This window comes from Enterobacter sp. AN-K1 (genome assembly GCF_020971765.1).
GTDB classification, from domain to species: domain Bacteria; phylum Pseudomonadota; class Gammaproteobacteria; order Enterobacterales; family Enterobacteriaceae; genus Enterobacter; species Enterobacter hormaechei_C.
On sequence record NZ_CP087390.1, the window covers coordinates 2972986 to 3030656 of the forward strand.

General features: G+C 55.0%; 48 protein-coding genes and 1 riboswitch (2 of these 49 only partly in view). Of the genes, 24 read left to right on the top strand and 24 right to left on the bottom strand.

Features of this window, described 5'->3' with window-relative positions; translation table 11 throughout:
• From LOC22_RS14225 to LOC22_RS14245, 5 genes are all read left to right on the top strand, one after another.
• Nucleotides 1-126: the 3' end of a LacI family DNA-binding transcriptional regulator gene (locus LOC22_RS14225; RefSeq protein WP_230238985.1), read on the top strand. Its footprint begins 882 nt before the window's first position; the window shows 126 of its 1008 coding nt (coding positions 883-1008); its start codon lies off the left edge, out of view; it ends in the stop codon at nucleotides 124-126.
• Between the two features lie 132 nt (nucleotides 127-258).
• The gene (gene dapB, locus LOC22_RS14230) at nucleotides 259-1080 is read left to right on the top strand and encodes a 4-hydroxy-tetrahydrodipicolinate reductase (protein WP_032647206.1); all 822 of its coding nucleotides are present in this window, start codon (nucleotides 259-261) and stop codon (nucleotides 1078-1080) included.
• A gap of 454 nt (nucleotides 1081-1534) precedes the next feature.
• Nucleotides 1535-2683 carry a glutamine-hydrolyzing carbamoyl-phosphate synthase small subunit gene (gene carA / locus LOC22_RS14235; RefSeq protein WP_023295905.1) on the top strand — a complete coding sequence of 383 codons (1149 nt, stop codon included), beginning with the start codon at nucleotides 1535-1537 and terminating at the stop codon, nucleotides 2681-2683.
• A gap of 18 nt (nucleotides 2684-2701) precedes the next feature.
• Nucleotides 2702-5926, top strand: a complete 3225-nt coding sequence (carB, locus tag LOC22_RS14240; protein ID WP_023295906.1) for a carbamoyl-phosphate synthase large subunit — start codon at nucleotides 2702-2704, stop codon at nucleotides 5924-5926.
• Between the two features lie 140 nt (nucleotides 5927-6066).
• Nucleotides 6067-6300: a YgdI/YgdR family lipoprotein gene (locus tag LOC22_RS14245; RefSeq protein ID WP_003856439.1), complete on the top strand. Its 234-nt coding sequence runs from the start codon at nucleotides 6067-6069 to the stop codon at nucleotides 6298-6300.
• A gap of 48 nt (nucleotides 6301-6348) precedes the next feature.
• Here LOC22_RS14245 and LOC22_RS14250 read toward each other — a convergent pair whose 3' ends face one another.
• The gene (locus LOC22_RS14250; RefSeq protein WP_230238986.1) at nucleotides 6349-9342 is read right to left on the bottom strand and encodes an autotransporter outer membrane beta-barrel domain-containing protein; all 2994 of its coding nucleotides are present in this window, start codon (nucleotides 9340-9342) and stop codon (nucleotides 6349-6351) included.
• Nucleotides 9343-9713: 371 nt separating this feature from the next.
• On the opposite strand from LOC22_RS14250, the gene kefF reads away from it, so the two are divergent.
• The 3 genes from kefF (at nucleotide 9714) to folA (ending at nucleotide 12696) form a co-directional block, all read left to right on the top strand.
• A complete protein-coding gene (gene kefF / locus LOC22_RS14255) occupies nucleotides 9714-10244 on the top strand; it encodes a glutathione-regulated potassium-efflux system oxidoreductase KefF (RefSeq protein WP_017383806.1) in 531 nt (176 codons plus the stop codon).
• Nucleotides 10237-12102 carry a glutathione-regulated potassium-efflux system protein KefC gene (gene kefC / locus LOC22_RS14260; RefSeq protein WP_015572648.1) on the top strand — a complete coding sequence of 622 codons (1866 nt, stop codon included), beginning with the start codon at nucleotides 10237-10239 and terminating at the stop codon, nucleotides 12100-12102. Before kefF ends, kefC begins: the two co-directional genes overlap by 8 nt.
• A gap of 114 nt (nucleotides 12103-12216) precedes the next feature.
• Nucleotides 12217-12696 carry a type 3 dihydrofolate reductase gene (folA, locus tag LOC22_RS14265; protein WP_003856431.1) on the top strand — a complete coding sequence of 160 codons (480 nt, stop codon included), beginning with the start codon at nucleotides 12217-12219 and terminating at the stop codon, nucleotides 12694-12696.
• A 39-nt stretch (nucleotides 12697-12735) separates the two neighbouring features.
• On the opposite strand, the gene apaH is transcribed toward folA, so the two are convergent.
• Genes apaH through lptD form a run of 6 tightly spaced genes read right to left on the bottom strand, consistent with a single transcriptional unit; the run spans nucleotide 12736 to nucleotide 19465 of the window.
• Nucleotides 12736-13584: a bis(5'-nucleosyl)-tetraphosphatase (symmetrical) ApaH gene (gene apaH, locus LOC22_RS14270; RefSeq protein ID WP_015572649.1), complete on the bottom strand. Its 849-nt coding sequence runs from the start codon at nucleotides 13582-13584 to the stop codon at nucleotides 12736-12738.
• Between the two features lie 4 nt (nucleotides 13585-13588).
• On the bottom strand, nucleotides 13589-13966 hold the full coding sequence (gene apaG / locus LOC22_RS14275; protein ID WP_003856425.1) for a Co2+/Mg2+ efflux protein ApaG: 378 nt from the start codon (nucleotides 13964-13966) through the stop codon (nucleotides 13589-13591).
• Between the two features lie 3 nt (nucleotides 13967-13969).
• Nucleotides 13970-14791 carry a 16S rRNA (adenine(1518)-N(6)/adenine(1519)-N(6))-dimethyltransferase RsmA gene (gene rsmA / locus LOC22_RS14280; protein ID WP_003856423.1) on the bottom strand — a complete coding sequence of 274 codons (822 nt, stop codon included), beginning with the start codon at nucleotides 14789-14791 and terminating at the stop codon, nucleotides 13970-13972.
• Nucleotides 14788-15774, bottom strand: coding sequence for a 4-hydroxythreonine-4-phosphate dehydrogenase PdxA (gene pdxA, locus LOC22_RS14285; protein ID WP_032620901.1), 987 nt, complete (start codon nucleotides 15772-15774; stop codon nucleotides 14788-14790). The genes rsmA and pdxA overlap by 4 nt, the downstream gene beginning before the upstream one ends.
• Nucleotides 15774-17060: a peptidylprolyl isomerase SurA gene (gene surA, locus LOC22_RS14290; RefSeq protein ID WP_017383803.1), complete on the bottom strand. Its 1287-nt coding sequence runs from the start codon at nucleotides 17058-17060 to the stop codon at nucleotides 15774-15776. The genes pdxA and surA overlap by 1 nt, the downstream gene beginning before the upstream one ends.
• 53 nt (nucleotides 17061-17113) lie before the next feature.
• Nucleotides 17114-19465: an LPS assembly protein LptD gene (gene lptD, locus LOC22_RS14295; protein ID WP_064489921.1), complete on the bottom strand. Its 2352-nt coding sequence runs from the start codon at nucleotides 19463-19465 to the stop codon at nucleotides 17114-17116.
• Nucleotides 19466-19704: 239 nt separating this feature from the next.
• On the opposite strand from lptD, the gene djlA reads away from it, so the two are divergent.
• Nucleotides 19705-20520: a co-chaperone DjlA gene (gene djlA, locus LOC22_RS14300; protein WP_015572652.1), complete on the top strand. Its 816-nt coding sequence runs from the start codon at nucleotides 19705-19707 to the stop codon at nucleotides 20518-20520.
• Nucleotides 20521-20551: 31 nt separating this feature from the next.
• Here djlA and rluA read toward each other — a convergent pair whose 3' ends face one another.
• The 8 genes from rluA to araB form a co-directional block, all read right to left on the bottom strand.
• A complete protein-coding gene (gene rluA / locus LOC22_RS14305) occupies nucleotides 20552-21211 on the bottom strand; it encodes a bifunctional tRNA pseudouridine(32) synthase/23S rRNA pseudouridine(746) synthase RluA (protein ID WP_003856412.1) in 660 nt (219 codons plus the stop codon).
• Between the two features lie 12 nt (nucleotides 21212-21223).
• Nucleotides 21224-24130, bottom strand: a complete 2907-nt coding sequence (rapA, locus tag LOC22_RS14310) for an RNA polymerase-associated protein RapA (RefSeq protein ID WP_015572654.1) — start codon at nucleotides 24128-24130, stop codon at nucleotides 21224-21226.
• Between the two features lie 127 nt (nucleotides 24131-24257).
• Nucleotides 24258-26615 (bottom strand): DNA polymerase II, encoded by a 2358-nt coding sequence (polB, locus tag LOC22_RS14315; protein WP_230238987.1) that lies wholly within the window; start codon nucleotides 26613-26615, stop codon nucleotides 24258-24260.
• A gap of 84 nt (nucleotides 26616-26699) precedes the next feature.
• Nucleotides 26700-27116: a hypothetical protein gene (locus LOC22_RS14320; protein WP_230238988.1), complete on the bottom strand. Its 417-nt coding sequence runs from the start codon at nucleotides 27114-27116 to the stop codon at nucleotides 26700-26702.
• Nucleotides 27117-27121: 5 nt separating this feature from the next.
• Nucleotides 27122-27970, bottom strand: a complete 849-nt coding sequence (locus LOC22_RS14325) for a hypothetical protein (protein WP_230238989.1) — start codon at nucleotides 27968-27970, stop codon at nucleotides 27122-27124.
• A gap of 129 nt (nucleotides 27971-28099) precedes the next feature.
• On the bottom strand, nucleotides 28100-28795 hold the full coding sequence (araD, locus tag LOC22_RS14330; protein WP_230238990.1) for an L-ribulose-5-phosphate 4-epimerase: 696 nt from the start codon (nucleotides 28793-28795) through the stop codon (nucleotides 28100-28102).
• Between the two features lie 86 nt (nucleotides 28796-28881).
• Nucleotides 28882-30384: an L-arabinose isomerase gene (gene araA, locus LOC22_RS14335; protein WP_015572656.1), complete on the bottom strand. Its 1503-nt coding sequence runs from the start codon at nucleotides 30382-30384 to the stop codon at nucleotides 28882-28884.
• Between the two features lie 10 nt (nucleotides 30385-30394).
• On the bottom strand, nucleotides 30395-32104 hold the full coding sequence (gene araB / locus LOC22_RS14340; protein ID WP_047055964.1) for a ribulokinase: 1710 nt from the start codon (nucleotides 32102-32104) through the stop codon (nucleotides 30395-30397).
• 337 nt (nucleotides 32105-32441) lie between these two features.
• Between araB and araC the strand changes: the two genes are divergently transcribed.
• Together araC and LOC22_RS14350 are read left to right on the top strand one after the other, a co-directional pair.
• The gene (araC, locus tag LOC22_RS14345) at nucleotides 32442-33287 is read left to right on the top strand and encodes an arabinose operon transcriptional regulator AraC (protein ID WP_003856402.1); all 846 of its coding nucleotides are present in this window, start codon (nucleotides 32442-32444) and stop codon (nucleotides 33285-33287) included.
• Nucleotides 33288-33405: 118 nt separating this feature from the next.
• Nucleotides 33406-34173 (top strand): DedA family protein, encoded by a 768-nt coding sequence (locus LOC22_RS14350; RefSeq protein WP_015572658.1) that lies wholly within the window; start codon nucleotides 33406-33408, stop codon nucleotides 34171-34173.
• A 28-nt stretch (nucleotides 34174-34201) separates the two neighbouring features.
• On the opposite strand, the gene thiQ is transcribed toward LOC22_RS14350, so the two are convergent.
• The 4 genes from thiQ to sgrR form a co-directional block, all read right to left on the bottom strand.
• Nucleotides 34202-34900, bottom strand: a complete 699-nt coding sequence (gene thiQ / locus LOC22_RS14355) for a thiamine ABC transporter ATP-binding protein ThiQ (RefSeq protein WP_017694525.1) — start codon at nucleotides 34898-34900, stop codon at nucleotides 34202-34204.
• Entirely contained in the window at nucleotides 34884-36494 is a 1611-nt protein-coding gene (thiP, locus tag LOC22_RS14360) for a thiamine/thiamine pyrophosphate ABC transporter permease ThiP (protein ID WP_032670574.1), read from the bottom strand. Before thiP ends, thiQ begins: the two co-directional genes overlap by 17 nt.
• On the bottom strand, nucleotides 36470-37453 hold the full coding sequence (gene thiB / locus LOC22_RS14365) for a thiamine ABC transporter substrate binding subunit (RefSeq protein ID WP_230238991.1): 984 nt from the start codon (nucleotides 37451-37453) through the stop codon (nucleotides 36470-36472). Before thiB ends, thiP begins: the two co-directional genes overlap by 25 nt.
• Nucleotides 37454-37484: 31 nt before the next feature.
• Nucleotides 37485-37585: riboswitch (TPP riboswitch) on the bottom strand.
• Between the two features lie 36 nt (nucleotides 37586-37621).
• The gene (gene sgrR / locus LOC22_RS14370) at nucleotides 37622-39277 is read right to left on the bottom strand and encodes an HTH-type transcriptional regulator SgrR (RefSeq protein WP_047737145.1); all 1656 of its coding nucleotides are present in this window, start codon (nucleotides 39275-39277) and stop codon (nucleotides 37622-37624) included.
• Between the two features lie 88 nt (nucleotides 39278-39365).
• On the opposite strand from sgrR, the gene sgrT reads away from it, so the two are divergent.
• The 3 genes from sgrT to LOC22_RS14385 all read left to right on the top strand — a co-directional run bounded on the left by sgrT (nucleotide 39366) and on the right by LOC22_RS14385 (nucleotide 41187).
• Complete coding sequence (sgrT, locus tag LOC22_RS14375) at nucleotides 39366-39518, top strand: glucose uptake inhibitor SgrT (RefSeq protein WP_023303076.1); 153 nt, start codon at nucleotides 39366-39368, stop codon at nucleotides 39516-39518.
• Between the two features lie 121 nt (nucleotides 39519-39639).
• A complete protein-coding gene (locus tag LOC22_RS14380; RefSeq protein WP_015572661.1) occupies nucleotides 39640-40818 on the top strand; it encodes a sugar efflux transporter in 1179 nt (392 codons plus the stop codon).
• A gap of 216 nt (nucleotides 40819-41034) precedes the next feature.
• Nucleotides 41035-41187 carry a Hok/Gef family protein gene (locus LOC22_RS14385; RefSeq protein ID WP_010427008.1) on the top strand — a complete coding sequence of 51 codons (153 nt, stop codon included), beginning with the start codon at nucleotides 41035-41037 and terminating at the stop codon, nucleotides 41185-41187.
• Between the two features lie 89 nt (nucleotides 41188-41276).
• Here the strand turns inward: LOC22_RS14385 and leuD are convergent, their stop codons facing one another.
• From leuD to leuL, 5 genes are all read right to left on the bottom strand, one after another.
• A complete protein-coding gene (gene leuD / locus LOC22_RS14390; RefSeq protein WP_015572662.1) occupies nucleotides 41277-41882 on the bottom strand; it encodes a 3-isopropylmalate dehydratase small subunit in 606 nt (201 codons plus the stop codon).
• Between the two features lie 10 nt (nucleotides 41883-41892).
• The gene (gene leuC, locus LOC22_RS14395) at nucleotides 41893-43293 is read right to left on the bottom strand and encodes a 3-isopropylmalate dehydratase large subunit (protein ID WP_003856382.1); all 1401 of its coding nucleotides are present in this window, start codon (nucleotides 43291-43293) and stop codon (nucleotides 41893-41895) included.
• A gap of 2 nt (nucleotides 43294-43295) precedes the next feature.
• Nucleotides 43296-44387 (bottom strand): 3-isopropylmalate dehydrogenase, encoded by a 1092-nt coding sequence (leuB, locus tag LOC22_RS14400; RefSeq protein WP_032652563.1) that lies wholly within the window; start codon nucleotides 44385-44387, stop codon nucleotides 43296-43298.
• Nucleotides 44387-45958 carry a 2-isopropylmalate synthase gene (gene leuA, locus LOC22_RS14405; protein ID WP_017383789.1) on the bottom strand — a complete coding sequence of 524 codons (1572 nt, stop codon included), beginning with the start codon at nucleotides 45956-45958 and terminating at the stop codon, nucleotides 44387-44389. Before leuA ends, leuB begins: the two co-directional genes overlap by 1 nt.
• A 91-nt stretch (nucleotides 45959-46049) precedes the next feature.
• Nucleotides 46050-46136 carry a leu operon leader peptide gene (leuL, locus tag LOC22_RS22320; protein ID WP_057979999.1) on the bottom strand — a complete coding sequence of 29 codons (87 nt, stop codon included), beginning with the start codon at nucleotides 46134-46136 and terminating at the stop codon, nucleotides 46050-46052.
• A gap of 628 nt (nucleotides 46137-46764) precedes the next feature.
• Here leuL and leuO point away from each other — a divergent pair.
• The 10 genes from leuO to murF all read left to right on the top strand — a co-directional run.
• Nucleotides 46765-47709 carry a transcriptional regulator LeuO gene (gene leuO, locus LOC22_RS14410; protein WP_017383788.1) on the top strand — a complete coding sequence of 315 codons (945 nt, stop codon included), beginning with the start codon at nucleotides 46765-46767 and terminating at the stop codon, nucleotides 47707-47709.
• Between the two features lie 376 nt (nucleotides 47710-48085).
• Nucleotides 48086-49810 carry an acetolactate synthase 3 large subunit gene (gene ilvI, locus LOC22_RS14415; RefSeq protein ID WP_230238992.1) on the top strand — a complete coding sequence of 575 codons (1725 nt, stop codon included), beginning with the start codon at nucleotides 48086-48088 and terminating at the stop codon, nucleotides 49808-49810.
• A gap of 1 nt (nucleotide 49811) precedes the next feature.
• Entirely contained in the window at nucleotides 49812-50303 is a 492-nt protein-coding gene (ilvN, locus tag LOC22_RS14420) for an acetolactate synthase small subunit (protein WP_003856371.1), read from the top strand.
• Between the two features lie 179 nt (nucleotides 50304-50482).
• Nucleotides 50483-51487 carry a catabolite repressor/activator gene (gene cra, locus LOC22_RS14425; RefSeq protein ID WP_003856369.1) on the top strand — a complete coding sequence of 335 codons (1005 nt, stop codon included), beginning with the start codon at nucleotides 50483-50485 and terminating at the stop codon, nucleotides 51485-51487.
• 591 nt (nucleotides 51488-52078) lie between these two features.
• Nucleotides 52079-52537 (top strand): division/cell wall cluster transcriptional repressor MraZ, encoded by a 459-nt coding sequence (mraZ, locus tag LOC22_RS14430; RefSeq protein WP_006810119.1) that lies wholly within the window; start codon nucleotides 52079-52081, stop codon nucleotides 52535-52537.
• A 2-nt stretch (nucleotides 52538-52539) separates the two neighbouring features.
• On the top strand, nucleotides 52540-53481 hold the full coding sequence (rsmH, locus tag LOC22_RS14435) for a 16S rRNA (cytosine(1402)-N(4))-methyltransferase RsmH (protein ID WP_003856366.1): 942 nt from the start codon (nucleotides 52540-52542) through the stop codon (nucleotides 53479-53481).
• Entirely contained in the window at nucleotides 53478-53843 is a 366-nt protein-coding gene (gene ftsL / locus LOC22_RS14440) for a cell division protein FtsL (protein WP_003856363.1), read from the top strand. Before rsmH ends, ftsL begins: the two co-directional genes overlap by 4 nt.
• 15 nt (nucleotides 53844-53858) lie before the next feature.
• A complete protein-coding gene (gene ftsI, locus LOC22_RS14445; RefSeq protein WP_003856361.1) occupies nucleotides 53859-55625 on the top strand; it encodes a peptidoglycan glycosyltransferase FtsI in 1767 nt (588 codons plus the stop codon).
• Nucleotides 55612-57099 carry a UDP-N-acetylmuramoyl-L-alanyl-D-glutamate--2,6-diaminopimelate ligase gene (gene murE, locus LOC22_RS14450; protein ID WP_017383786.1) on the top strand — a complete coding sequence of 496 codons (1488 nt, stop codon included), beginning with the start codon at nucleotides 55612-55614 and terminating at the stop codon, nucleotides 57097-57099. The genes ftsI and murE overlap by 14 nt, the downstream gene beginning before the upstream one ends.
• On the top strand, nucleotides 57096-57671 hold the beginning of the coding sequence (gene murF, locus LOC22_RS14455; protein ID WP_017383785.1) for a UDP-N-acetylmuramoyl-tripeptide--D-alanyl-D-alanine ligase. It continues 783 nt past the right edge of the window; only the first 576 of its 1359 coding nucleotides appear in the window; the start codon lies at nucleotides 57096-57098; its stop codon lies off the right edge, out of view. Before murE ends, murF begins: the two co-directional genes overlap by 4 nt.

Consider the following 57671-nt stretch of genomic DNA (forward strand, 5'->3'; position numbering starts at 1 on the left):
GCGAAAGAGATTGGTCGTAAGGCAGGGGAGTTACTTTACAGCCGCATACAGGGCAACGACGAACCCGCCAAACGAATCATTCTGCCGCCTGCGCTGGTGGTGCGGGAATCATGCGGTTTTCGCTGACGATCATGTCTTTCACTGATATCTCACCCTGTTTATCATTAAATTCTAATTATCGGCGTTTTCTGTGGCAGCCTGTGCAAAGGCTGGTTAATCTGAAAACGATTTACATCATTTTAACGTAAGAGAATAACTATGCATGATGCACAGATCCGCGTCGCCATTGCGGGCGCGGGTGGACGTATGGGCCGTCAGCTGATTCAGGCGGCACTACAGATGGATGGCGTGGCGCTTGGCGCGGCGCTGGAGCGTGAAGGTTCATCGCTTTTGGGAGCCGATGCAGGCGAGCTGGCAGGCGCAGGTCAGACGGGCGTTACCGTGCAGAGCAGCCTTGAGGCGGTGAAAGAAGACTTTGACGTGTTTATCGATTTTACCCGCCCTGAAGGCACGTTGGCTCACCTGGCGTTTTGCCGTCAGCACGGTAAAGGGATGGTGATTGGCACCACCGGTTTTGACGAGGTCGGTAAGCAAGCCATTCAGGATGCGTCCACTGAGATTGCGATTGTCTTTGCGGCAAACTTTAGCGTGGGGGTAAACGTCATGCTGAAACTGCTGGAGAAGGCGGCGAAGGTGATGGGCGACTACACCGACATTGAAATCGTCGAAGCGCACCATCGCCACAAAGTCGATGCTCCGTCAGGCACGGCGCTGGCGATGGGCGAAGCGATTGCGTGTGCAATGGATAAAGATTTGAAAGACATCGCGGTCTATTCTCGCGAAGGCCACACTGGCGAGCGCGTGCCTGGCACCATTGGGTTTGCCACCGTTCGCGCGGGTGATATCGTCGGTGAACATACCGCTATGTTCGCCGATATTGGCGAAAGGATCGAAATCACTCATAAAGCATCCAGCCGCATGACATTTGCAAACGGGGCGGTACGTTCGGCATTGTGGCTGAAAGGTAAGCGTAATGGTCTTTTTGATATGCGAGATGTCCTCGAACTCAACAATTTGTAAGCATTATTACCCATCGTGATGTGGTTATTGCAGTCGTAATTACTTGATTGCATAGGGCAATATTTTATTGCCCTTTTATTTTGTCTATTTGGGGTATTTATTGTGTCTAACTGATTTAAAGTAAGTGTTTTCTCGATAATTTCTGTTGCTGAACTGTAAATTTTGACCATTTGGTCCACTTTTTATTCCTGCAAGACGTTCCTTTCTATTAAACTGCATACGCAAGCGGTTTCCACAGTGATTTAGTTGATCTTTTTGCCGCTTAATCTGAGTTCAGACCTCCAGGCTTGCAAAAGAATATACAAAACTCCCGTTTTAAGTTGACTTTTACATGGCAAATCCCCAGAATGCCGCCGTTTGCCAAAAATCCGCTGGCAACACATTTGCATTGATCCATGACATGGTTATGAATTAATATGCAAATAAAGTGAGTGAATATTCTCTGGAGGGTGTTTTGATTAAGTCAGCGCTATTGGTTCTGGAAGACGGAACCCAGTTTATCGGTCGGGCCATAGGGGCAACGGGTTCGGCGGTTGGGGAAGTCGTTTTCAATACTTCAATGACCGGTTATCAAGAAATCCTCACTGATCCTTCCTATTCTCGCCAAATCGTTACTCTTACTTATCCTCATATCGGCAATGTCGGCACCAATGCGGCTGACGAAGAATCCTCTCAGGTACATGCGCAAGGCCTGGTCATTCGCGACCTGCCGCTGATTGCCAGCAACTTCCGCAACACCGAAGACCTCTCTTCTTACCTGAAGCGCCACAACATTGTGGCGATTGCCGATATCGATACCCGTAAGCTGACGCGTCTGCTGCGCGAGAAGGGTGCACAAAACGGTTGTATCATCGCAGGGGATAACCTCGATGCGACGCTGGCGCTGGAAAAAGCGAAAGCCTTCCCGGGACTGAACGGTATGGACCTGGCGAAAGAAGTGACCACCGCTGAAGCCTACAGCTGGACGCAGGGAAGCTGGACGCTGGAAGGCGACCTGCCGGAAGCGAAACCGGAAAGCGAGCTGCCGTTCCACGTGGTGGCCTACGATTTTGGCGCCAAGCGCAACATCCTGCGTATGCTGGTTGACCGTGGCTGCCGCCTGACGGTGGTTCCGGCGAAAACCTCTGCTGAAGATGTTCTGAAGATGAACCCGGACGGCATCTTCCTCTCTAACGGTCCTGGCGACCCGGCGCCGTGCGACTACGCTATCGACGCCATCAAGTCCTTCCTTGAAACCGACATCCCAGTATTCGGCATCTGTCTCGGCCATCAGCTGCTGGCGCTGGCGAGCGGAGCGAACACCGTCAAGATGAAGTTTGGCCACCACGGTGGTAACCACCCGGTGAAAGATATCGACAACAACACGGTGATGATCACCGCGCAGAACCACGGCTTCGCTGTGGATGAAGCGACGATGCCAGCTAACCTGCGCGTGACGCATAAGTCACTGTTCGATGGTACCTTGCAGGGTATCCATCGCACCGATAAGCCTGCGTTCAGCTTCCAGGGCCACCCTGAAGCCAGCCCGGGCCCACACGATGCCGCGCCGCTGTTCGATCACTTCATCGAACTTATCGAGCAATACCGTAAGACCGCTAAATAATCAGGAGCTGAGAAGACCATGCCAAAACGTACAGACATAAAAAGCATCCTGATCCTTGGCGCTGGCCCGATTGTCATCGGCCAGGCCTGCGAATTCGACTACTCCGGCGCGCAGGCGTGTAAAGCCCTGCGTGAAGAGGGTTACCGTGTCATCCTGGTAAACTCTAACCCGGCCACCATCATGACCGACCCGGAAATGGCGGATGCGACCTACATCGAGCCGATTCACTGGGAAGTGGTACGCAAAATTATCGAGAAAGAGCGTCCGGACGCGGTGCTGCCGACCATGGGCGGCCAGACGGCGCTGAACTGTGCGCTGGAGCTGGAGCGTCAGGGCGTGCTGGAAGAGTTCGGCGTGACCATGATCGGTGCGACCGCCGACGCGATTGATAAAGCAGAAGACCGTCGCCGCTTCGACGTGGCCATGAAGAAAATTGGCCTTGATACCGCACGTTCCGGTATCGCGCACAATATGGAAGAAGCGCTGGCCGTTGCGGCTGAAGTGGGTTATCCGTGCATCATCCGCCCTTCCTTCACCATGGGTGGCACCGGCGGCGGCATTGCCTACAACCGCGAAGAGTTTGAAGAAATTTGCGAGCGCGGCCTGGATCTCTCCCCAACCAAAGAGTTGCTGATTGATGAATCGCTGATTGGCTGGAAAGAGTACGAGATGGAAGTGGTGCGTGATAAAAACGACAACTGCATCATCGTCTGCTCCATCGAAAACTTCGACGCGATGGGGATCCACACCGGTGACTCCATCACCGTTGCGCCAGCTCAGACGCTGACCGACAAAGAGTACCAAATCATGCGTAACGCCTCGATGGCGGTACTGCGTGAAATCGGCGTGGAAACCGGCGGCTCTAACGTGCAGTTCTCGGTGAACCCGAAAACCGGCCGTCTGATTGTTATCGAAATGAACCCGCGTGTGTCCCGTTCCTCCGCGCTGGCCTCCAAAGCCACCGGCTTCCCGATTGCGAAAGTGGCGGCGAAACTGGCGGTGGGTTACACCCTTGACGAGCTGATGAACGATATCACCGGTGGCCGCACGCCAGCGTCCTTCGAACCGTCCATCGACTACGTTGTGACCAAAATTCCACGCTTTAACTTCGAGAAATTCGTCGGCGCCAACGACCGTCTGACTACCCAGATGAAATCCGTTGGTGAAGTCATGGCGATTGGCCGCACGCAGCAGGAATCCCTGCAAAAAGCACTGCGCGGCCTGGAAGTGGGCGCGACCGGCTTTGACCCGAAAGTCAGCCTGGACGACCCGGAAGCGCTGACCAAAATCCGCCGCGAGCTGAAAGACGCGGGCGCAGAGCGTATCTGGTACATCGCCGATGCTTTCCGCGCGGGCCTGTCCGTCGACGGCGTATTTAACCTGACTAACATTGACCGCTGGTTCCTGGTGCAGATTGAAGAGCTGGTGCGTCTGGAAGAGAAAGTGGCGGAGCTGGGCATCAACGGCCTGGACGCAGACTTCCTGCGCATGTTGAAGCGTAAAGGCTTCGCCGATGCGCGTCTGGCTAAGCTGGCGGGCGTGCGTGAAGCGGAAATCCGCAAGCTGCGCGACCAGTACGACCTGCACCCGGTTTACAAGCGCGTGGACACCTGTGCGGCTGAATTCTCGACCGATACCGCATACATGTACTCCACCTATGAAGAGGAGTGCGAAGCGAACCCGTCCGTCGACCGCGACAAGATTATGGTGCTGGGCGGCGGTCCAAACCGTATCGGCCAGGGCATCGAGTTTGACTACTGCTGCGTACACGCCTCACTGGCGCTGCGCGAAGACGGTTACGAGACCATTATGGTCAACTGTAACCCGGAAACCGTCTCGACCGACTACGACACTTCCGACCGCCTCTACTTCGAGCCGGTCACCCTGGAAGACGTGCTGGAAATCGTGCGCATCGAGAAGCCAAAAGGCGTGATCGTGCAGTATGGCGGCCAGACTCCGCTGAAGCTGGCGCGCGCGCTGGAAGCAGCAGGTGTGCCGGTTATCGGCACCAGCCCGGATGCGATTGACCGTGCGGAAGACCGCGAGCGTTTCCAGCAGGCGGTTGACCGTCTCAAACTGAAACAGCCGGCGAACGCCACCGTGACCGCAATTGAAATGGCCGTTGAGAAAGCGAAAGAGATCGGTTACCCGCTGGTGGTGCGTCCATCCTACGTACTGGGCGGCCGCGCGATGGAAATCGTCTACGACGAAGCGGACCTGCGTCGCTACTTCCAGACGGCGGTGAGCGTTTCCAACGATGCGCCAGTGCTGCTCGACCGCTTCCTCGACGACGCGGTTGAAGTCGACGTGGATGCCATCTGCGACGGCGAAAGGGTGCTGATTGGCGGCATCATGGAGCACATCGAGCAGGCGGGCGTGCACTCCGGTGACTCCGCCTGTTCTCTGCCAGCGTACACCCTGAGCCAGGAGATTCAGGACGTAATGCGCCAGCAGGTGCAGAAGCTGGCCTTCGAGCTTCAGGTTCGCGGCCTGATGAACGTTCAGTTCGCGGTAAAAGACAACGAAGTCTATCTGATTGAAGTCAACCCGCGTGCGGCGCGTACCGTACCGTTCGTCTCCAAAGCGACCGGTATTCCGCTGGCGAAAGTGGCGGCGCGCGTGATGGCTGGCCAGACGCTGGCTCAGCAGGGCGTCACGAAAGAAATTATCCCGCCTTACTACTCGGTGAAAGAGGTGGTACTGCCGTTCAACAAATTCCCGGGCGTTGACCCGCTGTTAGGGCCAGAGATGCGCTCTACCGGGGAAGTGATGGGCGTTGGCCGTACCTTCGCAGAAGCGTTTGCGAAAGCGCAGCTGGGCAGTAGCTCCACCATGAGAAAATCTGGCCGTGCGCTGCTCTCCGTTCGCGAAGGCGATAAAGAGCGCGTGGTTGACCTGGCTGCCAAGCTGCTGAAACAGGGCTTCGAGCTGGACGCCACTCACGGTACGGCGATTGTGTTGGGTGAAGCGGGTATCAACCCGCGTCTGGTGAACAAAGTGCATGAAGGTCGTCCGCACATTCAGGACCGCATTAAGAATGGCGAGTACACCTACATCATTAACACCACCGCAGGTCGCCAGGCGATTGAAGACTCCAAACTGATTCGCCGCAGCGCGCTCCAGTACAAAGTGCATTACGACACCACCCTGAACGGCGGTTTCGCGACGGCCATGGCGCTGAATGCGGATGCCACCGAGAAGGTGATTTCGGTACAGGAAATGCACGCTCAGATTAGCAAGTAACACACATTGCCCGGTGCCATCCGGTTACCGGGCTATTTTCCCATCTTAAGAACCTTCTGGTTTTTCATCCGCTTTCAGTCAGTTAGCCTAAAATAGTTAGGTCGATAACGAAAATTCAACTGAGAGCAGGGGAATACACCATGCAAAATAAACTACTGATCGCTTCCGTTCTGGCTGCCACCGCAATGTTCACCGTGGCGGGCTGTTCGTCCAATCAGGCCGTAAAAACCACCGATGGCAAAACGATTGTTACTGACGGGAAACCGCAGGTGGATGACGATACCGGTCTGGTATCGTACAAAAACGCCGAAACCGGTCAAACTGAACAGATTAACCGTGACCAGGTTAAATCAATGGGCGAGCTGGATAACTAAAAAAAAGCAGTGGCACATGCCACTGCTTTTTTGCTTCAGGATGATCGATTACCAGCGATGGTTTAACAAAATATGACCGCCGTAGGCGGCATAGCTGTTTTCACCCCACTCACAGCTGGCACGCAGGGAGATCGTCGTGGTTTCGTTCAGGTTGCCGGTTAAGCCCAACTCTAACTGACCACGATCTTCCGGCGTATCGTTGCTGACGGTCTCGTCGTTGAATGCCAGATCGTTTTGACCAGCACCTTTCAACCAGTTAACCGCAACGTACGGCTGCCAGGCCTTGACGTCCTTCTGCTGGAAGTAGCTAGCTTTAACGCCGAGACGACCAAAGACGCTGTCATTGTCCAGGGTAGTGACGCGTACGCCGTCGCGATCGGTATGATTTTCCTGATCGAGATAGCTGTAAATCACCTGCGCCTGCGGCTCGATCTTCCAGGTGCGTTCATTTTCAGACTGGATTATCCACGCGTGGCCGACTTCAACAGACGCGGCGAAACCTTCACTATCGTAGTCTTCATCGTTGCGATTGCTGGTGACGTTGTTGTTGTACCAGCTGTAAGCGGCCCAGGTATCAACGTAGCTGCCCAGACGTAATTTCTGATCTTCCTGCCAGGTGGCGTACAGCCCAACATTGAAGCCATCAACCTTACCCTGTGCGTCACGTACGTTGTGCTTCGCATCAGAGTGGGTCTTAGCCTGGCCTGCACCGAACATCCCGCCAGCACGCAGGATACCGTTATCCATTGGCTTGCTCATGAAATCGCTGCCGACTTGCAGTACGGTGGTGGTGGTGTCGTAGCTGACTTTATCGCCACCCGCATCGTTCTCGTGATAGCGACCCTTAACGTACATCCAGGTGTTCAGGTCGTCTTCATTGCGGAAGGTGATCTGGTCGCGATCGTCACGCTTATGCAGGAACATGCTCTGTGCGGCAAGGTAGTTACCTAAGTAAGCACCCACTTCAGGTGCCATGACTTCCGGCGTATTATTACCGCCGTTGTCAGTGTTGCTGCCATTATCGGTGCTGCCGCCGTTATCGGTGCTGCCGCCGTTATCGGTGTTGCCGCCGTTGTCGGTGTTGCCGCCGTTGTCGGTGTTGCCACCATCATCGGTGTTGCCGCCGTTGTCGGTGCTGCCGCCGTTGTCGGTGTTGCCACCATCATCGGTATTACCACCATCATCGGTATTACCGCCATCATCAGTATTGCCACCGTCATCGGTATTGCCACCGTCATCGGTGTCATCGGAAGGCTCATCAGAAGGCGTCGCCTTTGATTCCAGATACCAGTTGCCGTCACTGTGCTGGTAGAGGCTATATTCCCAGGCGCCTGCAACGACCGGTTTTGCCAGCGTCAGTTGGGCTTCGGAACTGCCGCCGATGCTGACAATTTCCATACCGTTAATGGTTTGCGCGCCTGCGCCGCCAATGTTGGTGATGCTGATGCCGGACTGACCGAAGCTGCTGCCCGTAATAGTGAGGTGATCAGTTGGTGAATTATCTTCACCCAGGGTGCTGTTCATCACGATCTGGCTACCGTCAGAGCCGGTGTAGTCGCCATTAATCGTAAAATTATTGCCAACGCTATTATTAGCCGCACTGAGTAACAGCGTGCCGCCATTAGTCACGTTGCCGTTGATGGTATCGACGCCGGAAGCGCTGAGCGTGGAGTTACCCTGGACTGCATTCCATGCCGCCAGCGTACCGCCGCTAAGAACCTCGATGTTGTTGTTCACTTCGCCTGCGGTGGCAAAGGTCGCGCCATTTTCAACGGTAACGGTGGCGTTACTGCCCTTGACGCCGAGCGTTGCGCCGGTGGAGACCAGCGTGGTACCGCCGTGCAGAACCGTATCCCCTGTATAGCTATTTTTGCCCGTCAGGGTCAGGGTGTTGGAATCGACTTTTTCGACGTTACCGCTACCGGTCATGTCGGTGGCGAAAGTGAAATCGCTTCCCTGGTTAAAAATGACGGTACCGTTGTTGGTGAGCCCACCGCTGAGGGTCGCGGTTTTTTCGCCATCGCCCAGTTGCAACGAAGCATCTTTGGCCACCCGTGTATTACCGGTATTCGATACCGCGCCTGACAGGGTTAACGCGCCCGTGTCTATCAGCAAGGAATCGCCAGAGCCAATAATATCGAGATCGCCCGACAGCGCCCAATTTTCGCCGTTCATTGTGACGCTGGCAAAGCCGTCGTCTTCATTCAGACCAACAAAGTTACTGTCTTCCGAACCCGTGCCGATCAACGTCAGGGTATTTCCTCTGGAATTTGTGGATATTACGTCACCGATGAGGTTGGAGCCAGTGTCGAGCAGTAGCGTGTTATTTTTATCGCTGGCAAACATAATAGCGTTTGTTTCACCACTAATCGTTCCGCTATTTTTGATATCTAATTTTGCTGTATCTTTTACATTGATTCCGTACTGGGTTCCCTGCACAGTAGCACTGTTAAAAATCTTAGTGTTGCCATCATTTGCCGTAATAGCATCACCGTTTGTACCGATAATTTCGCCACTGTTATTAATGCCAATACCAACCTGAGTACTAAGACCTGTTTTTCCTTTTATCGTTCCGGTGCTGGTATTGGTAATATTTACTGCGGAGGAGTTTTCACTGACAAAAATGCCATTTTCCGAGCCAGTAATGTTTCCACTATTATTAAAATCACCGAGTACTGACTGAATATTCACCGCATTCGCGGTGGTGGAGGAAATGGTTGCGCCGATGTCGTTATTAATTACAATGCGCTGTACACCAGTATTTATATTCAGGCCATTTCCCGTGCCAGAAATATTCCCATTATTAGTGGCGTTAGTGGTAGTAAACCCAGTGACAGATACCGCCGCTTCACTATCTGCGGAAGATATCGTCACGTCTTTATTAATAACATATTCAGCATCGGCTGAGAAATCTTGAGGAACAGAAGTTGATTGGTCAATCGTTGCAGAAAACGCAACCGCAGGGGTGCATATCAACAAGGCAGGAAATATCTTTCCCAGAGTTTTGGTTGTATTATTTAATTGGGAGGGTTTGTTGCTCATGTACACATCCATTTGAGTGAGAAGGAATATTCGACACGTGTGTGAAACGTATATCGACCGCCTAAATAATGAGCTCAAAACAAAGAGCGTAAAATTATTATTTTTTCAATGGGTTATGTACAGACTATTTTATTAAAGAATGACTTAAGGTCCTCTAAAAATATCTGTTGGCAATATGAGTTGTTACTATTATTTTGCGGCATGAATTTGTCGTACGCGTCGTTTTCTTTCTTTAGCGCCGTAATCGCTGTTAAGGTGGTGATGATTGCCAATACTTGCGATTTACTTTGAAGCGTAAGATGACCCCTTTAAGTCGGGGTGGTAACTGTCTACACTCATTGCTACAAGAAAAGTAAAAGACGGGCATATACATGATTCTGATAATTTATGCGCACCCCTATCCGCAGCACTCGCATGCGAATAAGCGGATGCTTGAGCAGGCAAGGACGCTCGAAAACGTAGAGATACGTTCCCTCTATCAACTCTACCCTGATTTTAATATCGATGTCGCCGCCGAACAGGAGGCGCTCTCCCGTGCCGATCTGATCGTCTGGCAGCATCCGATGCAGTGGTACAGCACGCCTCCGCTGCTGAAATTGTGGATCGACAAAGTTTTCTCCCACGGGTGGGCATATGGACACAACGGCAACGCGCTTCAGGGCAAAAGTCTGATGTGGGCTGTTACCACCGGCGGGGGGGAAAGCCACTTTGAGATTGGCGCTTTCCCCGGATTTGACGTGCTGGCGCAGCCGCTCCAGGCTACTGCCCTTTACTGCGGTCTGAACTGGCTTCCGCCTTTTGCGATGCACTGTACCTTTGTCTGCGACGATGAAACCTTGCAGGCGCAGGCTCGTCACTACAAACAACGTTTACTTGAGTGGCAGGAGACGCACAATGGATAGCCATACGCTGATACAGGCGCTGATTTACCTCGGCGCGGCGGCATTAATTGTGCCCGTGGCGGTTCGTCTGGGGCTGGGCTCGGTGCTCGGCTATCTGATTGCCGGGTGTGTGATTGGCCCCTGGGGCTTTCGGCTGGTGACGGATGCCGAGTCGATCCTGCATTTTGCGGAGATCGGCGTGGTGCTGATGCTGTTTGTGATTGGTCTGGAGCTGGATCCGCAGCGGCTGTGGAAACTGCGCGCCTCGGTGTTTGGCGGAGGCGCCCTGCAAATGCTGGCCTGCGGTCTGCTGTTGGGCGGGTTCTGCATTCTGCTGGGGATGGAGTGGAAAGTCGCAGAGCTGATCGGCATGACGCTGGCGCTCTCCTCGACGGCGATTGCCATGCAGGCAATGAACGAGCGTAACCTGACGGTGTCGCAAATGGGGCGCAGCACCTTCTCCGTACTGTTGTTCCAGGATATTGCCGCCATCCCGCTGGTGGCGATGATCCCGCTGCTGGCAACCAGCGGCGCATCAACGACGCTGGGAGCATTTGCCTTATCAGCGCTGAAGGTTGCCGGTGCGCTGGCGCTGGTTGTTCTGCTTGGTCGCTACGTAACGCGTCCGCTGCTGCGCTTTGTTGCTCGCTCTGGCCTGCGCGAAGTATTCAGCGCCGTTGCGTTATTCCTGGTGTTTGGTTTTGGATTGCTGCTGGAAGAGGCCGGGCTGTCGATGGCAATGGGCGCCTTCCTCGCGGGAGTCTTACTGGCAAGCTCCGAATACCGTCACGCGCTGGAAAGCGATATCGAGCCGTTTAAAGGATTGCTGCTGGGGCTGTTTTTCATCGGCGTCGGGATGTCTATCGACTTCGGGACGCTGGTAACCCATCCGCTGCGCATCATCATTCTGCTGGTGGGTTTCCTGGTCATTAAAATGGCGATGCTGTGGCTGATTGCCCGCCCGTTAAATGTGCCAAAACCGCAACGCCGCTGGTTTGCCGTGCTGCTGGGGCAGGGGAGTGAGTTTGCTTTCGTTGTCTTTGGCGCAGCGCAGATGGCAAATGTACTTGATCCGGAATGGGCAAAAGCGCTGACGCTGGCGGTTGCGCTGTCGATGGCCGCAACGCCGATCCTGCTGGTGCTGCTGACGCGTCTGGAGAAAACGGGAAGCGAACAGGAGCGAGAAGCCGATGAGATCGACGAGGAGCAGCCGCGGGTGATCATCGCCGGATTTGGCCGATTCGGGCAGATTACTGGCCGTTTACTGCTCTCCAGCGGAGTCAAAATGGTTATCCTCGATCACGATCCTGACCATGTCGATACGCTGCGTAAATTCGATATGAAAGTGTTTTACGGTGATGCGACCCGAGTTGATCTGCTGGAATCCGCCGGGGCGGCGAAAGCCGAGGTGTTGATTAATGCCATTGACGATCCAGAGACCAGTATGCAGATGGTTGAGCTGGTTAAAGAGCATTTTCCGCATCTGACCATTATCTCCCGTGCGCGCGATGTGGATCACTACATCCAGCTGCGTCAGGCGGGTGTGGCAGCCCCTGAACGTGAAACCTTCGAAGGGGCGCTCAAATCTGGCCGCATGGCGCTGGAAAGCCTGGGGCTTGGCGCGTATGAGGCACGTGAGCGTGCCGATCTGTTCCGCCGTTTTAATCATGAGATGGTGGAAGAGATGGTGGCGATGGCGAGCAGTACGGCAACCGAACGCGCTGCGGTGTTTAAACGCACCAGCACCATGCTGACGGAGATCATCAACGAGGATCGTAATCATCTGTCGCTGGTTCAGCGCCACGGCTGGCAAGGAACGGAAGAGGGCAAGCATACTGGTGATCCTGCGGATGAACCGGAGAGTAAACCCTCTGCGTGAAGTGGAGTTGCCAGCAATATTAAAAAATTTCTAATTCTTTACCCTGCCGCCAGTCGACGAAAGATTAAGCTTTCCGTATAGTGGCGGCAATTTTTTGCATCCGGGAAATTTTCAATGATCAGTCTGATTGCAGCGCTGGCGGTAGACCGCGTTATCGGCATGGAAAACGCCATGCCGTGGAACCTGCCTGCCGATCTCGCATGGTTTAAACGTACTACGTTAAACAAGCCGGTAGTGATGGGCCGCCTGACCTGGGAGTCGATTGGTCGTCCACTGCCGGGTCGTAAGAATATTGTGATCAGTAGCCAGCCGGGCACTGACGATCGCGTTCAGTGGGTTAAGTCCGTTGATGAAGCAATTGCCGCCTGCGGCGATGCCGAAGAGATCATGGTGATCGGCGGGGGGCGTGTGTATGAGCAGTTCCTGCCTAAAGCGCAGAAACTGTATCTGACGCACATTGATGCGGAAGTGGAAGGGGATACCCATTTCCCGGATTACGATCCGGACGAGTGGGAGTCCGTATTCAGTGAGTTTCACGATGCGGATGCGCAGAACTCACACAGCTACTGCTTCGAAATTCTGGAACGTCGTTAACGGTTTTATCCTCTCCCCGAAGGGAGAGGATAAACATCTTCAGGAGGCGACTGCCTCACCCTCGCCTAAGTCCAGCTGTCGGTTGGATGGCTGCACAAAGTAGGTTTTATCTTCCCAGCGTAAGCAGGTTAAATCCCCGCCCCAGCAGCATCCGGTATCCAGCGCATAGATATTTTCCGGGGTGCCTTTTCCTTCCAGCGATGCCCAGTGTCCAAATACCACACTGTATTCGTTTGTCACGGGGCCCGGAATCGCAAACCATGGCTTAAGCGGCGCAGGGGCATTTTCAGGCGTATCTTTGCAATACATATCCAGTTGCCCGTTCGGGAAGCAGTAGCGCATCCGCGTAAAAGCATTGGTGATAAAACGCAGTCGTGCCAGGCCGCTGAGGTCATCACTCCAGTTATTTGGCATGTCGCCGTACATCGCATCAAGGAAGAACGGGTAGGAGTCGCTCGCCAGCACCGCTTCGGCGTCGCGCGCGCAGGTTTTTGCCGTCTCAAGATCCCACTGAGGCGTGATGCCGGCATGCGCCATCACCAGTTTTTTCTCTTCGTCAATCTGTAGCAGCGGCTGGCGACGCAGCCAGTTGAGCAACTCATCGGCATCCGGTGCTTCCAGCAGGGGGGTAATGCGATCTTTCGGCTTATTACGGCTGATCCCGGCATATACGGCCAGCAGATGCAGATCGTGGTTGCCCAGCACCATGCGCACGCTGTCACCCAGCGATTTGACATAGCGGAGGACGTCCAGGGAACCGGGACCGCGCGCCACTAAGTCGCCCGTCAGCCAGAGCGTGTCCTGCCCGGGGGTGAAGTCGACCTGTTTTAATAATGCGATCAGTTCATCGTAGCAACCGTGAACGTCGCCAATCAGATATGTAGACATTAGATTAATGAATAAGTGTAGGTACGGCGAGACGGAATACGGGAATAGCAATGCGGAAAGCATTGCCGTCGGCATCGACCATTTCATAATGGCCTTGCATGGTACCCAGCGGCGTTTCAATTACCGCGCCGCTGGTGTACTGATACTCTTCGCCAGGGGCGATATGGGGTTGTTCACCGACCACGCCTTCGCCCTGGACTTCAATTTCACGGCCATTGCCGTTGGTGATAAGCCAGTAGCGCCCGAGCAGTTGCACAGGCATCCGCCCCAGATTGCGAATGGTTACGGTATAAGCAAAGACAAAACGTTCTTCATCCGGTGTGGATTGGGACTCAATGTAGACGCTTTGAACCTGAACACAGACGCGGGGCGAATCAATCATGGCTTAGCTCTCCTTCGGCGGCGCATTGTCGCTGATGTAATTAGCCAGCTTGCAGTACTGCTCTACGGAAATATTTTCCGCACGCATTGCCGGGTCGATGCCCAACTCAGCTAATACGTCAACGGTAAACAGATTGCCAAGGCTGTTACGAATCGTTTTACGGCGCTGGTTAAAGGCTTCTGTCGTGATACGGCTCAGCACGCGCAGGTCTTTGACCGGGTACGGCATCGTTTTATGTGGCACCAGGCGCACAACCGCAGAATCTACCTTTGGCGGTGGCGTGAATGCGGAAGGCGGTACTTCTAATACCGGGATCACGTTGCAGTAATATTGCGCCATCACGCTTAAACGACCATACGCTTTACTGTTCGGCCCTGCAACCAGACGGTTAACGACCTCTTTTTGCAACATGAAGTGCATGTCGGCAATGGCATCAGTATAGCTAAACAGATGGAACATCAGCGGGGTGGAGATGTTGTACGGCAGGTTACCGAACACGCGCAGCGGCTGTCCCATTTTTTCTGACAGTTCGCCAAAGTTCATGGTCATCGCATCCTGCTGATAAATCGTCAGCTTCGGCCCGAGGAACGGGTGCGTTTGCAGACGCGCGGCCAGATCGCGGTCGAGTTCGATAACGGTCAGTTCGTCGAGGCGTTCGCCTACCGGCTCGGTCAGCGCGGCAAGACCCGGGCCGATTTCGACCATGGCCTGACCTTTCTGCGGATTAATGGCAGAAACGATACTGTCGATCACAAACTGATCGTTGAGGAAGTTTTGCCCGAAGCGTTTACGGGCTAAGTGGCCCTGATGGACTCGATTAGTCATTGAGTATTAACAATCATTTTGATGGCGAGATTAAGCGCCGTAATAAAACTGCCGACATCCGCTTTTCCCTGGCCTGCCAGATCCAGCGCAGTACCGTGGTCAACGGACGTTCGAATAAAGGGTAAACCGAGGGTGATATTCACCCCGCGGCCAAAGCCCTGGTATTTTAGCACGGGCAGACCCTGATCGTGGTACATCGCGAGTACGGCGTCGGCATTATCCAGGTATTTGGGCTGGAAAAGGGTGTCGGCAGGCAGAGGCCCGCTGAGGTTCATCCCCTTCGCCCGCATCTCCTCAAGCACCGGAATGATGATGTCGATCTCTTCGGTGCCCATATGTCCGCCCTCACCCGCGTGCGGATTCAGGCCGCAAACCAGCACATGCGGCTGCGGAATGCCGAATTTGGTTTGCAGATCGTGATGCAAAATGCCAATGATCTCACGCAGGAGTTCAGGCGTAATGGCATCCGGAATGGCTTTGATCGGCAGGTGCGTTGTTACCAGCGCAACGCGCATTGCTTCGGTTGCCAGCATCATCACCACTTTCGGGCTGTGCGAACGCTCTTCGAAAAATTCGGTATGCCCGGTAAACGGAATGCCCGCGTCATTGATCACGCCTTTATGCACCGGACCGGTGATCAGGGCGGCAAATTCGCCCTGAAGGCAACCGTCACAGGCGCGCGCCAGCGTCTCGACAACGTAGTGGCCGTTTTCGGTGTGTAACTCACCGGGGACAACAGGCGCACGGAGCGGAACAGAAAGCAGGGTGAGAGTACCCGCCTGCTGCGGTGCGGGCTGTTGGCCTTCAACGTAAGGGAGGAGCGTTAAAGGCAGACCGAGCAAAGCTGCCCGGTCTTGTAACAGTGTTGCATCTGCGCAGACAACCAACTCTACCGGCCAGCTGCGCTGGGCGAGCTGAACCACAAGGTCAGGCCCAATCCCGGCGGGTTCGCCGGGGGTGATCACAACACGATGCGGTTTCATCAGTTGCTCAACACTTTCACGTAAGCGCTGGCGCGTTGTTCCTGCATCCAGGTTGCGGCTTCTTCAGAGAACTTACGGTTAAACAGCATGCGATACGCACGGTCTTTCTGCGCCGCGTCGGTTTTATCCACGTTGCGCGTGTCCATCAGCTGGATCAGATGCCAGCCGAAGGAGGAGTGTACCGGCGCGCTCATCTGGCCTTTATTCAGCTTCATTAACGCATCGCGGAAAGCCGGATCGTAAATATCCGCTGCCGCCCAACCCAGGTCACCGCCCTGGTTTGCAGAGCCAGGATCCTGAGAGAACTCTTTTGCCGCTTTATCGAAGGTGGTTTTACCGCTCTTGATGTCTGCCGCGATCTGTTCCAGCTTCGCACGAGCCTGATCGTCAGTCATGATCGGAGACGGCTTAAGCAGGATATGACGCGCATGCACTTCGGTAACCGAAATGTTCTGGCTCTGGCCGCGCAGGTCGTTCACTTTCAGAATGTGGAAGCCCACACCGGAACGGATTGGACCGACGATGTCGCCTTTCTTCGCCGTGCTCAGCGCCTGGGCAAACAGGGATGGCAGCTCCTGAATACGCCCCCAGCCCATTTGGCCGCCTTTCAGCGCCTGCTGGTCAGCGGAATAGGTGATCGCCAGCTTGCCGAAGTCATCGCCATTACGCGCCTGCTCAACGATAGCGCGCGCCTGGCTTTCCGCCTCAGCCGCCTGATCGGAAGTTGGGTTTTCCGGCAGTGGGATCAGGATGTGGCTCAGGTTAAGCTCAGTGCTGGCATCATTCTGATTCCCCACCTGTTTTGCCAGGGCATCCACTTCCTGAGGAAGGATGGTGACGCGGCGACGGACTTCATTGTTACGCACTTCTGAAATCAGCATCTCTTTACGGATCTGATTACGGTAGGTGGCATAGCTGATGCCGTCGTAGGCCAGGCGGCTACGCATCTGATCCGGGGTAATGTTGTTCTGCTTTGCAATGTTGGCGATCGCCTGATCGAGCTGCTCGTCAGAGATCGTCACGCCCATTTTCTGGCCCATCTGAAGAACAATCTGATCCATGATCAGACGCTCCAGGATCTGGTGGCGCAGCGTAGCGTCATCCGGAAGCTGTTGACCTGCTTCGCCCGAGTTGAGCTTTACAGATTTCATCAAACCGTCAACGTCACTTTCAAGCACGACGCCGTTGTTAACCACAGCCGCGACTTTATCGACAACCTGTGGGGCCGCGAAGCTGGTATTCGCAACCATAGCGACACCGAGTAGCAGCGTTTTCCAGTTCTTCATACTTTTTCCATTTCAATTAACCGCAAAGCGGATTACGTTGTAAATCAAGCACATTACAATGAACTACGATACGGCAGAATGTTCGAGCGCAGCATCTGCTGCGTGCCCAGACCGTAGTTAGAACTCAGGCCGCGCAGCTCGATATTAAAGCCGATCACGTTATCATATTTGCCCTGACTGTTTTGCGTATCCCAGCCGTTAAGTTTGCGTTCGTAACCGACACGTATTGCGTAACAGCAGGAGTTGTATTGCAGACCCAGCATCTGGTCAGCAGGTTTTTGGGCATTCGTGTCATAGTAGTAGGCCCCGACGACTGACCAACGATCGGCGATCGGCCAGCTCGCGGCGGTACCCACCTGTGAAATACCGTCTTTGTATTGGTCTGTATTCGCATAGTTTGGCAGCGTCGCCTGGATATACTCCGGGCTGGCGTAACGGTACGTCAACTGCAACATGCGGTCTTCATCACGACGGTATTCGATGGCTGCGCTGCCCGTCGCGATATTGTCCAGTCGTGTATCGTACTGAACACCACCGCGCAGACCCCAACGATCCGTCATGCGCCAGTAGGTGTCGCCCGCCCATACCAGTGAGCCCGTTTTGTTGTCTTTCTCCCAGTTAATGTCGTCATCACCGGTACGAGACTCGGTGAAATAGTAGATTTGACCAACAGAAACGTTAAAACGTTCAACGGCAGCATCATCATATACGCGCGTTGTGACGCCAGTCGTTAACTGGTTAGCAGACGCAATACGGTCAAGCCCGCCGTAGGTACGGTCACGGAACAGGCCGCTGTAGTCTGATTGCAGGAAGGAAGAGTCGTAGTTTTGAATTTTGCTCTGATCGCGATAAGGCACATACAGATACTGCATACGCGGCTCAAGCGTCTGGGTGTATCCATCGGCGAGAAGGCCCATATCACGTTCGAAGATCAGCTTCCCGTCCATTTTGAATTGCGGAAGCGTACGGTTTACCGACTCTTCAAGATCGGTACCATAGCGTTTGTTATACCAGTCCAGATTTTTCTGCTGGTAGTGGGTGGCCATCAGCTTAGCTTCGGTATTCAGGCTCGCCCAGTCGTTTGACCACGGCAGATTGATCGTCGGCTCGATATGCAGACGCGTTGATTCCGGCATATCCGAGTTGGTGTTGACGAAATGGACCGCCTGCGCGTAAACGCGCGTGTCGAAAGGACCCACATCGTTCTGGTACCAGTTAACGTCCAGCTGCGGCTCTGCGCCGTAGGTGCTGTTTGTTTGCGTATCAAATACCTGGAACTGTTTGGTCGACACCGTCGCGTCAAAGTTCTCAATGGCGTAGCCCACGCTGAATTTCTGCGTGGCGTAACCGTCGGTACTGGAGCCGTATTTAGAATCAAAGTCGTTGAAGTAATACGGATCGCTGACTTTGGTGTAGTCGATGTTGAAGCGCCACACCTGATCCAATACCCCGGCGTGCTTCCAGTAGTACATCCAGCGGTGCTTATCACCTTCGCTCGGATGCTCGTCCTGGAACACCTTATCTGATGGCAGATAATCAAATTCCATCAGACCCGCGCCCGCCTTGGTCAGATAGCGGAATTCGTTCTCCCACATGATGTTACCGCGCTTATGGATATAGTGCGGCGTGATCGTGGCGTCCATGTTGGGCGCAATGTTCCAGTAGTACGGCAGGTAGAACTCAAAGTAGTTCGACGTGCTGTACTTGGCGTTCGGGATCAGGAAACCTGAACGACGTTTGTCACCCACAGGCAGTTGCAGGTAAGGGCTATAGAAAATGGGCACCGGGCCGAGTTTAAAACGGGCGTTCCAGATCTCTGCAACCTGTTCTTCACGGTCGTGGATCACTTCACTGCCCACCACGCTCCAGGTATTTGACCCTGGCAAACAGGAGGTAAACGTGCCGTTTTCGAGAATGGTGTAGCGGTTTTCGCCGCGCTGCTTCATCAGGTCCGCGGTACCGCGCCCCTGACGACCGACCATCTGGTAATCACCTTCCCAGACGTTGGTGTCTTTGGTATTCAGATTCGACCAGGCTTTCGGACCTTTCAGGATGACCTGATTGTCGTCATAGTGCACATTACCCAGCGCATCCACCGTACGGACAGGCGCCTGAGCACCTTCCGGTTGCTTCTGGTGCAATTGCACTTCGTCAGCAAGCAGGCGACTGTTTCCCTGGTTAATATCGACATTGCCCGTAAAGGTCGCATTGTCAGGATAATTACCTTTTGCGCTGTCGGCATTAATGGTGACGGGTAAGTCATTCGTATCGCCTTTCACCAGTGGGCGATTGTAACTTGGGACGCCAAGCATACACTGCGAGGCGAGATCGGCTGCGAGCCCCTGTTGGCTATACAGGGCGGTGCCAATCATTGTGGCCAGAAGGGTGGGGATACGTTTTTTCATACGTTGTATTTTATTGTTCCGTCATCAGTGGCTACGGCTTACAAACGCTCAGAGACTATCTTACTCATCAGCGCAGTACCAGCGTTAATCCTGCCCGTTTGCGCGCCAGAGTGTTAGGCTCGCTATCGAATGACGAGTATGATAATGCAAATTATAGGCGATGTCCCTCAATTGACCGTGGCGCGACCACTGTAATGATGGCGTTGCGTCGGCCAGGAACATGACCATTCGGGGAGTATATGCAGTATTGGGGTAAAATAATCGGCGTTGCGTTCGCAATTATTATGGGTGCCGGATTCTGGGGTGTCGTTCTTGGCCTCATTATCGGCCATATGTTTGATAAAGCACGCAGCCGCAAAATGGCCTGGTTTGCCAACCAGCGTGAGCGCCAGTCACTCTTTTTCTCCACCACCTTCGAGGTGATGGGGCACTTAACCAAATCAAAAGGACGCGTAACGGAAGCCGATATTCAGGTGGCCAGCGTCTTTATGGATCGCATGAATCTGCACGGCGAATCCCGCATCGCGGCGCAGAATGCGTTCCGGATTGGTAAATCAGATCACTACCCGCTGCGTGAAAAAATGCGGCAGTTCCGTAGCATCTGTTTCGGGCGTTTTGATTTAATTCGGATGTTTCTGGAAATTCAAATCCAGGCCGCCTTCGCGGATGGCTCTCTGCATCCGAATGAACGGGACGTCCTGTATGTGATTGCTGAAGAGTTGGGCATTTCCCGCATGCAGTTCGATCAGTTCCTGCGCATGATGCAGGGCGGCGCGCACTTTGGCGGCGGTTATCAGCAGCAATCGTCCGGCGGCGGCTGGCAGCAGGCGCAGCGTGGCCCTACGCTTGAAGATGCCTGTAACGTCCTCGGCGTGAAGCCGTCTGACGATGTTACGACCATCAAACGCGCCTATCGTAAGCTGATGAGCGAGCACCATCCGGATAAGCTGGTGGCGAAAGGCCTGCCGCCAGAGATGATGGAGATGGCGAAACAGAAAGCGCAGGAAATCCAGAAAGCCTACGAGCTAATTAAAGAGCAGAAAGGTTTTAAATAAAAAAATGGCCCGACAGTGTCGGGCCATTTTTTCAGAAGTCCACCGGGGCTTTGAACGTCATGGCGTTGCCGAAAGCAGGGTGGGTGATGGTGAGCGTCTGCGCATGCAGTTGCAGGCGCGGCGCTAACGCCAGCGCTTCCGGCGGCGCATAGAATCTGTCCCCCAGAATGGGGTGACCCATCGCAAGCATATGCACACGCAGCTGGTGGGAGCGCCCGGTAATCGGCTTCAGCAGGACGCGCGCGGTGTTATCCGGCGCGTACTCCAGCACTTCATACTCGGTTTGCGCGGCCTTGCCGGTTTCGTAACACACCTTCTGCTTTGGCCGGTTCGGCCAGTCGCAAATCAGCGGTAAATCCACCAGCCCTTCCGCCTGCGCCGGATGGCCCCAGACGCGCGCGACATACTGTTTCTTCGGCTCGCGCTCGCGGAACTGACGCTTCAGCTCGCGTTCTGCCGCTTTATTCAGAGCCACCACAATCACGCCGCTGGTCGCCATATCCAGACGATGGACAGACTCGGCCTGGGGATAATCACGCTGGATACGCGTCATCACGCTGTCTTTATGCTCTTCCAGACGCCCCGGCACGGATAACAAGCCGCTCGGCTTGTTAACCACCATAATATGCTCGTCCTGATACAGAATGACCAGCCACGGATCCATCGGGGGATTGTAGGGCTCCATTACCATCTTGCGCTCCGCTTACTGATGCGTCACAACGATAAGACGCAGGGCGTCGAGACGCCATCCCGCCTGATTCAGGCTTTCCAGCACCTGCTGGCGGTTGCTCTCAATGGCGGCCAGCTCATCGTCACGAATGTTAGGGTTCACTGCTTTCAACGCTTCCAGACGCGACAGCTCGGCAGAAAGCTTCTCATCGGCTTCGCTACGCGCCGCATCGATCAGCACTCTGGCCGCTTTTTCGGCCTGGGCTTCACCCAGTTGCAGAATGGCATGCACGTCCTGCTGCACCGCATTCACCAGCTTACTGCCGGTATGGCGGTTCACCGCGCTCAGCTGACGGTTGAAGCTTTCAAACTCCACCTGGCCGGCCAGGTTCGTACCGTTTTTATCCAGCAGCAGACGCACCGGGGTTGGCGGCAGGAAGCGGTTAAGCTGAAGCTGTTTCGGCGCCTGCGCTTCCACAACGTAGATCAGCTCCACCAGCAGCGTGCCCACAGGCAAGGCTTTGTTCTTCAACAGGGAGATGGTGCTGCTGCCGGTATCGCCGGAGAGGATCAGATCCAGACCGTTGCGGATCAGCGGGTGCTCCCAGGTGATGAACTGTGCATCTTCGCGGGAAAGCGCCACATCACGCTCAAAGGTGATGGTGCAGCCGTCTTCCGGCAGGCCCGGGAAATCCGGCACCAGCATATGATCGGACGGGGTCAGCACGATCATGTTCTCGCCGCGATCGTCCTGGTTAATGCCGACGATGTCGAACAGGTTCATGGAGAAGCTGATCAGGCTGGTGTCATCGTCCTGTTCTTCGATACTTTCGGCCAGCTGCTGCGCTTTTTCACCGCCGTTGGAGTGGATCTCCAGCAGGCGATCGCGACCCTGCTCCAGCTGAGCTTTCAACGCGTCGTGCTTCTCTCGACAGGATTTGATCAGCTCATCAAAGCCCTCGGTGTTTTCCGGCGCCGCGAGGTAACCGATCAGATCGCTATGCACCTGGTCATAAATGGTGCGGCCCGTCGGGCAGGTATGTTCAAACGCATCCAGGCCTTCGTGGTACCAGCGAACCAGAACGGACTGGGCGGTTTTCTCCAGATACGGAACGTGGATCTGAATATCGTGCGCCTGACCGATACGATCCAGACGGCCGATACGCTGCTCCAGCAGATCCGGGTTAAACGGCAGATCGAACATCACCAGATTGCTGGCGAACTGGAAGTTACGGCCTTCAGAACCGATTTCGGAGCACAGCAGAACCTGCGCGCCGCTGTCCTCTTCACTAAACCACGCCGCAGCGCGGTCGCGCTCGATAATAGACATGCCTTCATGGAACACGGCGGCGCGAATACCTTCGCGCTCGCGCAGCACTTGTTCAAGTTGCAGGGCGGTGGCTGCCTTGGCGCAGATCACCAGCACCTTCCGGGAACGGTGCGCGGTCAGATAACCCATCAACCACTCCACGCGCGGATCGAAGTTCCACCAGGTGCCAGTGTCGCCTTCAAATTCCTGATAAATCTGCTCCGGGTAGAGCATGTCGCGCGCGCGATCTTCCGCTGATTTACGGGTGCCCATAATGCCGGAGACTTTAATCGCCGTCTGGTACTGGGTCGGCAGCGGCAGTTTGATGGTGTGCAGCTCGCGTTTCGGGAAGCCTTTCACGCCGTTACGGGTGTTGCGGAACAGCACGCGGCTGGTGCCGTGACGGTCCATCAGCATGTCGATCAGCTCTTTACGCGCGGATCCCGCATTATCGCTGTCGCTGTTCGCGGCCTGAAGCAGCGGCTCAATATCCTGCTCGCCGATCAGATCGCTGAGGGTGTTAAGTTCATCATTAGAGAGACGATTACCGGCCAGCAGCAGCGCGACGGCGTCCGCCACCGGACGGTAGTTTTTCTGCTCTTCAACAAACTGCTCAAAATCGTGGAATCGGTTCGGATCGAGCAGGCGCAGACGGGCGAAGTGGCTCTCAAGACCCAGCTGCTCCGGGGTGGCGGTCAGAAGCAGAACGCCCGGTACGCGCTCGGCAAGCTGCTCAATCGCCATGTATTCACGGCTTGGCGCATCTTCGCTCCAGACGAGGTGGTGCGCTTCGTCGACGACCATCAGATCCCATTCTGCGTCGCACAGGTGCTCCAGGCGCTGCTTGCTGCGGCGTACGAAGTCCAGGGAGCAGATCACCAGCTGTTCGGTTTCAAACGGGTTGTCCGCGTCGTGCTGGGCTTCGGCATAGCGCTCGTCGTCGAACAGGGAGAAGCGCAGGTTAAAGCGGCGCAGCATCTCGACCAGCCACTGGTGTTGCAGCGTTTCCGGCACCACAATCAGCACGCGCTCGGCAGCGCCAGAGAGCAGCTGCTGGTGCAGGATCATGCCTGCTTCGATGGTTTTACCCAGGCCCACTTCGTCAGCCAGCAGCACGCGAGGCGCATGGCGACGGCCCACGTCATGGGCGATATTCAGCTGATGGGGAATAAGGCTGGTACGCTGGCCGCGCAGGCCGCTCCACGGCATGCGGTACTGTTCACTCTGGAACTTACGCGCGCGGTAGCGCAGGGAGAAGCGATCCATTCGGTCGATTTGCCCGGCAAACAGACGGTCCTGCGGCTTGCTGAAAACCAGTTTGCTGTCGAGCAGCACTTCACGCAGGATAACATTCGTCTCGTCGGTATCAAGACGCGTTCCAATGTAGGCGAGCAGTCCATTCTCTTCTTTTACGTCTTCAACCTTCAGCTGCCAGCCTTCGTGGCTGGTCACGGTGTCGCCCGGATTGAACATTACGCGGGTAACAGGGGAGTCATTGCGAGCGTACAGGCGGTTTTCACCGGTAGCAGGGAAAAGGAGGGTAACCATGCGCGCATCGACGGCAACGACGGTTCCTAATCCAAGTTCGCTTTCTGTATCGCTGATCCAGCGTTGACCAAGTGTAAAAGGCATAGTTGTTCGGCTCTAATCTTTAATTGCAGGCAATAGTTCGACCCCGTCAAAAAAGACGGTCATCGAAAAATGGGTCCGGGAATGGAAAGGGCGCTATGGTACTGGATGGCAACGGTTTCGTCACGCGTCAAAATAGCCCAAGTTGTCCTGTCACTAGTGTAGCAAAGTCGTCATTGATGAACGGTAAAATTCCCTCCGCAACCGGCTGAAGCTGGCGGGTCAGGTAGTGATCGTAATCGAGCGGAGACTGCTGGTAATCAACGGGTTCCGGGCCGTTAGTTGTCCAGACGTATTTGATCGTACCCCGGTTCTGATACTGCGGCGCACGGCCCCGGCGAACATTCTCTTCATCCGCCAGCCGCGCGGCGCGTACGTGGGGAGGAATATTACGTTGATATTCGGCCAGCGGGCGGCGCAGGCGCTTGCGATACACCAGCTGGTCATCCAGCTCACCCGCCATCAGGCTGGCGATGGTGTCGCGCACGTAGTCCTGATAGGGCTCGTTGCGAAACACCCGCAGGTAGAGCGTCTGCTGGAACTGCTGCGCCAGTGGCGTCCAGTCGGTGCGCACCGTCTCCAGCCCTTTAAAGACCATCCGCTGCGTGTCACCTTCCTGAATCAGCCCGGCGTAGCGCTTCTTGCTGCCCTGGTCGGTTCCGCGAATGGTCGGCATTAAAAAGCGGGCAAAATGGGTTTCAAACTCCAGCTCTAACGCGCTGGTTAACCGCTCTTTTTGCAAATTTTCGCGCCACCAGTCGTTCACGTAGGCGACCAGTTCTTTGCCGATGCGCGCGGCGTCGTCTTCTGAATGGGCCGCTTTCAGCCAGACAAAGGTGGAGTCGGTATCGCCATAAATAACGTCATAGCCCCGGGATTCAATCAGCGCTTTGGTCTGGCGCATAATGTCGTGCCCGCGCATGGTGATGGAAGACGCCAGACGGGGATCAAAGAAGCGGCAGGCGCTGGTACCCAGCACGCCGTAAAAGGCGTTCATAATGATTTTCAGCGCCTGTGAGAGCGGCTTGTTGCCGTGGCGCTTCGCCTCGTCGCGGCCGTGCCAGATGTTTCCCACAATTTCGGGCAGGCAGTGTTTTTCCCGCGAGAAGCGTGCTCCAAGAAAACCTTCGGTGCTGTGCGCATCGTCTGGCTGCGCCATGCCCTCAACCAACCCGACGGGATCGATCAGGAAGGTGCGGATAATCGACGGGTAGAGGCTTTTGTAATCCAGCACCAGCACCGAGTCATACAATCCTGGCCGGGAGTCCATCACGTACCCGCCGGGACTGGCCTGCGGCGGCACGTCGCCGAGGTTAGGGGCGACATAGCCTGCCCGGTGCATCCGCGGGAAATAGAGGTGGCTGAAGGCCGCTACCGAGCCGCCGTGCCTGTCGACCGCGAGACCGTTCACCGTCGCCCGCTCCAGCAGGAACGGCATGATCTCGGTTTTGTGGAAGATCTGCGTCACCAGCTCGCAATCTTTCAGGTTATAGGTAGCGAGCGCCGGCTTATCTTCATTAAAGCGCCGGTCGATCTCGTCCATTCGGTCCCAGGGATTGTCGATGGATTTACCTTCGCCGAGCAGCGCCTGGGCGACCGCTTCCAGCGAGAAGGAAGAGAAGTTCCAGAAGGCGGATTTCAGCGCCTCGATACCGTCGATAATCAGGCGACCGTTAGCCTGCGCGAAGAAAACACCGTTCTTAAAACCGTGCTCACGCCACTCCAGCTCGCTGTTGCCGCGCCCCAGAATCAGCGGGATACGGTAACGCTCGGCATGTTTTTGCAGCACGCGCAGGTCAAACTGCACTACGTTCCAGCCGATCAGAACATCCGGATCGTGCTCGGCAAACCACTGGTTAAGCTTCTCCAGCAGTTGCGGGCGGCTGTTGACGTACTCCAGATTAAAATCCAGCGCGGACGCATCGCCGTTCGGCGGCCCGAGCATATAGACAACCCGCTGCCCACAGCCTTCCAGGCCAATGCAGTACAGTTCGCCATGGCGGGTGGTTTCAATATCCAGCGACACCCACTTTAGCGGCGGGCGATAGTGCGGATTAGGCTTCAGGCGCGCGTTAACGATCCTGCCGTTTTGCGCGGTGCCATCTACCCAGACGGGGGCGGTGATAAACCGCTCCATCAGAAAGCGTTCAGGCGGGCGAATGTCGGCCTCGTAAAGCGTCACGCCTGCTTCACGAAGCAGCTTTTCATAGCGCATCAACTGGCGATGGGCGCGGCAGTAGAGGCCGTAAACCGGCTGGCGGTGGAAATCTTTCAGCTGAAGCGGCGTAAGGCGCCAGTTGTTTTCGCCGCGTAGCAGTTGTTTCACTTTCTCGACGTGAGCTTCAGGAATAAAGGCCACGGACTCCTGCGGCGGGAGCGTAACGTTTAGTGGGCCGTTGTCCGTTGCCAGCCAGAATTCAACCTCAGTACCCTGAGGGGTATCCCGCCAGTGTCTGGTCAGTAAAAAGCCTTCTTGCGCCTGCGTCACGGCGTTATCCCATAAAACAAAACCAGGCCTGATTATAGCCTGGTTTTGTTGGGTTTACTGATTTTTTATACAGTGTTTTTTCTATCAAGTTTCAAAAAATTCTAATTCCAACGTTTTTTCTTTCTGGAAAATGCAGTATCGCTGGTAGTTGTCAGAAAAGTCATTTTTATCATTATATAACCATGAGCAGTCATACTTATTTAAACCCTTAAGCATTTCAAGAAAAGCAATGAGGTCTTGTTTCTTTTCGAGGATATTATTAATATCAGTCCAGGTAATGATAACTCTTGTTTGTTGGTTGTCAGGGTTGTAATCATAGCTGTAAACGCTATTATTCGAAATAAAGGGTAATTTTTTTAAAGTTGCAGGAGTGTATAGCCAAAAAGAGAAGGTATTATCTTGGGTGTAATTATGATGGCCTGTGGTCAGAATAAACCATGTGTAACTTACGAAAGCAGGGAATAACAATGCGAGCAGTAATAAAAAGAGTTGTTTTTTCACAGGTTCTATCCTGAATAAGGCTGATGCGGGTTTAACAGGAAGAATATTGGACGCTCAAATGGGTCATCTGAGTAATTAAATTCACTTACAGAGGAGAATGAGCTATATAACTCATGATTTATACGTGTAGATTCCTTAAAGAAGTTTTTAACAGGTTGGTCTTTGAAGTTGTTTATAAAAAAATCATGATATTCCTGAGTAAGCGGCTTAATATAGCTTAGCCATGAAGGGAGTTCTTTTTTTATCGGATAACCATATTTCATTGGTGGTTCTGTTGGGAACAACAAAGGTGAAAATTGGGTATTTTTGTAGTGTCCGAGGGGAGCATACGAATCCCATACCTGAAGCGCTGTTTCATAAGAAACTGGTTCGGCTAACCATAAAGGATCAGGACCCTTTCCAAATACACGGTAGAATCCTACTAAATCTGAAATTAGATCTTCCGCACTATATCCACTATCTGTATACCAGTTGAAGAGAATCGAATTCTGCCATGCTTCGAATCTTTTAGCAGTACTGTACATAATTGTGAGTGCTACTCGTGCTTTTACCTGTGGCGATAAACATGCTTTTACCATAACTTGTGTGCTTACGCCTGTTCGTAAAGAAATTTTCCTATCTAAAATCTTCACGTTTTTTCCCATTTCTTGGTGATATGAAACGGGATAGTACCATTCATCAAATTCTTCGAAATATTCAGCGAATGTTTCATTGTCTAATTTAGTTTTCAAAGCTCTGGCGTCATTCCCCTGAGCGTGACCCAGATCAATCCAGCCTAATTTTTTTGTGTATATTAGTCCATGTTTACTGGTTGTTGCAAAAAGACCATCGGTAATATCATTTCTAGTGCTCATGCTCACCTCCATTTGGATGTTTTTTATAACAAAGAGAGGTGTGTAAAACAAATATTTTATTTTTATTCGTTAGGATAACGTATTCTTTATATATATAAAGGCATCTGCGTAGCAGATGCCTTTGAATCTTTACTGCCCGTAGTAGGCTTTCGCACCGTGCTTACGCAGGTAATGCTTATCCAGCAGGGTTTGCTGCATATCCGGCAGCTGCGGTACCAGCTGGCGGCAGAAGATCCCCATATAGGCGACTTCCTCCAGCACGATCGCGTTGTGCACCGCGTCCTCCGCGTTTTTACCCCAGGCAAACGGGCCGTGGGAGTGCACCAGCACGCCGGGCATTTGCGCCGCGTCGATTCCCTGTTTTTCGAAGGTTTCGACAATCACGTTCCCCGTTTCCCATTCGTACTCACCGCCGATCTCCGCATCGGTCATCAGACGCGTGCAGGGAATGGTGCCGTAAAAGTAGTCCGCGTGGGTGGTGCCGGTGGCCGGAATAGGCTGGCCCGCCTGCGCCCAGATGGTCGCGTGACGCGAATGGGTATGCACAATCCCGCCGATGGTCGGGAAGGCCTGATACAGCAGGCGATGAGTGGGCGTATCGGAGGAGGGCTTTTTATTGCCTTCAACCACTTCACCCGTTTCGATGCTGACCACCACCATGTCTTCTGCGGTCATTACCGTGTAATCCACGCCGGAAGGCTTGATCACGAACACCCCTTTTTCCCGGTCAACGGCGCTGACGTTGCCCCATGTCAGGTTTACGAGGTTATGTTTTGGCAGCGCCAGGTTGGCTTCGAGTACCTGACGTTTGAGATCTTCTAACATTGTCGTCTCCTGCCGGATGGCGCTGCGCTTATCCGGCCTACAGAACCGTAGGCCCGGTAAACGAAGTGCCACCGGGCACTCCGTACTTAGCGTTTTGAACCGTAATAGACTTCGTTCCAGCGCAGCGCGTCTTTAAAGGCTGGCAGACGGGTGTCGTTATCAATTACGGTCAGTTCGATGTCGTGCAGCTCGGCAAACTGACGCATATCGTTCAGGTCAAGCGCGTGGCTGAATACGGTGTGGTGCGCGCCGCCGGCCAGGATCCAGGCTTCCGAGGCGGTTGGCAGGTCAGGCTGCGCTTTCCACAAAGCGTTGGCGACCGGCAGCTTCGGCAGAGAATGCGGGGTTTCAACCGCATCGACGCAGTTCACCAGCAGGCGGAAACGATCGCCGAGGTCAATCAGGCTGGCGTTAATGGCCGGGCCGGTACGGGTGTTGAAGATCAGACGGGCCGGATCCGCTTTGCCGCCAATGCCGAGGTACTGCACGTCGAGGATCGGTTTCTCTTCAACCGCGATGGATGGACACACTTCCAGCATGTGCGAGCCGAGCACCAGATCGTTGCCGTTCTCGAAGTGGTAGGTGTAGTCCTCCATAAAAGAGGTGCCGCCCTGTAGACCGGTCGACATCACCTTCATGATGCGAAGCAGAGCGGCAGTTTTCCAGTCGCCTTCGCCCGCAAAGCCGTAGCCCTGCTGCATCAGACGTTGTACCGCCAGACCCGGGAGCTGTTTCAGGCCGTGGAGATCTTCAAAGGTGGTGGTGAAGGCATGGAAGCCGCCCTGTTCCAGAAAACGCTTCATGCCCAGCTCAATACGTGCGGCATCCAGCACGTTCTGGCGCTTGTCACCGTTGACCTGTGCCGCAGGCGTCAGGCGATAGCTGCTTTCGTACTCGTCCACCAGCGCGTTAACGTCGCCATCGCTGATGTCATTCACCACCTGCACCAGGTCGCCCACCGCCCAGGTGTTGACGGAGAAGCCAAATTTAATCTGCGCGGCCACTTTATCACCGTCGGTGACCGCCACTTCGCGCATGTTGTCGCCGAAACGCACCACTTTCAGGTGGCGGGTATCCTGCTTAGATACCGCCTGACGCATCCAGGAGCCAATACGTTTTTGTGCCTGACCGTCCTGCCAGTGCCCGGTCACCACGGCATGCTGTTGACGCATGCGCGCGCCGATGAAGCCGAACTCGCGGCCGCCGTGCGCGGTCTGGTTCAGGTTCATGAAGTCCATGTCGATGCTGTCCCACGGCAGGGAGGCGTTGAACTGCGTGTGGAATTGCAGCAGCGGTTTGTTGAGGATAGCCAGGCCGTTGATCCACATTTTGGCTGGCGAGAAGGTGTGCAGCCACACCACCAGGCCAGCGCATTTGTCATCGTAATTGGCATCGCGGCAAATGTTGGTGATTTCGTCCGGGGTGGTACCCAGCGGCTTCAGCACCAGTTTGCACGGCAGTTTGGCTTCCGCGTTCAGCGCATTCACAACGTGCTCCGCGTGTTTCGTCACCTGCTGCAACGCTTCCGGTCCGTACAAATGCTGGCTGCCAATCACAAACCACACTTCATAATTATTAAAAATGGTCATTATCGTGTCCTTAATGTGTCAGGGTTGCCGTAGTGTCCGCGGTGCTTTTGGCCGGGGCGGCGACAGGGAGATAGTGAAGTTCGGCGCTTTTTGCCCATTGCTGGTAGCGCTGATAAAGCTGTTCAAAGCGTTGTGCCTGCTGAGTCTGCGGCTGGAGCGTACTTTCGACGGCGCTCGCCATATGCTGTTGCGCGGTCGGGATATCCGCATGGACGCCTGCGGCCACGGCAGCGAAAATCGCGGCGCCCAGCGCACAGCACTGATCGGAGGCCACAATTTGCAGCGGCCGGTTCAGCACGTCGCAGCAGGCCTGCATAATCACCGGGTTTTTACGGGCGATGCCCCCCAGCGCCATCACGTTGTTTACGTCAATGCCCTGCCCGGTGAAGCACTCCATAATGGCGCGCGCGCCGAATGCGGTGGCGGCGATCAGGCCGCCAAACAGCGCGGGCGCGTCGGTCGCGAGGTTGAGATCGGTAATCACTCCTTTCAGACGCTGGTTGGCAAACGGCGTACGACGGCCGTTGAACCAGTCCAGCACCACCGGCAGGTGGTCGAGAGACGGATTTTTTGCCCAGGCTTCGGTGAGCTGCGGCAGGAGCTGTTTTTTGCTCGCCGTAATCTGCGTTTTCAGTTCAGGATGCGCGGCAGCCAGCTGATCCAGCGGCCAGCCGAGCACGCGGCCAAACCAGGCGTAGATATCGCCGAAGGCGGACTGACCCGCTTCGAGGCCGATAAAATCGGGTACCACGCTGCCGTCAACCTGACCGCAGATGCCTTTCACCGCGCGGTCGCCGACGCTGGCTTTATCTGCCGTCAGAATGTCACAGGTGGAGGTGCCGATAACTTTCACCAGCGTGTTGGGCTGCGCACCCGCGCCCACGGCACCCATATGGCAGTCGAACGCGCCGCCGGAAATGGTCACGTTTTGCGGCAGACCGAGGCGTTTCGCCCACTCTTCGCAGAGCGTGCCGACCGGAATATCGGCGGTGAAGGTGTCGGTAAACAGCGGGTATGTCAGGTTTTTGTTGATGATCGGATCGAGTTCATCGAAGAACGTTGCCGGAGGCAGCCCCCCCCAGCTTTCATGCCACAGCGATTTATGCCCGGCGCTGCAACGGCCGCGGCGGATATCCTGCGGGCGAGTGGTGCCGGAGAGCAGGGCGGGAACCCAGTCGCATAGCTCAATCCATGATGCCGCTGCCTGTGCGACCGACGCGTCCGCGCGGGTAACGTGCAGGATCTTGGCCCAGAACCACTCGCTGGAGTAAATCCCGCCGATGTAGCGGGAGTAGTCAGTTTTGCCCGGCTGATGGCATAAGCGGGTGATGGCTTCCGCCTCTTCCACGGCGGTATGGTCTTTCCACAGCACAAACATGGCGTTCGGGTTGTCGGCAAACTCCGGTCGCAGCGCCAGTACGCGGCCTTCGGCATCGACAGGAGCAGGCGTTGAGCCGGTGCTGTCAACGCCAATCCCCACGACATCGGCCCGCTGGGCGTCCGTCAACTCCGCCAGCACGGTTTTGATCGCCGCTTCCATTGATTCAATGTAATCACGCGGGTGGTGGCGGAACTGGTTGTTCGGCGCATCGCAGTAGCGCCCCTCTTGCCAGCGCGGATACCACTCAACGCTGGTTGCTATCTCCAGGCCAGTCGTACAGTCCACTGCCAGCGCGCGAACTGAGTCGCTGCCAAAATCGAGGCCAATTGCAATTGCCATGGTGTTGCTCCATCCAAAAAACAGGTATGGAAGAACATTAGAGACTGGGGACAAAAATCGTCAGGCAGGATCCGCTAATCTTATGGACTAAATTGCTGTAGCCACGCAAAGTGTGACGCCGTGCAAATATTCTATGTGGACATTTATGCCGCACTTATAGACACTTTTGTTACTGCTTATCTGCCCGTACTGGCGGAGAAATCAGGGGGAAAGGCTGAAACATGGCGGACGTAAAAGAGGCGTGATGCTTTTTGGATCTTTTCGCGGGCCATTTTTATACTGCTTTTATCGATATGGACAATTGGTTTCCTTCAGGACCCTTGGGAGAACTGAATCTATGGCCGAACCGCAAAACGATCCCTTACTGCCGGGCTACTCATTTAACGCCCATCTGGTGGCGGGGCTGACGCCAATTGAGGCCGAGGGATATCTCGATTTTTACGTCGATCGCCCTCTTGGCATGAAGGGATATATCCTCAACCTGACCGTACGCGGAGAAGGGGTTGTCAAAAACGGGGATCAGCAGTTTATCTGCCGCCCCGGTGATATGCTGCTGTTCCCGCCGGGGGAGATCCACCACTACGGGCGCCATCCGGATGCCAAAGAGTGGTATCACCAGTGGGTCTATTTCCGTCCGCGCGCCTACTGGCAGGAGTGGCTCTCGTGGCCGGCCATTTTCGCCCATACCGGTTTATATCGCCCGGATGAGGCGCATCTGGCGCAGTTCCGTGAGCTGTTCGCACAGATTATTGAGGCAGGGCAGGCGGGCGGGCGCTACGCCGAACTGCTGGCCATCAACCTGCTTGAACAGGTGCTGCTGCGCCGCATGGAGGCCATCAACGAGTCGCTTAATCCGCCGCTGGACAACCGCGTCCGCGACGCCTGCCAGTACATCAGCGACCACCTTGCCGACAGCCAGTTTGATATTGCCAGCGTCGCCCAGCATGTGTGTCTGTCGCCGTCACGGCTCTCTCATCTGTTCCGCCAGCAGCTTGGCGTGAGCGTACTCAGCTGGCGTGAGGATCAGCGCATCAGCCAGGCGAAACTGCTGCTCAGCACCACCCGAATGCCTATCGCCACCGTCGGGCGTAACGTTGGCTTCGAAGATCAGCTCTATTTCTCTCGCGTGTTTAAGAAGTGCACCGGTGCCAGCCCGAGCGAATTCCGTGCGGGATGTGAATAATCGGTAAACATTCAGGTGAACTTCAGGCGCATCTTGTAAACTATTCAGACAATTGATGCCTTGACGCGGTGCAGGGCGCTAAGCAGAATCGCTGATTCGTTTTCTGACCGGAATAGTTATGCAGGCATTGCTGGAACATTTTATTACCCAGTCCGTTATGTATTCGCTCATCGCCGTGGCGCTGGTGGCGTTTCTGGAGTCGCTGGCGCTGGTCGGGCTGATCCTGCCCGGCACCGTGATGATGGCAGGGCTTGGGGCGCTTATCGGCAGCGGCGAGGTCAATTTCTGGCAGGCGTGGATGGCCGGTATCATCGGTTGTTTGCTGGGGGACTGGATCTCCTTCTGGCTGGGCTGGCGCTTTAAGAAGCCGCTGCACCGCTGGTCGTTCATGAAAAAAAACAAAGCGCTGCTGGATAAAACCGAGCACGCGCTGCACCAGCACAGCATGTTCACCATCCTCGTGGGGCGCTTCGTTGGCCCAACGCGCCCGCTGGTGCCGATGGTGGCCGGGATGCTGGATCTGCCCGTCGCGAAGTTTGTGGTGCCGAACATCATCGGCTGCGTCTTCTGGCCGCCGTTCTACTTCCTGCCGGGGATCCTGGCGGGCGCGGCCATCGATATTCCTGACGGTATGCAAAGCGGTGAGTTCAAGTGGCTGCTGCTGGGAACGGCGGTCCTGCTGTGGCTGGCGGTCTGGCTCTGCTGGCGCCTGTGGCGCAGCGCGAAAGCCAGTGTTGATCGCCTGACGCGCTATCTTCCGCGCTCTCGCCTGCTCTGGCTGGCCCCGCTGACGCTGGGGGTGGCTGTCGTGGCGCTGGTGGCGCTGATTCGCCACCCGCTGATGCCGGTGTACGGTGAGATCCTGTTGAAGGTGGTGAGCCGTTAAACGCCGGGCGGCACTGCGTTTGCCCGGCCTACGGTCTTATACCCAGTAATCCTGACGCGCTTTCTTTCCCGCTCATTAAGGCGTCGGTTGTTCCATCCCACAAAATACGTCCCTCCGCGATCACTACCGATCGCGGCGCGATGCGTGCGGCATCTTCGATGCTATGCGAAACCATCAGCATCGTCAGTTGCTCGCGCTCGCAAACCTCCTCAACCAGTGAGAGCATCTCCTGACGCAGGGCCGGGTCGAGCGCCGAAAAGGGTTCGTCGAGCAGCAGCAGCGGCTGCTTGCGCACCAGACAGCGTGCCAGCGCCACGCGCTGGCGCTGGCCGCCGGAAAGCTCACCCGGTAGTCTGTTGATAAACGCAGCCAGGCCCATTTGTTCGGCGATCGCCTCCAGCGTCTGACGCTGCGCAACACTGAGTTTTAACCCCGGATCCATACCCAGCGCGATGTTCTGCCACACCGTAAGATGATTGAACAGATTGTTTTCCTGGAACAGCATCGACACCGGGCGCTTAGCCGGCGGAGCGTAGGTATACTCGCCATTATCAATGACGATCGACCCGCTGGCAGGCTGCAAAAAACCGGCAATCAGATTGAGCAGGGTACTTTTTCCGGCCCCGCTGGGGCCAAGTACTGCGATTCGCTCTCCCTGACGAACGGAGAGGGTAAAACGCATTGGCAGGTGCTCATAAAGCCAGGTTACATCAGTCAGTTTTAACATCACGCCCCGGAAGTTTTTCGATAACGGTAAATAACGCAAAGCACAGCACCAGCAGTAAAAGTGCCGTGACGGCGCCGTCCTGGCTACGATAGGAGCCAATTTGCTGATAAAGCCAGAACGGCAGCGTGCGGAAATCCTCGTTGCCAAAGAGGGCCACAACGCCAAAATCGCCAATCGACAGCACGCAGGCAAACGCCAGCGCCTGAGCCAGCGGACGCTTTAGCGCGCGCAGTTCGACCACCTTCAGACGCTGCCAGCCCTGCATGCCCAGCGACTGACACAGCAAACTGTAGCGGCTGTTGACGTCGCGCATCGGGTTTTCCAGCACCTTGAGCGCGTAAGGGATAGCCATCAGTGCGTTGGTAAAAATGACGATGCCGTCGGCGCTTTCCGGCAGGCCGATGGTGCTGTTGAACAGTAAAAAGAATCCGGTCGCCAGCACAATACCCGGCATCGCCAGGATCAGCATACCCGTCAGTTCCAGCGCGTGTCCGGCTTTACGGGCATGACGCGCGTACAGCTCGCGGCTGCTCCAGAGCAGCATCATGGTCAGGATCACGCACAGCAGCCCGGCTGCCAGCGCGATGCGCAATGAGGTCCACGTCGCCTGCCACAGGACAGGCTGTTGCAGTACCGACAACACATTGCGATTCAGGCCATCAACGATAACGGCCAGCAGCGGGGGCAGCAGAAGCAGGAGGGCCAGCGCGATCAGCATAAAATCCGCGACGCGGCTGTGCAGGCTGTCCTGCGGATCGCGCCAGCCTGTCAAGTGATTACTGCCTGTGGGGATCGCTTTACTCAGCCGCTGGCTGAGTAACACCAGCGCCAGGCAGCAGACCATCTGCACCATCGCCAGCAGCGCGGCGCGGCCCGGATCGTAGTCGTAACTTAAGGCCTGATAGATCGCCAGCTCAATGGTGGTGGCCTGCGGCCCGCCGCCGAGAGAAAGCACGGTCGCGAAGCTGGCGAAGCAGAGCATAAAGATTAGCGCGGCCACCGGGGCAATCTGGCGTCGCAGCCACGGCCATTCGACAAAGCGGAAGAACGACCAGCCGCGCATGCCAAGCTGGGCGGCAATCTGACGCTGCTCACCGGGAATGTTTTCCAGCGCCTGTAAAAAGAGGCGCGTCGCCATCGGCATATTGAAAAAAATATGCGCCAGCAGAATGCCTTTCAGGCCGTAAGGGGAGAAGGTCCATTCCAGACCAAGCAGGTTGAAGAGGGATGCCAGCCAGCCCTGTCGACCGTAGACGCTCAGAATGCCGAACACCGCCACCAGCACGGGCAGGATCAGCGTCATCGCGCACAGCCGCAGCAGGGCAAGCCTGCCGGGGAAACGTCTGCGATAGAGGGCGCGTGCAAGGAAAATGGCCGGGATCGTCGACAGCAGCGCGGAGAGAAACGCCTGCCAGAAGGAGAAACGGATGACGTGCCAGAGATAGCTGTCGTGCCAGAGGGCGAGCAGATCGCTCTCTGGCGCGTTAAACCACAGCGCAAGGAATGCACCCAGACTGACGACCACCATCAGTATGGCGGCGAGCAGCCCGGGAACTAACCAGCCGGGGATCAGCGGCTGACGGCGCGTTGCCATTCACTAATCCATGCGGCGCGCTGGGCGGCAACCTGCTGCGGCGTAAATTCCAGTGAGGTTTGCGGCTTGTTTAGCTGCTCAAAGCCTGCCGGCAGCGCAACGTCAGTGACCGGGTACATCCAGTTTCCTGTCGGAATAGCATTCTGGAATGCCGGGGAGACCATAAATTTCAGGAATTTTTCGGCAAGCTCAGGCTGTTTGCTCGCGGCGGTGCGGGCGGCCACTTCCACCTGCAAATAATGCCCTTCAGCAAAGTTCGCGGCGGCGTAGTTATCCTTCTTCTCGGCGATAATGTGGTAGGCCGGAGAGGTAGTGTAGCTCAGCACCAGATCGCTTTCGCCTTTCAGGAACAGGCCGTAGGCTTCGCTCCAGCCTTTGGTGACGGTAACGGTTTTCGCGGCCAGCTTCTGCCACGCTTCCGGCGTTTTATCCCCGTAGACTTTCTGCATCCACAATAGCAGCCCCAGACCCGGGGTGCTGGTACGCGGATCTTCATAAATTACGCGCCATTTCTGGTCACTTTCGACCAGCTCTTTCAGGCTTTTGGGCGGATTCTTCAGCTTGTTTTTATCGTAGACAAACGCAAAGTAACCGTAATCAAAGGGAACGAAGGTGTCGTTTTTCCAGCCGCCCGGTACGTTGACGGCATCTGCCGCCACACCGCTTTTGGCGAGCAGTCTGGTTTGGGTGGCGGCTTCCAGCAGGTTGTTATCCAGCCCGAGCACCACGTCGGCTTTGCTGTTTTTGCCTTCCATGCGCAGCCGGTTAAGCAGAGAGACACCATCTTCCAGCGCCACGAATTTCAGCTCGCAGTTGCAGTCGGCTTCAAAGGCTTTTTTAACCACCGGGCCGGGGCCCCAGTCGGCGGAGAAGGAGTCGTAGGTGTAGACCGTCAGAACGGGCTTAGCAAAAACAGGCAGCGCAAACAGCGCCAGCAGAGGAAGAACGTTTTTTAACACTTTGCACCTCAGGGTTGAGTGGCAAAGGATTTTGAGAGACAGCCTCAAATCCCTTCGCCGGCGTTATCCGGATCAGGTTCGACGGGTATTATCTCAGCGCACATCAGTGATGCAGCACCCCGTTGAGAACGGCGCTATTGTAATGATTTGGTGAATATTACGAAAGCGTTATGGCTCCGGCGGCGCAAACCAGGCGGATTTAAAATCAAACCAGCCGAGGGTATTCATCCGCAGGCCGCGCATGCTGCGCTGCCCCTGGATCAGCAGCCAGTGGTGAATCAGCGGTACGATCGTCTGCCCGGTCAGTAATTCCTGACACCAGGCGGCCAGATCCATTTCTCCCGCGCGCCACCGCGCGGCGTCCTGCTGCCAGTCCCGGTTGATACAGTGCTGAATCAGGGGCACCTCGTACAGGTGAGAAAAGAGCGAGAAATCAAGCGGCAGCGTAAAGTTTGCGCTGTTGAGCCAGATATCGCTGATGACGTCTCCGCGATGCCATTCATCATAATCGACTTCTTGAATCGCCAGCGTCACGCCTTCGGCTGCCAGCAGCGTGCTCATGATCCTCGCCAGAAAACGGTGCTCAATGTGATCGCGATAGTAGCTGAGGGTGATGATCTCCAGTCCGGCAGGCTTTTCACTGCGGACAGGCTGCGCATGGTGCCAGCGTGGGAGCAGGCCATAGGCCGGGAACCACCAGGTCTGGTATTGCTCCTCTGCGTGATAAATCAGGTTAGCGGGCGCCAGAATATGGCTTATCCACCTGCGGACGTCGTGGTTTGCCCCGCGATGGCTGCGGCTATCAAAGAGCAGGTAGTAGCAGCCCTCCTCCAGGCGGCTTTCGAACGCCTTTTCACCGGCTGTTGGCCCTTCCAGGGTCAGGCCTGCGCTCAGCTCTTCGTTGAGATCCGGTAACACCCAGACGTTCACTTCGTCGATCAACGCCCTATAGCCAAAGTAATCATCAAAGGCGCGGATCTTCAGCTGATTACTGTTATTTCGTGTAACGGAGTAGGGGCCCGTACCAATCGGCTGGCTGGAAAAATTGTTCAGGGATCGCCACTCGGCAGGCAGGATCATTGATGGCACGTAGCCCAGAAGCCACGGAAGCCATTTGTCCGGCTGCGAAAGCTCAATATCCAGCGTCCAGGCCGTTGGGGAGTGGATCCGCGTGATATGCGAATAGAGCGGCAGCGTGCGGGCGCGCTCTAAAGAGGCGATAACGTCGCGCATCTCCAGCTCGCGTCCATGGTGGAAATGAATGCCGGGGCGTAGAAAGAAGCGCCAGTGCAGCGGAGACACCTGTTGCCAGTGATGGGCAATATCCGCTTCCAGTTCCCCGTTTTCCTCATTTATCCGCGTCAGACCGCTGAATATCTGCCGGGCCATGTGGGTTTCAGAGCGACGTAACGCCGTACCGGGCAACAGATTTTTCATTGGGCGGTAGTAAAGTACCCGCAGAATGTGGCGTCCCTGACGAAAGCTGCGTCCCAGATGCGAGACCAGCATCTGGCGCACGGCGGCTTTGTCGCCCACCAGCTGGACCAGCTGATCGATGCGGTCCTGCTCCAGCAGATCCTCCGCTCGCTGTTGCTGTAACGCCAGGCCGGTATAAAGGAAAGTCAGGCGCGAACGCTTGCCGCGTCCGGCTTCGGCCTCCCAGTTTAGCCAGCCCTGCTGCTGCATGGTATTAAGGAGCGTGCGCATATGACGCCGGGAGCAGTTGAGGAGCTCGGCCAGCTCGTTCAGCGTGGTCTCCTGCGATTGCCCCTCGCAGCACTGCCAGAGACGGATAAATTGTTGTTGCAGACGACCGGAAGGCATAAAAGGGGAACTCCTGACAAAAAATCAGCAATTTATTAATCCCTATATTAAGCCAATAATCCTTTTCGATGAAGCGAGGAGGTAAATTATGAAGAGGTCTACCGCACGTCAGTTTTATCAGCACTATTTTTCAGCGACAAAGGGAGTGTCCTGGCTGGCCCGCCAGTGCGCAGAGCAGCGGCTGAGAATACTGGAAGATCTGATGCAGTGGGACGTTACGAAATCGACCTCTTCTCGCTAACTCGCCTCGATCATGTGTGACTGAGTATTGGTGCTAATCACCCGCCAGCAAAATGTTTTTTGCTGGCTTTTTTCGTTTACTATTCCACCCAATTTCGATTCGCTTTCATAAGGACTTGCGCATGCTCTGGTTGATGACGATGGGGCGACGCCTGAATGGCGTGTACGCCGCTTTTATGCTGGTGGCCTTCATGATGGGCGTGGCCGGCGCGCTTCAGGCGCCGACGCTGAGCCTGTTTCTCAGCCGCGAGGTGGGGGCGCAGCCGTTTTGGGTGGGTCTGTTCTACACCGTCAACGCCATTGCAGGGATCCTCGTCAGCCTGTGGCTGGCGAAACGATCCGACAGCCAGGGCGATCGCCGTAAGCTGATCCTCTTTTGTTGCGCCATGGCCGTGGGCAACGCGCTGCTGTTTGCCTTCAATCGCCATTACCTGACGCTCATTACCTGCGGCGTGCTGCTGGCCTCTCTGGCGAACACCGCGATGCCGCAACTGTTCGCCCTGGCCCGGGAGTACGCCGACAGCTCGGCGAGGGAAGTGGTGATGTTCAGCTCGGTGATGCGTGCGCAGCTCTCTCTCGCGTGGGTCATCGGTCCGCCGCTGGCGTTTATGCTGGCGCTGAACTACGGCTTCACCACCATGTTTTCCATCGCGGCGGGGATTTTTGTCATCAGCCTGGCGCTGATAGCCTTTGCGCTGCCATCGGTGGCGCGCGTAGAGCAGGTGACGGACAAGCCCATCACGCAGGTGAGCGGCTGGCAGGATAAAAACGTCCGCATGTTGTTTATCGCCTCCACGCTGATGTGGACATGCAACACCATGTACATTATTGATATGCCGCTGTGGATCAGCAGCGATCTGGGACTGCCCGACAAGCTGGCGGGTATTCTGATGGGCACCGCTGCCGGGCTGGAGATCCCGGCGATGATTCTGGCGGGTTACTACGTCAAACGTTTCGGAAAGCGTCGGATGATGGTCGTCGCCGTGGCGGCCGGGGTACTGTTCTACGCGGGGCTGATCCTGTTCCATTCGCGTGAAGCCTTGCTGGCGTTACAGCTGTTTAACGCGGTGTTTATCGGAATCGTTGCCGGGATAGGCATGCTCTGGTTCCAGGATTTAATGCCGGGGCGCGCAGGCTCCGCGACCACGCTGTTTACCAACAGTATCTCTACCGGCGTGATTCTGGCAGGGGTGATTCAGGGGGCACTGTCGCAAAGCTATGGGCATGCATCCGTGTACTGGGTGATCGCAGCGATTTCGCTCGTCACGCTGATGCTGACGTGCCGGGTAAAAGACGTTTGATTCTGGAAGGCGGCTTCACGAAATGAAACGATTTTCTGACAGGCGCAGAGAAGGCGCATAGAGTGCGTGACGGGTGCTTGAGGCTGTTTGCCTCAGGCTTTCGCAAGAGGCAAACAGTGGAGAGTCCCACATCAAAAAACTGATGGGGAGACAAACTTCACAACGATCATTGCGAGGTTAGTCTCTTCATTGCCGAAAAGCAATAAGGAGGCTGGAATGCCAAAACGTACTCTGCTGTTAGGTTTGTTTCTGATCTGTACGACGCTGTTGATCTTCACCTGGATGGTGCGTGACTCGCTGTGTGAGCTGCACTTCAGACAGGAGAAAACAGAGCTGGCGGCAGTGTTGGCTTACGAAGCGAAACGTTAGCGGTATTGGCGGGGGGGGCCCCGCCTCTCCAGAGTGGTTGAGCCTCAACGCACCCTTATCAATGGCCCGCGCCCTGCGGGCCATTGCCTTTAACCCATAAACGCAGGCTGTTTTTTCTCGTAAGCGGAGATAGCCTCTTCGTGTTGCAGCGTCAGGCCAATGCTATCCAGACCGTTCAGCATGCAGTGGCGGCGGAACGCATCAATGCTGAAGCTGTAGATCTTATCCCCGGCTTTCACCACTTCCGCTTCCAGATCCACCTCAAACGAAATCCCCGGATTCGCCTGCACCAGCGCAAACAGTTCATCGACCTGTTCGTCACTCAGCGTCACCGGCAGTAGCTGGTTGTTGAAGCTGTTGCCGTAGAAGATATCCGCGAAGCTCGGGGCGATAACCACCTTAAAGCCGTAGTCGGTCAATGCCCATGGCGCATGTTCACGCGACGATCCGCAGCCAAAGTTTTCCCGCGCCAGCAGAATGGAAGCCCCTTTGTATTCCGGAAAGTTCAGGACGAACTCCGGGTTGGGCACTTCGCCTTTATCGTCGAGGAAACGCCAGTCGTTGAATAGATGCGCACCAAAACCCGTGCGCGTCACTTTCTGCAAAAACTGCTTAGGAATGATCGCGTCAGTATCGACGTTAGCGGCGTCCAGAGGGACAACCCGGCCCGTATGTTGGGTAAATTTCTCTGCCATGATTGTCTCCTTATTTCAGGCTGCGAATATCGGCGAAATGACCGGTGACTGCCGCAGCGGCGGCCATTGCCGGGCTGACCAGGTGGGTGCGCCCACCGCGGCCCTGACGGCCTTCAAAGTTACGGTTGCTGGTGGAGGCACAGCGCTCGCCCGGATTCAGGCGGTCGTTGTTCATGGCCAGACACATGGAGCAACCCGGCAGGCGCCACTCGAAGCCTGCTTCGATAAAGATCTTATCCAGACCCTCCGCTTCCGCCTGGGCTTTCACCGGCCCGGAGCCCGGCACAACCAGCGCCTGCACGCCCGGCGCCACTTTGCGGCCTTTAGCAATTTCTGCCGCTGCGCGTAAATCTTCAATACGGGAGTTGGTACAGGAGCCGATGAATACTTTATCAATGCTCACGTCGGTCAGCGGTACGCCGGGTTTCAGCCCCATGTAAGCCAGCGCTTTTTCCGCACTGGCACGTTCGACCGGATCGGCAAAGGAGGCCGGGTCAGGAATGCTGTCGTTGACGGAAATCACCTGGCCCGGGTTGGTGCCCCAGGTGACCTGCGGGGCGATCTCTTCCGCCTGTAACGTCACAACGGTATCAAAAATTGCCCCCTCGTCCGTTTTCAGGGTTTTCCAGTACGCTACCGCGTCGTCAAAATTCTGACCTTTCGGCGCATGCAGACGCCCCTTCACATAGTTGAAGGTGGTTTCGTCTGGGGCCACCAGGCCTGCTTTGGCGCCCATCTCAATGGCCATGTTGCACAGGGTCATACGACCTTCCATGCTCAGCGCCTGGATAGCGTCGCCGCAGAACTCAACGACGTGACCGGTGCCGCCTGCGCTGCCGGTTTTGCCGATAATCGCCAGCACGATATCTTTCGCGGTGATGCCCGGCGCGGCTTTCCCCTTCACTTCAATCTTCATGGTTTTGGCGCGGCCCTGCTTCAGGGTCTGCGTCGCCAGAACGTGTTCAACTTCAGAGGTCCCAATCCCGAACGCCAGGGCGCCAAATGCGCCGTGCGTCGCGGTATGGGAGTCGCCGCACACGATGGTCATGCCCGGCAGAGTAATACCCTGCTCAGGCCCCATTACGTGGACGATGCCCTGATAGGGGTGGTTCAGATCGTACAGCTCCACGCCAAACTCGTTACAGTTCTTAATCAGCTCCTGCATCTGGATACGCGCCATCTCGCCAGATGCATTGATGTCTTTGGTCTGGGTGGAAACGTTGTGATCCATCGTGGCAAAGGTTTTACCCGGCTGACGCACCGGGCGCTTATGCGCGCGCAGGCCGTCAAATGCCTGAGGAGAGGTCACTTCGTGTACCAGATGACGGTCGATGTACAACAGTGGGGTTTCGTTTGGTGCTTCGTAAACAACGTGCGCATCAAACAACTTCTCATATAACGTCTTAGCCATGATTACACCCCTTCAGCGACATAGCGGGCAATGATGTCGCCCATTTCATCGGTACTGACTGCCGCCGTGCCGCGTGCTAAATCACCGGTACGGACGCCTTCTTCTAATGCCCGGTTAATGGCGTTTTCAATTGCGGTTGCTGCATCGCCTGCATCCAGGCTGTAGCGCAGCAGCAGAGCCAGGGAGAGGATCTGCGCAATCGGGTTGGCGATGTTTTTACCTGCGATATCCGGCGCGGAGCCGCCCGCCGGTTCGTACAGGCCAAAGCCTTCTTCGTTCAGGCTGGCCGAGGGCAGCATGCCCATGGAGCCGGTGATCATCGCGCATTCATCCGAGAGAATATCGCCGAACAGGTTGGAGCACAGCAGCACGTCAAACTGGGACGGATCTTTGATCAGCTGCATCGTTGCGTTGTCGATATACATATGTGACAGCGCAACGTCCGGGTACTGCTTAGCGACTTCACTGACGATTTCGCGCCACAAAATAGACGACTGGAGCACGTTCGCTTTATCAATAGAGGTCACTTTACGGCGGCGTTTGCGCGCTGACTCAAACGCGATATGAGCGATACGTTCAATTTCAAAACGGTGATAGACCTCGGTATCAAACGCTTTCTCATGCTGACCGCTGCCTTCGCGGCCTTTTGGCTGACCGAAGTAGATCCCGCCGGTCAGCTCACGCACGCACAGGATGTCGAAACCGTTGGCGGCGATATCGGCGCGCAGCGGGCAAAACTCTTCCAGCCCCGGGTACAGCTTCGCCGGACGCAGGTTGCTGAACAGTTTGAAGTGTTTACGCAGCGGCAGCAGCGCGCCGCGCTCTGGCTGCTCTGCTGGAGGCAAATGTTCCCACTTAGGGCCACCCACGGAGCCAAACAGAACGGCATCGGCATTCTCGCAGCCTTCTACAGTCCCTTTCGGCAGGGGAGTACCGTGGTTATCAATGGCAATACCGCCCACGTCGTAGTGGCTGGTGGTAATTTTCATCGCAAAACGCGAACGTACGGCTTCCAGTACTTTCAGCGCCTGTGTCATCACTTCCGGGCCAATACCGTCACCCGGCAACACAGCAATATGGTAATTCTTCGACATCACACGGTTTCCTTGTTGTTCTCTTTATTCTGAGCTTTGCGTTGCAACTCTTTTTCGACTTCGGCGGCGCGCCAGATGTTGTTCAGGACATGCACCATCGCTTTCGCGGAGGATTCAACGATATCTGTCGCCAGACCCACACCGTGGAAGCGGCGACCGTTATAGTTGACGACGATATCAACCTGGCCCAGGGCGTCTTTACCGTGCCCTTTTGCCGTCAGGTCGTATTTCACCAGCTCTACGTCGTACTCAGTGACGCGGTTAATCGCCTGGTAAATGGCATCCACAGGGCCGTTACCGTTGGCGGCTTCCGCTTTAATTTCATCGCCGCAGGCCAGCTTGACGGAGGCGGTAGCGATATCACTTGAGCCTGACTGAACGGTGAAGTAGTCCAGACGGAAGTGTTCTGGCTCTTCCTGCTGTTTGTTGATGAATGCCAGCGCTTCCAGGTCGTAATCGAAGACCTGGCCTTTCTTGTCAGCCAGTTTCAGGAATGCGTCGTACAGCTGATCCATGTTGTAATCGCTGTCCTGATACCCCATCTCTTCCATACGGTGTTTCACCGCCGCGCGGCCAGAGCGCGAGGTCAGGTTCAGCTGAACCTGGTTCAGACCGATGGATTCCGGAGTCATGATTTCGTAGTTTTCACGGTTCTTCAGCACGCCATCCTGGTGAATACCGGAGGAGTGAGCGAACGCGCCAGTACCAACAATCGCCTTGTTCGCCGGGATCGGCATATTGCAAATCTGGCTCACGGTCTGGCTGGTGCGCCAGATTTCGTTGTGATTGATGCGAGTGTGTACGTTCATAATGTCTTTGCGCACCTTGATCGCCATGATCACTTCTTCCAGCGAGCAGTTGCCGGCGCGTTCACCAATGCCGTTCATTGCCCCTTCTACCTGACGCGCGCCGGCGTGGACGGCAGCGATGGCATTGCCCACAGCCAGACCCAAATCATCGTGGGTGTGAACAGAGATGATGGCTTTATCAATATTAGGTACGCGGTCGTACAGGCCGGTGATGATGTTAGAGAACTCAAACGGCATGGTGTAGCCGACGGTATCCGGGATGTTGATGGTTCTGGCTCCGGCATTAATCGCGGCTTCCACTACACGGGCCAAATCGTCAATCGGCGTGCGGCCTGCATCTTCACAGGAGAATTCGACGTCATCAGTATAGTTACGCGCGCGTTTAACCATATACACCGCACGTTCGATCACTTCATCCAGCGTGCTGCGCAGCTTGGTTGCAATGTGCATGGGGGAGGTGGCAATGAATGTATGGATACGGAAGGCTTCTGCAACTTTCAGGGATTCCGCGGCCACATCAATATCTTTCTCAACGCAGCGAGCCAGACCGCACACGCGGCTGTTTTTGATGGTGCGGGCGATGGTCTGTACTGACTCGAAATCACCCGGCGAGGAGACGGGAAAGCCGACTTCCATTACGTCTACACCCATGCGTTCGAGGGCCAGCGCAATTTGCAGTTTTTCTTTAACACTCAGGCTCGCCTGTAATGCCTGTTCACCGTCACGTAAAGTAGTATCGAAAATAACGACTTGCTGGCTCATGGGTTAGGTCCTTGTCAGTCTTAGGGCGCCTTGCTACGAGCATAAAAAAACCCGCGCAGTGGCGCGGGTTTTTTGTTTTACTGAAGACGATTCAACGCTGAATTTCGCCCGCCAGTCTACCGCGCACAGTGGATGCGTTTAGTAGTAGTAGACCGGTGAAACGAAGGGTGCGAATCATGAATCGTGCTCCAGATGAATGCGATATGCTTTTAGTGGTACTGGATACGCCGACTCATGTCAACCCCTCTCAGGCAAAACGGCCACTCAGCGCAGGATAAACACATTAGCTAATTGTGCTGGTTTTTACGCTGTTAACCGATTTAATTGTCTATTATTGGACTTGAGATTCATCTCTGGAATAATTTGAATATAATTGGTAGCAATTGAACACAGTATTTTTACCGATGTGCTGTGAAATGGAATGTGTTTTATTTCATTGAGTTATAAGTTCTATGAATGAATCATGGGCGGGAAAGTTATCAATATTGATATCATTTTGTTAATGAAATCGTGGTGTATGCCCTTCATAGTTTAATAATACTTAAGTTATTATTAACTAAGGCGGTGATTGTGTATTTGCCAGCTTTATGGTTTCATGCCTGCATTAAAGTTTTAGATATCATTTGAACGATTTTTAGCTCTTCATTCAGGGGATGCTTAATGGCATCTCTTGAATGAGGGTTCTTTATATATTCTGAATTTTAAATAATTTCCTTTCGCTTGTTGTATATGCATGGTAAATCATATTTTTCGAAGTTATTACTGTACTTTGGCAAAGGGAATTTAGCGTGACAGTGGAGTCAGAAATGCCAGAAAATAATATTAACCAACCACAGCCTTATGATGGGGTTAAGCCTCAGTTACGCACAGTGGATCTCAACCTGTTAACTGTATTTGATGCAGTTATGCAGGAGCAGAATATTACGCGAGCAGCGCAATCTCTGGGAATGTCTCAACCTGCCGTGAGTAATGCCGTAGCCAGACTTAAGGTGATGTTTAACGACGAGTTATTCGTCCGGTATGGAAGAGGTATCCAGCCCACGGCGCGTGCATTCCAGCTATTCGGTTCGATTCGTCAGGCGCTACAGCTGGTTCAAAATGAGCTTCCCGGCTCAGGGTTTGAACCTTTAAGCAGTGAGCGGGTTTTCCATCTCTGTGTTTGCAGTCCGTTAGACAATTATTTGACGTCTGTTATATATAATAAAGTTGAACAGATTGCTCCTAATATTCATCTCGTTTTTAAATCATCTTTAAATCAAAACACTGAGCACCAGCTTCGTTATCAGGAAACGGAGTTTGTTCTGGGCTACGAAGAGTTTCGCCGTCCAGAGTTTGCATGTGTTCCGTTGTTTAAAGATGAAATGGTGTTAGTCGCCAGCAAAAAACATCCACGCATGAATTCGCCGCTGCGTGAAAGCGATGTTTACAGTGAGCAGCATGCCGTTGTTGCTCTAGACAGATATGCTTCGTTCAGTCAGCCGTGGTATGACACTGCCGATAAACAAGCCAGCGTGGCCTATCAGGGGATGGCGATGGTCAGCGTTTTAAATGTCGTTTCTCAGACGCAGCTAGTCGCTATTGCACCGCGCTGGCTTGCTGAAGAGTTCTCCGATTCGCTGAGCCTGCAAATTTTACCTCTGCCGCTCAAGCTGAATAGCCGTACCTGTTATCTTTCCTGGCATGAAGCGGCGGGGCGGGATAAAGGGCATCAGTGGATGGAAGAGTTGCTGATCAATATTTGTCGTCGATAAGTCAGGGTGAATAAACCGCATGGTGCCATGCGGTTTATTCTGTGATTTTTTATGCAGACAATATTTTATTCTGTGCGCATTTTTTCAGACACTCAGGGAGGCTTAAAAATAGATGATTTCCTGATCCATCCTCTTTTTAAGAGATGAATTATTAGCGTCTCCCCTCATACCAGACGAATTCACCATATTCGTGTCTCATGGCTGTTTTTTCTGCTTTTATTGCCCATTCTCGCATTCCGTTTGCTAATTGCCTGCCTCATAACGAGCGGTTAAGGTATCCATCACTCTGCACATTATAAGATGGGTTTACCCTGTCAGAAGACGGCGCGGAAATGAATTCTGTTGACCGTCTATAACAAAAGCCTGGAGGCAAAGCATGGAGATGTTGTCTGGCGCGGAAATGGTCGTCCGATCGCTTATCGATCAGGGCGTGAAACAAGTGTTCGGCTATCCCGGAGGCGCGGTTCTCGATATTTATGACGCGCTGCATACGGTAGGCGGTATTGATCATGTTCTGGTTCGTCATGAACAGGCTGCTGTGCATATGGCTGACGGCCTGGCCCGCGCCACGGGAGAAGTGGGTGTAGTGCTGGTCACTTCGGGGCCGGGAGCGACCAATGCCATCACCGGCATTGCGACTGCGTATATGGACTCTATTCCACTGGTCATTCTCTCCGGACAGGTGGCGACGTCACTGATTGGCTATGATGCGTTTCAGGAATGCGACATGGTGGGGATCTCACGCCCCGTGGTGAAGCACAGCTTTCTGGTTAAGCAAACGGAAGATATCCCGGGCGTGCTGAAAAAAGCCTTCTGGCTGGCCGCCAGCGGTCGTCCTGGGCCAGTGGTTGTCGATCTGCCAAAAGATATTCTCAATCCCGCGAATAAACTGCCTTACCTGTGGCCTGAGTCGGTGAGCATGCGTTCGTATAATCCGACGACGCATGGGCACAAAGGCCAGATTAAGCGTGCGCTGCAAACGCTGCTGGCTGCGAAAAAGCCCGTAGTCTATGTGGGGGGCGGCGCCGTCAATGCAGCCTGTGAAACGCAACTACGCGAACTGATTGAGAAGCTGAACCTTCCTGTCGCGTCATCGCTGATGGGGCTGGGGACATTCCCGGCTACCCACCGTCAGGCGCTGGGCATGCTGGGTATGCATGGCACCTATGAAGCCAATATGACGATGCACCATTCTGATGTGATTTTTGCCGTCGGCGTACGTTTTGACGATCGCACCACCAATAACCTGGCGAAATACTGTCCGAATGCGACGGTGCTACACATTGATATCGATCCTACTTCTATCTCTAAAACGGTGCCGGCGGATGTGCCCATCGTGGGGGACGCACGACAGGTGCTGGATCAAATGTTGGAACTGCTGGCGCAGGAGACCGCCTCTCAACCGCTGGATGAGATCCGTGACTGGTGGCAGCAAATCGAACAATGGCGCGGCCGTCAGTGCCTTAAATACGACACGCAGAGTGAAAACATCAAGCCGCAGGCGGTGATCGAGACGATCTGGCATCTGACCAAAGGCGAGGCGTATGTCACTTCTGACGTAGGCCAGCATCAGATGTTCGCTGCGTTGTATTACCCGTTTGATAAACCGCGTCGCTGGATCAACTCAGGCGGGCTTGGCACGATGGGCTTTGGTCTGCCCGCCGCGCTGGGGGTGAAGCTGGCGTTGCCGAACGAAACGGTTATCTGCGTAACGGGTGATGGCAGTATACAGATGAATATTCAGGAGCTTTCTACTGCGCTGCAATATGAGTTGCCAGTGCTGGTGCTTAACCTGAATAACGGTTACCTCGGTATGGTGAAGCAGTGGCAGGATATGATTTATTCCGGCCGTCACTCTCAGTCTTATATGAAGTCACTTCCGGACTTTGTCCGTCTGGCTGAAGCCTATGGTCATATTGGCATGCGGGTAACCGATCCGTCAGAGCTGGAAGCGAAGCTCGGCGAAGCGCTTGAGCACGTTAAAAACAATCGCCTCGTCTTCATGGACGTCATCGTCGACGGCACAGAGCACGTTTATCCGATGCATATCCGTGGCGGTGGTATGGATGAAATGTGGTTAAGCAAAACGGAGAGAACCTGATATGCGCCGGATATTATCTGTATTACTGGAAAATGAGTCGGGCGCACTGTCACGCGTCATTGGGCTTTTTGCGCAGCGCGGATACAACATTGAAAGCCTGACCGTTGCGCCGACCGATGATCCAACGCTCTCCCGCATGACGATCCAGACTGTCGGCGATGCGAAAGTGCTTGAGCAGATCGAAAAGCAATTGCACAAGCTGGTGGACGTGTTGCGCGTCAGCGAGCTGGGGCAGGGGGCTTACGTCGAACGTGAAGTGATGCTGGTGAAAATTCAGGCCAGCGGTTATGGCCGTGAAGAGGTCAAGCGTAACACGGATATTTTCCGTGGGCAGATCATTGACGTCACGCCTTCTATATATACTGTGCAGCTTGCCGGAACGAGCGATAAGCTGGATGCGTTCCTGGCCTCCGTCAGGGATGTGGCAAAAATTGTTGAAGTTGCGCGCTCTGGCGTTGTTGGCCTCTCGCGCGGCGATAAAATCATGCGTTAGTTGCGCAAAAGGTTCGCCTCTTTCAGCCCGGTAGCCAAAGCCGGGCTTTTTTTTGCGTAATCCGCCGACAACGCGGACAAAAGCGGTTGCCGTGAAAGCTATTCTGCGTTTAGATGTTAAAATATTTAACCATAACCTTGACAGGGCCATGGACTTTTTTCTTTTTTTGAGGGGCAATTGTGAAACTGGATGAAATCGCCCGGCTCGCCGGCGTGTCGAGAACCACGGCCAGCTATGTGATTAACGGTAAAGCAAAGCAGTATCGTGTCAGCGATAAGACCGTTGAGAAAGTGATGGCAGTCGTTCGTGAGCATAATTACCATCCGAATGCTGTCGCCGCAGGTTTACGTGCCGGACGCACCCGCTCGATTGGCCTGGTGATCCCGGATCTGGAAAACACCAGCTATACCCGCATCGCCAACTATCTTGAACGTCAGGCTCGTCAGCGGGGCTATCAGCTGTTGATTGCCTGCTCCGAGGATCAGCCCGACAACGAGATGCGCTGCATTGAGCATCTGCTGCAACGTCAGGTTGACGCCATCATCGTGTCGACCTCTTTACCACCTGAGCATCCTTTCTATCAGCGCTGGGCGAACGATCCATTCCCGATTGTGGCGCTGGATCGTGCTCTGGATCGTGAACATTTCACCAGCGTCGTAGGTGCCGATCAGGACGATGCAGAAATGCTGGCTGCCGAGCTGCGTACCTTCCCGGCGGAAACGGTGCTCTATCTTGGCGCTTTGCCTGAACTATCCGTGAGCTTCCTGCGTGAACAAGGGTTCCGGACGGCGTGGAAAGACGATCCGCGTGACGTTCATTATCTGTATGCCAACAGCTATGAGCGCGAAGCGGCTGCTCAACTGTTCGAGAAATGGCTGGAAACGCACCCGATGCCGCAGGCGTTGTTTACCACCTCGTTTGCCCTGTTGCAGGGGGTGATGGACGTGACGTTACGTCGCGATGGCAAGCTGCCATCCGATCTGGCGATTGCGACCTTCGGCGATAACGAACTGCTCGACTTCCTGCAATGTCCGGTGCTGGCCGTGGCTCAGCGTCACCGCGACGTCGCCGAGCGCGTGCTTGAGATTGTTCTGGCAAGCCTGGATGAACCTCGCAAACCGAAACCCGGGCTTACGCGTATCAAACGTAATCTCTATCGGCGCGGGATTTTGAGCCGCCATTAATATTTCCACAGGGGCGGTAAAACTGCCCCTTTTGCGGCGCATTTATTGCGGGAAATAATTCCCGGATAAAAATTAGGATTTATCTCTAAGATTCGTAGCCGGCTATTTTTCTGAATCCGTTTTGGCGTTAAAAAGCGCAATTATAATTTTTAACGGGCATTCTTTTGTATTGTTTTGTTACAAACAGCCGCCAGCCGATGAATATTCAGCCATTTTTTACTCTCCCCTTCAGCCCTCAATGTACACGAACGAATCCATATTGCCTTGCGCTTAATCTGGTGCTGTTATCCCCCGGCGATATGCCTTAAAATGCTGCCCGCGTCGCAAACTGACACTTTATATTTCCCTGCGATGATATTGAGTGAGTCTTAACGCTCGTGTGCATATTCGGTTTTTTTCTTACAAATATTCATAACGTTAATTTTGCCTCGCCAGTTGTGTAGTTATTAGCCAGGTCACTCTTGCTCTGTAAATACGGTGCTTTCGCGCCGGTATAGAGAGAGTCCTGGCTTGACAAGCTTTTCCCTCGCTCCGTAAACTCCTTCAGGTGGGAATTTGTGGGTTAAAGTGGTGAGGAGGGGTGAGGCTGGCATGTTCCGTGGAGCAACGTTAGTCAATCTCGACAGCAAAGGGCGTTTATCGGTACCAACCCGATACCGCGACCAGCTGATTGAGAACGCTTCGGGTCAACTGGTTTGCACCATTGACATCAACTCCCCCTGCCTGCTGCTTTACCCTTTGCCTGAATGGGAAATCATTGAGCAAAAGCTGTCGCGACTGTCGAGCATGAACCCGCAAGAACGCCGCGTGCAGCGGTTGTTATTGGGACATGCCAGTGAATGTCAGATGGATAGCGCCGGGCGATTATTGATTGCGCCTGTGTTGCGGCAACATGCCGGTCTGACTAAAGAAGTGATGCTGGTCGGGCAGTTCAACAAGTTTGAACTGTGGGACGAAACGACCTGGTATCAACAGGTCAAGGAAGATATCGACGCTGAGCAGTCTGATTCCGCAACATTATCGGAACGGCTGCGGGACTTGTCTCTATAAATATGATGGAAAATTATAAACATACAACGGTGCTGCTGGATGAGGCCGTTAACGGCCTGAATATTCGTCCAGACGGCATCTATATTGATGGCACTTTTGGTCGCGGTGGTCACTCGCGTTTGATCCTCTCCCAGCTTGGAGCGGAAGGACGCCTGCTGGCAATTGACCGCGATCCGCAGGCGATTGCCGTTGCGCAAACCATCGATGATCCTCGCTTTTCCATCGTGCATGGACCTTTCTCTGCGCTTGCGGATTATGTCGCTGAGCGCGGCCTGACCGGCAAGATCGACGGGATTCTCCTCGATCTTGGCGTCTCTTCACCACAGCTTGATGATGCAGAACGCGGCTTCTCCTTTATGCGTGATGGGCCGCTGGATATGCGTATGGATCCCACTCGCGGCCAGTCTGCCGCTGAATGGTTACAAACTGCTGACGAAGCGGATATCGCCTGGGTAATCAAAACCTTCGGTGAAGAACGCTTTGGCAAACGTATTGCCCGCGCCATCGTGGAGCGCAACCGCGTTGAGCCAATGACCCGCACCAAAGAGCTGGCAGAAGTCATCGCGGCGGCAACGCCGGTGAAGGATAAGCACAAACATCCTGCGACCCGTACCTTCCAGGCGGTTCGTATTTGGGTAAACAGTGAACTGGAGGAAATAGAGCTGGCGCTAAAAAGCTCGCTCGACGTGCTGGCCCCGGGTGGGCGGTTATCCATCATCAGCTTCCATTCGCTGGAAGATCGCATCGTAAAACGCTTTATGCGTGAACAGAGCCGCGGTCCGCAGGTTCCAGCTGGGCTGCCGATGACGGAAGAACAACTCAGAAAGCTGGGAGGCCGTCAGTTGCGAGCATTAGGCAAGTTGATGCCGGGCGAAGAAGAGGTGGCAGAGAATCCACGTGCCCGTAGTTCAGTGCTGCGTATTGCAGAGAGGACGAACGCATGATCAGCAGAGTGACAGAGACCCTAAGCAAAGTTAAGGGATCGTTAGGAAGCAACGAGCGCCATGCCTTGCCTGGCGTGATCGGCGACGATCTTTTGCGGTTTGGGAAGCTGCCACTCTGCTTGTTCATTTGCATCATTGTGACGGCAGTCATGGTGGTTACCACCGCTCACCATACCCGTTTATTAACTGCGCAGCGCGAACAGATGGTACTGGAACGCGATGCGCTGGATATTGAATGGCGAAATCTGATCCTTGAAGAAAACGCGCTCGGCGATCACAGCCGGGTTGAACGGATCGCAACGGAAAAACTGCAATTACAGCATGTTGATCCTTCGCAGGAAAATATCGTAGTACAAAAATAAGGGAAAACGCGACGCATGAAAGCAGCGGCAAAAACGCTAAAACCAAAACGCCAGGAAGAACAGGCCAACTTTGTCAGTTGGCGTTTTGCGTTGCTTTGCGGCTGCATTTTACTGGCGCTGGGTTTCCTGCTGGGACGCGTGGCGTGGCTACAAATCATCGCGCCTGACATGCTGGTACGTCAGGGTGATATGCGTTCTCTGCGCGTGCAGGAAGTTTCTACCTCTCGTGGGATGATCACCGATCGTTCCGGCCGTCCGCTGGCGGTGAGCGTGCCGGTGAAGGCGATCTGGGCCGATCCGAAAGAGTTACACGATGCAGGCGGGATCACCCTTGATAACCGCTGGAAGGCGCTGTCAGACGCGTTGAAAATGCCGCTGGATCAGCTGGCGTCGCGCGTTAACGCCAACCCGAAAGGGCGCTTTATCTATCTTGCCCGTCAGGTGAACCCTGACATGGCTGACTACATTAAGAAACTGAAGCTGCCGGGCATTCATCTGCGAGAAGAATCCCGCCGTTACTATCCTTCGGGCGAAGTCACCGCGCACCTGATTGGCTTTACCAACGTGGATAGCCAGGGGATTGAGGGCGTTGAAAAAAGCTTCGACAAGTGGCTTACCGGCCAGCCTGGCGAGCGAATCGTGCGTAAAGACCGCTATGGTCGCGTCATTGAAGACATTTCCTCGACAGACAGCCAGGCCGCGCACAACCTGGCCCTGAGTATTGATGAACGCTTGCAGGCGCTGGTCTATCGTGAGCTGAACAACGCCGTCGCGTTTAACAAGGCGGAATCGGGCAGCGCCGTGCTGGTGGATGTGGCGACAGGTGAAGTGCTGGCGATGGCCAGTAGCCCCTCATACAACCCGAATAATTTTGCCGGTACAGCAAAAGATGCAATGCGTAACCGCTCCATCACCGATGTGTTTGAACCCGGCTCAACCGTAAAACCTATGGTGGTGATGACGGCTCTACAGCGAGGCATCGTCAACGAAAATACCGTTCTGAATACGATCCCTTATCGAATTAACGGTCACGAAATCAAAGACGTGGCACGTTACAGCGAACTGACCCTGACCGGGGTCTTACAGAAGTCGAGTAACGTCGGTGTGTCAAAACTGGCGTTAGCGATGCCGTCCTCAGCGTTAGTAGATACTTACTCACGTTTTGGGCTGGGAAAGGCGACCAATTTGGGGTTGGTCGGAGAACGCAGTGGCTTATATCCTCAAAAACAACGGTGGTCTGACATAGAGAGGGCCACCTTCTCTTTCGGCTACGGGCTAATGGTAACTCCCTTACAGTTAGCGCGAGTCTACGCAACGATTGGCAGCTATGGCATTTATCGTCCGCTGTCGATCACCAAAGTTGATCCACCGGTTCCGGGGGAACGTGTTTTCCCGGAATCTATCGTTCGTACCGTCGTGCATATGATGGAAAGCGTCGCGTTACCTGGCGGTGGCGGCGTGAAGGCCGCAATTAAGGGCTATCGTATCGCCATTAAAACCGGTACAGCGAAAAAAGTGGGGCCGGACGGCCGCTATATCAACAAATACATTGCCTATACCGCAGGCGTAGCGCCTGCAAGCAATCCGCGTTTTGCGCTGGTGGTCGTCATCAACGATCCGCAGGCGGGTAAATACTACGGCGGCGCCGTCTCCGCGCCTGTGTTCGGGGCTATTATGGGCGGCGTGTTGCGCACCATGAACATTGAACCGGATGCGCTGGCGACGGGCGAAAAAAGTGAATTTGTAATTAATCAAGGCGAGGGAACAGGTGGCAGATCGTAATTTGCGCGACCTTCTTGCTCCGTGGGTGCCTATGCTACCTGCGCGAGCACTGCGAGAGATGGTACTGGACAGCCGCGTAGCGGCTTCTGGCGATCTTTTTGTGGCAGTAGTGGGTCATCAGGCGGACGGGCGTCGTTATATCCCGCAGGCGATTGCGCAAGGTGTTGCTGCCATTATTGCTGAGGCCAAAGATGAGGCAACAGACGGTGAGATCCGTGAAATGCACGGCGTGCCGGTCATCTATCTCAGCCAGCTGAATGAGCGTCTCTCCGCGCTGGCAGGACGTTTTTACAACGAACCTTCCGACCAGTTAAAGCTGGTTGGCGTGACAGGAACCAACGGAAAAACCACCACCACTCAGCTGATGGCGCAGTGGGCACAGCTGCTGGGCGAAACCGGTGCCGTCATGGGCACGGTGGGGAACGGTCTTCTGGGCAAAGTAAGCCCGACGGAAAACACTACAGGCTCGGCGGTTGACGTGCAGCGTGTGCTGGCGGGCCTCGCTGAGCAGGGGGCGACCTTCGCTGCGATGGAAGTCTCTTCCCATGGTCTGGTACAACATCGCGTGGCGGCCCTGAAATTTGCTGCCTCTGTCTTTACTAACCTGAGCCGCGATCACCTTGATTATCATGGTGATATGGAGCACTACGAAGCGGCGAAATGGCTGCTTTATTCCACTCACCACCACGGGCAGGCGATCATTAACGCCGACGACGAAGTCGGTCGCCGCTGGCTGGAAAAACTGCCGGATGCGGTGGCGGTGTCGATGGAAGATCGCATTAATCCGAACTGCCGCGGCCGCTGGCTGAAGGCGGTCGAGGTGAACTACCACGATAGTGGGGCGACGATCCGCTTCGCTTCCACCTGGGGCGAAGGTGAAATTGAAAGCCGCCTGATGGGGGCCTTTAACGTCAGTAACCTGCTGCTGGCGCTGGCGACGCTGCTGGCGCTGGGCTACCCGATGGCGGATCTGCTGAAAACGTCTGAGCGTTTGCAACCGGTCTGTGGCCGCATGGAAGTGTTCAGCGCGCCGGGCAAGCCGACGGTGGTCGTGGATTACGCACACACGCCGGATGCGCTGGAAAAAGCGCTGGAAGCGGCGCGTCTGCACTGCGCAGGCAAGCTCTGGTGCGTGTTTGGCTGCGGTGGCGATCGCGACAAGGGCAAACGTCCGCTGATGGGCGCCATAGCTGAGCAGTTCGCGGATATTCCCGTGGTAACCGATGACAACCCGCGTACCGAAGAGCCGCGGGCCATTATCAATGACATTCTGGCGGGCATGCTGGATGCGGGTCGTGCGCGCGTGGTCGAAGGCCGTGCGGAGGCCGTGACTAACGCCATTATGCAGGCGCAGGAGAACGATGTGGTTCTGCTGGCCGGTAAAGGTCATGAAGATTATCAGATCGTCGGCAATCGTCGTCTGGATTACTCCGACCGCGTGACGGCAGCGCGTCTGCTGGGAGTGGTGGCATGATTAGCATTACGTTAAGCCAGGCCGCTGCGGTATTGCAGGGGATGCTGCATGGTCAGGATCTAACCATTGAGGCTGTGACCACCGACACCCGTAAGGTGACGGCGGGCTGCCTGTTTGTGGCGCTGAAGGGCGAGCGTTTTGACGCCCACGATTTTGCGCAACAGGCTAAAGATAACGGCGCGGGCGCGCTGCTGGTCAGCCGTAAGCTCGATATCGATTTGCCGCAGATTGTGGTGAAAGATACGCGCCTGGCGTTTGGCGAGCTGGCGGCATGGGTTCGCCAGCAGGTGCCAACACGCGTCGTGGCGCTGACGGGCTCGTCGGGTAAAACCTCCGTTAAAGAGATGACGGCGGCGATCCTTAGCCAGTGCGGTAACACGCTTTATACGGCGGGCAACCTTAATAATGACATCGGTGTACCGATGACGCTGCTGCGCCTGACCCACGAGCATGAATATGCGGTGATTGAGTTAGGGGCTAACCATCAGGGCGAAATCGCCTGGACCGTGAGCCTGACGCGTCCGGAAGCGGCGCTGGTGAATAACCTGGCGGCGGCACATCTTGAAGGTTTT

What these genes read in the sequence shown, in the direction of transcription:
- dapB (WP_032647206.1), top strand. Translation starts at nt 259, where the DNA reads ATGCATGATGCACAGATCCGCGTCGCCATTGCGGGCGCGGGTGGACGT.
- carB (WP_023295906.1), top strand. Translation starts at nt 2,702, where the DNA reads ATGCCAAAACGTACAGACATAAAAAGCATCCTGATCCTTGGCGCTGGC.
- LOC22_RS14245 (WP_003856439.1), top strand. Translation starts at nt 6,067, where the DNA reads ATGCAAAATAAACTACTGATCGCTTCCGTTCTGGCTGCCACCGCAATG.
- LOC22_RS14250 (WP_230238986.1), bottom strand. Translation starts at nt 9,342, where the DNA reads ATGAGCAACAAACCCTCCCAATTAAATAATACAACCAAAACTCTGGGA.
- kefF (WP_017383806.1), top strand. Translation starts at nt 9,714, where the DNA reads ATGATTCTGATAATTTATGCGCACCCCTATCCGCAGCACTCGCATGCG.
- kefC (WP_015572648.1), top strand. Translation starts at nt 10,237, where the DNA reads ATGGATAGCCATACGCTGATACAGGCGCTGATTTACCTCGGCGCGGCG.
- folA (WP_003856431.1), top strand. Translation starts at nt 12,217, where the DNA reads ATGATCAGTCTGATTGCAGCGCTGGCGGTAGACCGCGTTATCGGCATG.
- apaH (WP_015572649.1), bottom strand. Translation starts at nt 13,584, where the DNA reads ATGTCTACATATCTGATTGGCGACGTTCACGGTTGCTACGATGAACTG.
- apaG (WP_003856425.1), bottom strand. Translation starts at nt 13,966, where the DNA reads ATGATTGATTCGCCCCGCGTCTGTGTTCAGGTTCAAAGCGTCTACATT.
- rsmA (WP_003856423.1), bottom strand. Translation starts at nt 14,791, where the DNA reads ATGACTAATCGAGTCCATCAGGGCCACTTAGCCCGTAAACGCTTCGGG.
- pdxA (WP_032620901.1), bottom strand. Translation starts at nt 15,774, where the DNA reads ATGAAACCGCATCGTGTTGTGATCACCCCCGGCGAACCCGCCGGGATT.
- surA (WP_017383803.1), bottom strand. Translation starts at nt 17,060, where the DNA reads ATGAAGAACTGGAAAACGCTGCTACTCGGTGTCGCTATGGTTGCGAAT.
- lptD (WP_064489921.1), bottom strand. Translation starts at nt 19,465, where the DNA reads ATGAAAAAACGTATCCCCACCCTTCTGGCCACAATGATTGGCACCGCC.
- djlA (WP_015572652.1), top strand. Translation starts at nt 19,705, where the DNA reads ATGCAGTATTGGGGTAAAATAATCGGCGTTGCGTTCGCAATTATTATG.
- rluA (WP_003856412.1), bottom strand. Translation starts at nt 21,211, where the DNA reads ATGGTAATGGAGCCCTACAATCCCCCGATGGATCCGTGGCTGGTCATT.
- rapA (WP_015572654.1), bottom strand. Translation starts at nt 24,130, where the DNA reads ATGCCTTTTACACTTGGTCAACGCTGGATCAGCGATACAGAAAGCGAA.
- LOC22_RS14325 (WP_230238989.1), bottom strand. Translation starts at nt 27,970, where the DNA reads ATGAGCACTAGAAATGATATTACCGATGGTCTTTTTGCAACAACCAGT.
- araD (WP_230238990.1), bottom strand. Translation starts at nt 28,795, where the DNA reads ATGTTAGAAGATCTCAAACGTCAGGTACTCGAAGCCAACCTGGCGCTG.
- araA (WP_015572656.1), bottom strand. Translation starts at nt 30,384, where the DNA reads ATGACCATTTTTAATAATTATGAAGTGTGGTTTGTGATTGGCAGCCAG.
- araB (WP_047055964.1), bottom strand. Translation starts at nt 32,104, where the DNA reads ATGGCAATTGCAATTGGCCTCGATTTTGGCAGCGACTCAGTTCGCGCG.
- araC (WP_003856402.1), top strand. Translation starts at nt 32,442, where the DNA reads ATGGCCGAACCGCAAAACGATCCCTTACTGCCGGGCTACTCATTTAAC.
- LOC22_RS14350 (WP_015572658.1), top strand. Translation starts at nt 33,406, where the DNA reads ATGCAGGCATTGCTGGAACATTTTATTACCCAGTCCGTTATGTATTCG.
- thiQ (WP_017694525.1), bottom strand. Translation starts at nt 34,900, where the DNA reads ATGTTAAAACTGACTGATGTAACCTGGCTTTATGAGCACCTGCCAATG.
- thiP (WP_032670574.1), bottom strand. Translation starts at nt 36,494, where the DNA reads ATGGCAACGCGCCGTCAGCCGCTGATCCCCGGCTGGTTAGTTCCCGGG.
- sgrR (WP_047737145.1), bottom strand. Translation starts at nt 39,277, where the DNA reads ATGCCTTCCGGTCGTCTGCAACAACAATTTATCCGTCTCTGGCAGTGC.
- sgrT (WP_023303076.1), top strand. Translation starts at nt 39,366, where the DNA reads ATGAAGAGGTCTACCGCACGTCAGTTTTATCAGCACTATTTTTCAGCG.
- LOC22_RS14380 (WP_015572661.1), top strand. Translation starts at nt 39,640, where the DNA reads ATGCTCTGGTTGATGACGATGGGGCGACGCCTGAATGGCGTGTACGCC.
- LOC22_RS14385 (WP_010427008.1), top strand. Translation starts at nt 41,035, where the DNA reads ATGCCAAAACGTACTCTGCTGTTAGGTTTGTTTCTGATCTGTACGACG.
- leuD (WP_015572662.1), bottom strand. Translation starts at nt 41,882, where the DNA reads ATGGCAGAGAAATTTACCCAACATACGGGCCGGGTTGTCCCTCTGGAC.
- leuC (WP_003856382.1), bottom strand. Translation starts at nt 43,293, where the DNA reads ATGGCTAAGACGTTATATGAGAAGTTGTTTGATGCGCACGTTGTTTAC.
- leuB (WP_032652563.1), bottom strand. Translation starts at nt 44,387, where the DNA reads ATGTCGAAGAATTACCATATTGCTGTGTTGCCGGGTGACGGTATTGGC.
- leuA (WP_017383789.1), bottom strand. Translation starts at nt 45,958, where the DNA reads ATGAGCCAGCAAGTCGTTATTTTCGATACTACTTTACGTGACGGTGAA.
- leuL (WP_057979999.1), bottom strand. Translation starts at nt 46,136, where the DNA reads ATGATTCGCACCCTTCGTTTCACCGGTCTACTACTACTAAACGCATCC.
- leuO (WP_017383788.1), top strand. Translation starts at nt 46,765, where the DNA reads ATGCCAGAAAATAATATTAACCAACCACAGCCTTATGATGGGGTTAAG.
- ilvI (WP_230238992.1), top strand. Translation starts at nt 48,086, where the DNA reads ATGGAGATGTTGTCTGGCGCGGAAATGGTCGTCCGATCGCTTATCGAT.
- ilvN (WP_003856371.1), top strand. Translation starts at nt 49,812, where the DNA reads ATGCGCCGGATATTATCTGTATTACTGGAAAATGAGTCGGGCGCACTG.
- mraZ (WP_006810119.1), top strand. Translation starts at nt 52,079, where the DNA reads ATGTTCCGTGGAGCAACGTTAGTCAATCTCGACAGCAAAGGGCGTTTA.
- rsmH (WP_003856366.1), top strand. Translation starts at nt 52,540, where the DNA reads ATGATGGAAAATTATAAACATACAACGGTGCTGCTGGATGAGGCCGTT.
- ftsL (WP_003856363.1), top strand. Translation starts at nt 53,478, where the DNA reads ATGATCAGCAGAGTGACAGAGACCCTAAGCAAAGTTAAGGGATCGTTA.
- ftsI (WP_003856361.1), top strand. Translation starts at nt 53,859, where the DNA reads ATGAAAGCAGCGGCAAAAACGCTAAAACCAAAACGCCAGGAAGAACAG.